The sequence below is a fragment of the Paragemmobacter kunshanensis genome (assembly GCF_011059185.1).
GTDB classification, from domain to species: Bacteria; Pseudomonadota; Alphaproteobacteria; order Rhodobacterales; family Rhodobacteraceae; genus Paragemmobacter; species Paragemmobacter kunshanensis.
The window spans coordinates 1-53,587 of record NZ_JAALFE010000004.1 but is presented as its reverse complement, the minus strand read 5'-3'; the positions used below and the strand labels follow the sequence as shown (position 1 = coordinate 53,587).

The following is a 53,587-nucleotide window of genomic DNA, read 5'->3' as shown; positions in this document are numbered from 1 at the left end:
TGGCTATGACCGGACGCATGGCCGCCCATGAAGCCGGGGCGTGCGTTGCATCTGACCGAGGCGCTGGTGGCCCGCGTGGAACGGCAGGAGCCGGAATGCGACGGCGGGCGGGGCGTGCCGTGGATCGCGGACGAGGCCTTTCCCCGCCATGCGGCACGGCTGCTGGAGGAGGCGGGGCAGGGGCCGATCTGGACCTTTGCCTATGGGTCGCTGATCTGGAAGCCCGCCTTCGATCCGGCGGAGGCCGTGCCTGCGGTGCTGCATGGCTGGCGGCGGTCCTTCTGCATCCATCTGGAAAGCTGGCGCGCGACGCCCGAGGAGCCGGGGTTGATGCTGGCCCTGGCGCGGGGCGGAAGTTGCCGGGGGATGGCCTATCGGCTGCCCGATGCCGGGCGGATGGAGGCGATGGAGGCGCTGCTGCGGCGGGAAATCGGCTATGAGGTCGATCTGGCCTCGGTCCGCTGGTTGAAGGTGCGGGGGGAACGGGGGCCGATGCGGGCGCTGGTCTTTTATGCCGCGCCGCTGGACCCGGCCATCCATCTCTGCCTGCCGCTGGAGGAGCAGGCGCGGCGGATTGCGCGGGCGGCGGGCCATATGGGCAGTTGCGCGGCCTATCTGCACAACACCGTGCGGCATCTGGAGGAACTGGGGATCCGCGACCGATACCTCTGGGCCCTGCAGAGGATGGTCGCGGAAGAGATCGAGGGCCTTCAGGGCTGGCCGGTATAGAGGACGATCTTGCCGGTGGTGCGGCCTGTCTCGCTCGCCTCATGGGCGCGGGCGGCGTGATCCAGCCGGAATTCGCCCCCGATCAGGGGGCGGATCTGTCCGGCATCCACCATGGTGGCGAGGTCGCGCAGGATGGCGGCGTTCGGGTCGATGAAGACGAAGCCTGCGCGTTTGCCTTCGGCTGTGGCGCGTTCGGGGTTCGGGGCTTGAGTGATGGAGACGAGGAAGCCACCCGGTTTCAGCATGTTCCACGACGCCTCTTGCGTGTCGCCGCCGATGGTGTCGAAGACGATGTCGAGGTCGCGGGCGGCGGCGAAGGCGGCGGGGTCGCGGTAATCCACCACCTCATCCGCGCCGAGGGAGCGGACGAGGGCGGCCTTGGCCGCAGAGGCGGTGGCGGTGACATGGGCGCCTTTGGCTTTGGCAAGCTGGATGGCGATGGAGCCGACGCCGCCCGCGCCGGCATGGATCAGGACGCGCTGGCCGGGCTGCATCTGCGCGGTGGTGATCAGCGCCTCCCACGCAGTGATGGAGACGAGGGGGAGGGAGGCGGCCTCCACATGGCTGATGGTGGTGGGTTTGGGGGCGAGTTCGCGGGCCGCGATGGCCACGTATTCGGCATAGGTGCCGTTCCTGCGGATGTCGGGGCGGGAATAGACGGCGTCGCCGGGTTTGAAGGTGGTGACGTTGGCGCCGATCTGTTCGACGATGCCTGACACGTCCCAGCCAAGGGTCAGGGGCATCTCGTAGGGGATCATCTGGGCAAGGTAGCCGCGGCGGATCTTCCAGTCGACGGGGTTGATCGAGGCGGCGATGCTGCGGACCAGCACGTCGTCGGGGCCGATCTTCGGCAGGGGGGCATCCTCGACGCGGATCACGTCGGGGGTGCCATAGGCGTGGATGCGGGCGGCTTTCATCATCGGGTCCTTTCCCTTTGGCGGGAGGGCGGACCTATGCGCTTTGGCGGCGGGGGGCCAGCCCCCCTCACGCGGTGGTGAAGGCGGCCTGAAGGGCGATTTCCACCATGTCGCCGAAGCTGCGTTCGCGCTGGTCGGCGGGAAGCGCCTCATGCGTGAGGATGTGGTCGGAGATGGTCAGAATCGCCAGCGCCCGCGCGCCGTGGCGGGCAGCGAGGGTGTAAAGCTCGGCTGCCTCCATTTCCACGCAGAGGCAGTTGTGGCGCTGGAGCTGGTCGGACAGGTCTTGGCGTTCGTCGTAGAATGTGTCGGAGGAATAGATGCCGCCGACATGGGTGGGGATCTTGCGCTGTGTCGCGGCCGCATGGGCGGCGGAGAGCAGGCCGAAATCGGCCACGGGGGCGAAGTTCAGTTCCTTGAAGATGGAGCGGGAGGGGGAGCCGAGCGTGGTGGTGGCCTGTGCCAGCACGATGTCGCGGACCTTGACATGGTGTTGCAGCGCGCCTGCCGAGCCGATGCGGATCAGCGTCCTGGCCCCGTAGTCGCGGATCAGTTCGTTGGCATAGATGGAGAGCGAGGGCATCCCCATGCCGGTGCCATGGATGGTGACGCGGTGGCCCTTCCATGTGCCGGTAAAGCCCAGCATCCCGCGCACCTCGTTCACGAGGACGGGGTTTTCGAGGAAGGTCTGGGCCGCCCAGCGGGCGCGGTAGGGATCGCCCGGAAGGAGGACGGTTTCGGCGATGTCGCCGGGTTTCGCGCCGATATGGACTGTCATGGGGGCCTCTTGCTGCGTTTGGCGCGAGGGTAGGCGATGGGGGAGGCGGGGGGAAGGGGTCCCCTCACCCCGGCCCTCTCCCCCGAGGGGAGAGGGAGGGGCGCGATGCGTGGGGGCGTTTTCGGGATGGAAGCGGTGCGGGTGGGTATTTGGGCCAAGATGAAGGGGCGGGTCCGCTCCTTGACCGAGGGTTCAGGCGGCTGTCCGGGCGCGTTCGGCGTAGATCGGCGCGTTGGGGCAGAAGGTCGCGTCCTGTGGGCGGGCGATATCGCCCTTGTGCAAGAGGAGCGAGCAGGCCGCGCGGTCGGGGCAGTGGCCGCAGGTGCCGAGGAGTTCGAGGTAGTCGGCGTAATTCGCCTTCAGCTCTGCCTCGGGGATGCCGAAGATGGCGGCCATGCGGGCCACGCGGTCGGGCACGTCGGCGGGCATGGTGACGAAGGCCAGAACCTGGGCGCGGGTCATGCCGAGATCGTCGAGATCGCGGTCGGTGAGGGCTTCGACGGTTTTCAGTTGCTGCCAGCGGTCGAGAAGGGCGCGGAGGCGGGTAAGCATGGGTTTCTTCCTGCAAGGGTTGGATTGCAGGAACCATGCGCGCGAGGGCGGGGGGTGGCCTTGATCTGGCGCAAACGGCCTGACGAGGTTTCGTCAGGCCGCCCGCGTCATTCGGCGGCGACGGATTGGCGGTCCACCAGACCCACGATATCCATCATGATGCGGTTGAGTTCGAAATCCTTGGGCGTGTAGACGGCGGCGACGCCCATGGCGCGGAGGCGGGTCGCGTCTTCCTCGGGGATGATGCCGCCGACGACGACGGGGATGTCGGAGAGGCCCGCGGCGCGCATGCGGTCCATCGTTTCGGAGATGAGTGGGATGTGGCTGCCGGAGAGGATGGAGAGGCCCACGACATGGGCCTGCTGTTCCTGCGCGGCGGCGACGATTTCGGCGGGGGTCAGGCGGATGCCTTCGTAGTGGATGTCCATGCCGCAGTCGCGGGCGCGGGCGGCGATCTGTTCGGCGCCGTTGGAATGGCCGTCAAGGCCGGGTTTGCCGACGAGGAATTTCAGGGGCTTGCCGAGTTTCGTGCTGACCTGCGCCACGGCGTCGCGGATGGGGTCCAGGCCTTCGGTACGGTTGGAGGGGTTGCGCGAGACGCCGGTGGGGGCGCGGTATTCGCCGAAGGCGCTGCGCACCACGGCGCCCCATTCGCCCGTCGTCGCACCCGCCTTGGCGGCGGCGATGGAGGCGGGCATGACGTTGGTGCCCGTGGCGCAGGCCTGGCGGAGGGCGTCGAGGGCGGCCTTGACCTTTGCCTCATCCCGCGTGGCGCGCCATTGGTGCAGGCGTTCGATCTGGTCGCGTTCCGCGTCAGCATCGGCCACCATGATCGCGCCGTCGCCTGCGGTGAGGGGGGAGGGCGCGGCCTCGGTCCAGCGGTTCACGCCGACGACGGTGGTTTCCTTGGTTTCGATCCTGGCCAGCCGTTCGGAGTTCGACTCGACCAGACGGCCCTTCATGTGTTCGATGGCGGCGACGGCCCCGCCCATTGCGTCGATGGTGGCCAGTTCCGCCCGCGCGCCTTCTTTCAGCTCAGTGACCTTGCGGTCCACGGCGGGGTTGCCGTCGAAGAGATCGTCATATTCCAGAAGGTCGGTTTCATAGGCGAGGATCTGCTGCATCCGGAGCGACCATTGCTGGTCCCACGGGCGGGGGAGACCCAGCGCCTCGTTCCAGGCGGGAAGCTGGACGGCGCGGGCGCGGGCCTTCTTGGACAGGGTGACGGCCAGCATCTCGATCAGGATGCGGTAGACGTTGTTTTCGGGCTGCTGTTCGGTGAGGCCCAGGGAGTTGACCTGCACGCCATAGCGGAAGCGGCGGTATTTCGGATCGGTGACGCCATAGCGGGTTTCGCAGATTTCGTCCCAGAGGTCGACGAAGGCGCGCATCTTGCACATTTCGGTGACGAAGCGGATGCCTGCGTTCACGAAGAAGGAGATGCGGCCCACCATGTTGGGAAAGTCTTCCGCGCTGACTTTCCCTTTCAGGTCGTCCAGCACGGCGCAGGCGGTGGCCAGCGCGAAGGCGAGTTCCTGTTCCGGCGTCGCGCCTGCCTCTTGCAGGTGGTAGGAACAGACGTTCATCGGGTTCCATTTCGGCAGGTGCTTCTGCGTATAGGCCGCGACGTCGGTGATCATGCGGAGGGACGGTTTCGGCGGGCAGATATAGGTGCCGCGCGAGAGGTATTCCTTGATGATGTCGTTCTGCACCGTGCCTTGCAGGGCAGAGATGTCGGCGCCCTGTTCTTCGGCTACGGCGATATAGAGGGCTAGGAGCCACGGCGCGGTGGCGTTGATCGTCATCGAGGTGTTCATCTGTTCGAGAGGGATCTGATCGAACAGGGTGCGCATGTCGCCCAGATGGGCGACGGGCACGCCGACCTTGCCCACCTCGCCGCGCGAAAGCTCGTGGTCGCTGTCATAGCCCGTCTGGGTGGGCAGGTCGAAGGCGACGGAAAGGCCCGTCTGCCCCTTGGACAGGTTGGTGCGGTAGAGCGCGTTGGAGGCGCGCGCGGTGGAATGGCCCGCATAGGTGCGGAAGAGCCAGGGGGACTCTTTCTGCTTCTGGGTCATCGGGGCCTCCTGCGGCGGTTCGGCAATAATATTTCGCGATGACCTGAATAGAGGACAGAATCATTCAATGTCAATTCGCCGCGTTGCGGCATTTTGCATTGCGGCGCGGGGGGAGGGCGGATTTTGACACAAAATCCGCGCCGGAATTTGGCGCAAATTCCGGGGGGCAACGTGGGGGCCCGATTTCTGTGCCAGAAATCGGCGCGAAGTCTGTGTCAGACTTCGCTTTCGCCGCCCCCCTTAACATTTGCCTTCGCCCTTTCTATATTCTGTGCGAAGGCCCCTGCCGGATCGCGGCATCAACAAGGGGGGCCGATGGTCGAAGGACCTGACGACGATGCGCGCCATGCTTGCGCTTGCTGCCCTTCCCCTGATGCTGGCCGTGCCGGCCATGGCGCAGGAAAAATCCGTCCAGATCGTGAACCAGTCCGGCTTCACCATCGTGAGCTTCTATGCCTCGACCCTGGGGGCCGCGGATTGGCAGGAAGACGTGCTGGGCGGGCAGGCCGTGGGTTCGGGGCAGAGCGCCACGGTGAACTTTGCCGATAGCGGGGATTGCACCTATTCCTTCCGCGCCGTCTTTGACGATGGCGACGAGGCGATCCAGGATATCGACGTCTGCTCGGTCACCTCGGTCACCTATAACTGATCCCTTTGCAGGCGGGCTTGCGGCCCGTTAACCTGCCCGGATGACGGGCATGGTCGAACTTCCCATCTGGCTTGTGGTGCTGGTGCTGGCGCTGGCGGCGATTGCCGCGCTGGACCGCATCCTGGCGCCCAGCGTGCGGTGGTTCTTTCGCCGCCGGATGGAGCGCGCGGTGGCGCGGCTGAACGAGCGGCTGGAGCGGCCCATCGCGCCGTTCAAGCTGGCCCAGCGGCATGACATGATCCTGCGGCTGGCCTATGACCGGCAGGTGATGGAAGCGGTGGCGGAACATGCCGCCGCGACCGGCGTGCCGCCCACGGTGGCGATGCAGGAGGCGCGGTCCTATGCGGCCGAGATCGTGCCGGCCTTTTCGGCGACGATGTATTTCGGTTTTGCCGTGCAGCTGGCGCGGTGGCTGACGCGGGTCTTCTATCGGGTGCGGATCGGGCGGATCGACCCCGCCCTGGGGCAGGTGGATGACCGGGCGACGGTGGTCTTCGTGATGAACCATCGCAGCAACATGGATTATGTGCTGGTCACCTGGCTGATCGCGGATCGGTCGGCGATTTCCTATGCCGTGGGGGAATGGGCCCGGGTCTGGCCCCTGTCGCGGCTGATCCGGGGGATGGGGGCCTATTTCATCCGGCGCGGGTCGCGCAACGCGCTCTATCGCCGGGTGCTGGCGCGCTATGTCCAGATGGCGGCGGCCGAGGGGGTGGCGCAGGCGATCTTTCCCGAAGGCGGGTTGTCGCTGGACGGGCGGGTGGGCGAGGCGAAGCTGGGGCTCTTGTCCTATTTCGTGGCGGGTTTCGATCCGGGCGGGCGGGATATCCTGTTCGTGCCGGTGGGGCTGGCCTATGACCGGGTGCTGGAGGATCGGCTGCTGACGGAAGCGGCGCGGACGGGGGTGCGGCGGTTCCGGCCCAGGGTGACGGGGGTGATTGCCTTCGTCCTGCGCATGGGATGGCGGGCGCTGCGGGGGAACTTCCCCGGCTTTGGTGCGACGGCCGCGGGGTTCGGTGCGCCGGTGTCCTTGCGCGCCTTTCTGGCCGAGGCGCAGGCCGATCCGACCGAGGATCTGGGGCGGGTGCTGATGGCGCGGGTGGCGCGGGCGGTGCCGATCCTGCCGGTGCCACTGGTTGCTGCGGCGCTGGAGGCGGGGGTGGCGTCGCGCGCGGGACTGGATGCAGAGGTGCGACGGCTGGTCGAGGCGCTGACGGCCCGGGACGCGGTGCTGCGGCTGCATCCGCAGGGATTGGAGCCGACGGTGGAGGAGGCGCTGGTCCATCTGCGGCGGCGCGGCATGGTGGGCGAGGATTTCGCGATCCCCGAGGCGCGGCGGCAGGTGATGGCCTTCTATGCGGCCTCTGTCCGGCAGCGGCTGGAGGTGGTGTGATGCTGGCCTGATCCGGCGCGCTGCGCCGGATTTTGCGCCTGCGACATGATGCGCCGCAACGCGGCGGACATAAAATTACAAAATTGCGCGCGTCGCTATTGCAATGTTGCGCGGGCATCCTCTATCTGTGAGCCATGGCGCCGATTCTGCGGCGCGGCATCGTGGTTCAGGGAGGCCGGAGGATGGCTTTGGATACGCAAGAGCAGATCGTCGCATATGACGCGCCCAGGAAAGACCTCTATGAAATCGGCGAGATGCCGCCGCTGGGCCATGTGCCCAAGCAGATGTACGCCTGGGCGATCCGGCGCGAGCGGCATGGCGAGCCGGACAAGGCCTTTGAGGTCGAGGTGGTCGATACCTGGGCCATCGACAGCCATGAGGTGCTTGTCCTCGTGATGGCGGCGGGGGTGAATTACAACGGCGTCTGGGCCGGACTTGGCCAGCCGATCAGCCCCTTTGACGGCCACAAGCAGCCCTATCACATCGCAGGGTCCGATGCGGCGGGCATCGTCTGGGCGGTGGGTGACAAGGTGAAGCGCTGGAAGGTGGGCGACGAGGTCGTGATCCACTGCAACCAGGATGACGGCGACGACGAGGAATGCAACGGCGGCGATCCGATGTTTTCGCCCACGCAGCGCATCTGGGGATACGAGACGCCGGACGGGTCTTTCTCGCAATTCACGCGGGTGCAGGCGCAGCAGTTGATGCCGCGCCCGAAGCACCTGACCTGGGAGGAAAGCGCCTGCTACACGCTGACGCTGGCCACGGCCTATCGCATGCTGTTCGGCCATCATCCGCATGACCTGAAGCCGGGGCAGAATGTGCTGGTCTGGGGTGCTTCGGGGGGCCTTGGATCCTATGCGATCCAGCTGATCAACACGGCGGGGGCGAATGCGATCGGGGTGATCAGCGACGAGAGCAAGCGCGACTTCGTGCTGGGGCTGGGCGCGAAGGGCGTGATCAACCGCAACGATTTCAAGTGCTGGGGGCAGTTGCCCAAGGTGAACAGCCCCGAATACAACGACTGGCTGAAAGAGGCGCGCAAGTTCGGCAAGGCGATCTGGGACATCACCGGCAAGGGTGTGAATGTCGACATGGTCTTCGAACATCCGGGCGAGGCGACCTTCCCGGTATCGAGCCTTGTCTGCAAGAAGGGCGGCATGGTGGTGATCTGTGCGGGCACGACCGGGTTCAACTGCACCTTCGACGTGCGCTACATGTGGATGCACCAGAAGCGCCTGCAGGGCAGCCATTTCGCGCATCTGAAACAGGCGAGCGCGGCGAACAAGCTGATGATCGAGCGGCGGCTGGATCCCTGCATGTCGGAGGTGTTCCCCTGGGCCGAGATTCCGCAGGCCCATGTGAAGATGCTGAGAAACCAGCACAAGCCGGGCAATATGGCGGTTCTGGTGCAGGCCCCGCATACCGGGCTGCGGACCTTCGAGGATACGCTGGAGGCCAGCCGGAAGATGTGATCGCGCAAGCCCGCGCGTCGGTGCGATGCCCCGGTCCCGCAAGGGCCGGGGCATTTGCGTGGATCCGCCCGCCCCGGGAGTGCGGCGCGCCTTGATGGGCCGGGACCCGCGCGGATAACATCAGGGCGGTGACGGAATGGTTCAAGGTAGCGCCGCATGGGGCATGAATGGGTGTTCGAGGTTCTGGCCGATCTGGCCGAGTATGCGGATCGCAACGGCCTGTGCCGTCTGGCGCGCAAGGCGGATGAGACGCTGGCCGTGGCGCGCGAGGAGATTTCCGGCCTTGGCGCCGGGGGCGATGGCGGGGCAGAGGTGGCTGGCGGGCCGGGCAGGGGCGGGCTGGGCGGAGGTGGCCCGGGACGAGGTGGTCCGGGGCGCGCCGGGCAATAGGGCGGACGGGGCAGGGAGATGCCCCCTCGCATCTTGGCGGGGGGCGGATTATGGTCGCCGCCATGCAAGTTGCCCCTGCCCCCTCGCTGATATTTTCCGAAGATCAGGCCGAAGCCTATGACCGTGTGGCGGCCGAACTGGCCGGGCAGGGCATTGATCTGGCCGAGGGGATGCTGACCCCGCGCGCCGAGGGCAAGGCTTCGGTTCTGGCGGTGGTGGGAAAGGCCGGATCGGGCAAGACCATGCTGCTGGCCAGCCTGACGAAGGCGCTGGTGGCGGCCGGTGTCGAGGTGGTGTCGGGCGATTACGAGGGGCGGCGGCGCAAGGATCGCCGCACGCTGGCCATTCTGGCCCCGACGAACAAGGCGGCCAGCGTGCTGCGCCTGCGGGGGGTGCCCGCGACGACGATCCACCGCATCCTTTACACGCCGGTCTATGACCCGGAATACGAACGCATCGCGGAATGGCTGACGGGGCAGGGCGAGCGGCCGGTGGTGGAGGGGCTGACGGATCTGGCGCTGGACCGGGCATTCGCCTTTTACCAGCAGGTTGCCTCGGTGCCCGGGGCGCTGGCGGCAGCCGGGTTGAAGGGATCGGATTTCATCAAGGGATGGAAGCGGCGGGAAGAGCCCCTGGATGTGGGGTTCATCGACGAATCCTCGATGCTGGACGAGCGGCAGCTTGAGGATCTGCGCGAGATCTTTCCGACGCTGGTGCTGTTTGGCGATCCGGCCCAGCTTGCGCCGGTGGGGCTGTCGGGGGAGATGGTCTTCGACCGGCTGGGCGGGTCGCGGAAGCTGGTGCTGAACCGGATCCATCGGCAGACGGCGGATAACCCGATCCTCGACCTGGCGCATGCGCTGGGGGATGAGAGCCTGCGGTTCGAGCAGTTCGAGCGGATGGTGGAGGATGCGGCGCGGCGCGACGGGCGGGTGGTGATGGCCGAGCGGGTGGATGCCGACATGATGGCCCGCTCGCCCGTGCTGGTCTGGCGCAATGCGACGCGGATCCGGCTGATCCAGGCCTTTCGCGGGGCCTTCGGCGCGCCGGAGGATGCATTGCTGCCGGGGGAGCCGCTGGTCTGCGACGGGATCGAACTGCCGCTGAAGCATCGCAAGAAGCGGATTGATCTGGAGGCGCGGGGGCTGATCAAGGGGGCGCAGGTGATTTACCTTGGCCCCGGATCGAAGCCGGGATTTGCCAAGCTGCATGTGGTGGGGGCGGAGGAGCCGCAGGTCTCGGCCGCCTCGATCATCAAGATCGAGAAGCCGGAGGAGGAGGAGCCCTTCATCCCCTCGGCCGCGACGATGGGGGCGGCCTTCCTGCATGGGGCGGCGGTGACGATCCACAAGGCGCAGGGCAGCCAATGGGACGAGGTGCAGGTCTTCGCCCCTGACATCTGGGCCGCGGCCCAGGCCGGGCGGTCCGAGGCGGGGGTGCCCTTGTGGAAGCGGCTGGCCTATGTGGCGATCACGCGGGCAGAGCAGCGGCTGCATTGGGTGACGCGCTATCGGCTGGCGCGGCCGCAGGGGCCGCTGTCGGTGGAGGATCTGCGCAAGGGGCCTGCGGCGCTGACGTTGAGCGGCGCGGAGTGATCAAATTCCTTCGAAGGAATCTGCAATTTTCTTCGAAGAAAATTGTTTCGGACAGGCGGGTTGGCTAGGGTGGCACCAAGATCAGGAGGCCCATGATGCGCTGCGTATTCGTCCAGTTCCGCTGCACCCCCGGCAAGACCTATGAGGTTGCCGATGCCATCTATGACCGCGAGGTGGTGAGCGAGCTTTATTCCACCAGCGGGGAATATGACCTGATCGCCAAGGTCTATATCCCCGAGGATGAGGATGTGGGGCATTACCTTTCGTCGCGGCTGTTCGATATTCCGGGGATCGTGCGGACGCTGACCACGATGACGTTCAAGGCGTTCTGACCGCCGGAAGGGGCGATTTTTCTGCGAAAAATCAGGGGGCTGCTCGCCCCCTCGGAGCTTGCGCTCCTCACCCCTCGGGGTATTTCGGCCAGGACGAAGGGGCGGTCAGAGCCAGCGGTCGCGGCCGGTGCCGGTGGCGTCGGAGACGCGGGCGAACCCGTTCCGGGCGGCCAGCGCGTCGAGGCCCTTGGCGATGCGGGGGATGAGGGAGAGGCCTTCATAGACCATCGCGGTGTATACCTGCACGGCGGTGGCGCCCGCGCAGATCTTTTCCCAGGCCTGTTCGGGGGTGCTGATGCCACCCACGCCGATGAGGGGGAGTCTGCCGCCCGTCAGTTGCGACAGGCGGGCGAGGGTGCGGGTCGATTTCTCGAAGAGCGGCGCGCCGGAAAGGCCGCCGGTTTCGGCCTTGTGCGGGCTGGAGAGGCCGTCGCGGGACAGGGTGGTGTTGGTGGCGATGATGCCTGCGATGCCGGTCGCGAGGGCGGTTTCGGCGATGTCGGCGAGGTCGTCGGGCGTCAGGTCGGGGGCGATCTTGAGGAAGACGGGGATCGGGCGGGCGAGTTGGGCGCGGGTGTCCATCACGCCGTTCAGCAGCGCGGTGAGGGCGGCGCGGCCCTGCAGATCGCGCAGCCTTTCCGTGTTGGGGGAGGAGACGTTGACGGTGGCGAAGTCGACATGCGGGCCGCAGGTGGCCAGCACGCGGGCGAAATCGGCGGCGCGGTCGGGGCTGTCCTTGTTCGCGCCGAGGTTCAGGCCGACGGGGACCGCGCCGCGCCTGCGGGTGGCGAGGCGGGCGGCGATGGCGTCCATCCCGTCATTGTTGAAGCCGAAGCGGTTGATGGCGGCGCGGTCTTCGGTCAGGCGGAAGAGGCGGGGTTTGGGGTTGCCCGGTTGCGGGCGCGGGGTGGCGGCGCCGACCTCGATGAAGCCGAAGCCTGCGCGGGAGAGGGGGGCCAGGGCGGTGGCGTTCTTGTCATAGCCTGCGGCGAGGCCCACGGGGTTGGGCAGGGTCAGGCCGGCGAGGGTGGTTTCCAGCCGGGGCGAGGTGACGGGGCCGGGCAGGGGGGCGAGGCCCGATTGCAGCGCGCGAAGCGAGAGGCCATGGGCCACCTCGGGATCGAGGCGGTGGAGGAGGGCGAGGGCTGGGCGTTCGAGCAGGATCACCAGACGCCTTCGGGGAAGATGTGGCCGGTCGCGCCAAGGGGGAGGGACTTGTCCCAGACGACCTCGGCCAGCGCGAGCTTGCGGTAGAGATGCGGAAATAGCGCGCCGCCGCGCGAGGCTTCCCATTTCAGCGAGGGGCCCAGCGTTTCGGCGTTGAAGGCGACGAGGACCAGATCGCTTTCGGTGGAGAACCATTTGGCGGCGGTTTCGGCCACCTGGGCGGCGGTGGAGAAGTGGATGAAGCCGTCGGCCACGTCGATGGGCGCGCCGGTGGTTTCACCGGCGGCGCGGAAGGCATCCCATTCGGGGCGGCGGAAGATCTTGTAGATCAGCATGCGCGGTTCATGCACTGGGGCGGGGGCCGGGGTCAATGGGGACGGTTCGGAGATGGTCCGGCGGGGGGCGAGGTTTGACAGGAAGGGAGGATGGCGGCAGGCTGGGGCAATAACCAGCATGGGAGATTTGCGATGAAGGGTGTTTTCCTTGGATCGGTCGGGTTTCTTGCGATCTCGGCCGGGATGGCGGCGGCGGAATATCGGCTGCATGTCCTGCATATCAACGATTTTCACAGCCGGATCGAGGCGATCAATGCCTTTGATTCCACCTGTTCCGCCGAGGATGCGGCAGAGAACAAGTGTTTTGGCGGCGTGGCGCGGGTGGCCACGAAGATTCGCGAATTGCGCGACAGCCTGACGGCGGCGGGCGAGAATGTGATCGTTCTGGATGCGGGCGACCAGTTTCAGGGCAGCCTGATGTACACGACCTACAAGGGCGCCGTGGAAGCCGAGATGATGGAGAAGATCGGCTTTGATGCCATGGCGGTGGGCAACCACGAATTCGATGACGGGCCGGAGGGGTTTTCGGCCTTTCTGGACAAGATCACCTTTCCGGTGATTTCCGGCAATATCGACGTGAGCCAGTCGAATGTGCTGGCCGGGCGGGTGCAGAACCATGTCGTGCTGGAGGTGGGGGGCGAGAAGATCGGCATCATCTCGGCCCTGGCGATGGACACGCCGGAAACGTCGAGCCCCGGGGAAAGCGTGATCTTTCAGGACGATATCGACAGCCTGAAGGCGGATGTCGCGGCTTTGGAAGCGGAGGGGGTGACGAAGATCATCGCGCTGACGCATCTGGGGCTGCCGCGCGATCTGGCGGTGGCGGCGGCGGTGCCGGGGATTGATGCCGTGGTGGGCGGGCATTCGCATACCTATCTGTCGGCGACCGATCCGGACAGGCACGGGCCCTATCCGACCTGGGTGACGCGGGCCGAGGGCGATCTGGTGCCGGTGGTGCAGGCCTATGCCTATTCCAAGTATCTGGGGCATCTGGAACTGACCTTCGATGATGCGGGCAAGCTGATCTATGCCGGGGGCAACACGATCGTGCTGGATGGATCGGTGACGCCCGATCCAGAGATCGAGGCGCGGGTGAAGGAACTGGCGGGGCCGATCGAGGAGTTGAAGGCGCGGGTCGTGGCCGAGACGGCGGCCGAGATCGACGGCAGCCGCGAGACCTGCCGCGCGGTGGAATGCGCGATGGGCAATCTGGTGGCCGAGGCCATGCTGGACCGCGTGGCGGATCAGGGGGTGACCATCGCGATTGCCAATGGCGGGGGCCTGCGCGCCAGCATCGACGCGGGTCCGGTGACCATGGGCGAGGTGCTGACGGTGCTGCCCTTCCAGAACACGCTGTCGACCTTCGAGGTGACGGGCGAGGTGATCGTTGCCGCGCTGGAGAATGGCGTGAGCCAGGTCGAGGAAGGGGCGGGGCGGTTCCCGCAGGTGGCGGGGTTGAAATACACCTTCGATCCGGCGGCGCCCTCGGGATCGCGCGTGTCGGAGGTGATGGTGAAGGCAGGCGAGGACTGGGTGCCCATTGATCCGGCGACCGTCTATCTGGCGGTGACGAACAACTATGTGCGGGGTGGCGGCGATGGCTATGCGATGTTCCGCGACGCCGCGAATGCCTATGACTTTGGCCCGGATCTGGCGGATGTGACGGCGGAGTATCTGGCGAAGATGCAGCCCTATACCCCGTTCACGGATGGGCGCATCACGCGGAAGTAAGAGGGCCTTTCCAGGGCCGGGCCGTCCCTTGCGGGGGGCGGCCTTTTCTTTTGGGCGTGACGGCGTAGGATCGGTGCATGTGCGGACGGTTCACCATCACCCATCCCGACGAGGCCATCGCGCGGCTGTTCGATGCCGTGATCGGCAATGACCTGCCGACGGTGCCGCGCTTCAATGTCTGCCCCACGACGCAGGTGGCTGTGGTGACCTCGGACGGTGGGGCGCGGCGGTTGCGCGCGATGCGCTGGGGGTTCATTCCGCATTGGTACAAGGCGCCGAATGACGGGCCGCTGATCATCAATGCGCGGTCCGATACGGTGGCCACGAAGCCCGCCTTCCGCGAGGCGGTGCGCAGCCGCCGCTGCATCGTGCCCGCGACGGGATTTTATGAATGGGAGACGGTGGAGGGGCGCAAGCTGCCCTGGTATTTCACCCGGACGGACGGGCAGCCCATGGCCTTTGCCGGGGTCTGGCAGCGCTGGGGCGAGATCGACACGGTGGCCATCGTTTCCACCGAGGCGGGGCCGGGGATGCGGGGGCTACATCACCGCGAGGCTGTGGTGCTGGAGCGGGCGGACTGGCCCTTGTGGCTGGGCGAGGCGGGGCATGGGGCGGCGGTGTTGATGAAGGCCTCGGCGGAAGGGGTGTTGCGCTGCCATCGGGTGGATGTGGCGGTGAATTCGAACCGGGCCGAGGGGGCCGCATTGATCGAGCCGCTGATTGCCTGAACCGGGCGGGAGGCCGGACCTTTGCCGAAGGCGGGGGCTGTCTGGTGCGCGGAGCGCAGGCTGCGGGACGGGTTGCAACCCGACGGCGGGAGGGGTAAAGAACAGGCCACAGCGCGGGCGTTGTGTAATGGTAAGACCCCTGCCTTCCAAGCAGGAGACGCGGGTTCGATTCCCGCCGCCCGCTCCAGTTTCCATCCGGCAGATATCGGGCAATGGCGCCCACGGATCGGGGCGGCAGGCCGGGTTGGCCCGCCGTGGCCCTGGTTGGCGCTATTTCGTGAGATCCGTCCAGATGCGGGTGTAGAGATCCTGAACCTCGGGCGGGCAGGTCTGCTGAAAATGCGCGGCGGCGGCTGCGGAGTCCGGGATCGTCATTTCCGGCGCGGCGAGCAGGTCGGCCGTCATGTAGGCCGCGCTGCCCGTGATCGAGTTGCCGTAGCCCGTATAGTTCGAGATCATCGCGGCGTTTTCCGGATCCATGATGAAGTTCAGGAACAGCCGGGCGTTTTCGACATTCCGGGCATCGGCGAGGATGGCGACATTGTCCTGCCAGAGGGGGAAGCCCTCTTTCGGGTAGCCATAGGCAAAGCCGGAATTCTCGGCCCGGATGCGCATGGCGGCACCGCTCCAGAAGACCGAGGCCTGGAGGTCTTCGTTGATGAATTTCTCGAAGCTGGCATAGTCGATCGAGGCCCAGAAGGGTTTGGCGGCGACAAGCTTGTCGCGGGCGGCCTTGAGCATGTCCTTGTCGGTGGTGCAGGCTTCGCCGCCGACGGACCAGAGGGCCATGTCGATCACATCGTTCATGGAGGGGACGACGTTGATCTTTCCCTTCAGCTCTTCCGGCGGGTCGAGGAAGATGGCGGTGGTGTTGATGTCGCCCTTGTAGACATCGGTGTTGACCATCACCCCCGTCGTTCCCCAGACCCAGGGCACGGTATAGGCGCGCCCGGCATCCCAGGCGACATCCACCCAGGCCGGATCGACATTGGCGAAGTTTTCCATCTGGTTGGGGTCGGATTTCAGAAGCAGCCCCTTTTCGATGTAGATCGGCACGACCGCAGCCGAGGGCACGACGATATCGAAGCCGTGGCCGCCGGCCTCGATCTTGGCCATGGCGGTTTCGTTGCTGTCATATTCGGTGAGCGTGACATCGACGCCGTAGGTCTGTTCGAATTTCTCGATCAGGTCGGGGGGCGTGTAGAGGCCGAAATTGTAGATGTTCAGCGTTCCCTCGGCCCAGGCGGGCAGGGCGAGGGTGACAAGGGCGGTGGTCAGGGTCAGGCGTTGCACGGCAGTCTCCTTCATCGGGTCAGGTCTTCTTGCGGGTGAGCAGCCATGACCCCGCGACGATCAGCACGCTGATCAGCAGCAGGAGCGAGGAAATGGCGTAGATTTCAGAGGTGAGGTTGCGCCGCAACTCGCCCAGCAGGTAGGTGGGCAGGGTGTCCTGCCCGGGGGATTTGAGGAAATCGGAGATCACCACGTCATCGAGCGAGATGACGAAGGCCAGCATGAACCCCGCGAGGATGCCCGGGGCGAGAAGCGGCAGGGTGACCTTGCGAAAGGTGTAGAGGCGGCCGGCATAGAGATCGGCGGCGGCGGTTTCGAGGGTGAGGTCCATGCCTTCGAGACGGGCGCGGATCGGCATGTAGGCGAAGGGGATGCAGAAGGCGCTGTGGGCGATGACGAGATAGCCGAGGCCGGTATAGCCGGTGGCCTGCTTGATCTGCGCGATGATGATCAGAAGTGCGATGGCGAGGACGATCTCGGGCACCATGATCGGCTGGTTCAGCACGATATGGATGGTGCCTTCGCCCCGGAAACCGCGGCTGCGGGTGGTGGCGAGGGCCGCCATGGTGGCGGTGATCGTGGCGATCAGGGCGGCGAGGCTGGCAAGGATCAGCGAGGTCCGCGCGGCAGCGAGGAAGGCGTCGTTCTGCAGGGCGCGGGCATACCAGTGCAGCGAGACGCCCTCCCACTGGCCGATGACCTTGCCGGTGTTGAAGGAATTGGCCACGAGGATGACCATGGGGATGTAGAGGATGACGAAGCAGGCCAGCGCCAGGACGGTGGCCCCCGGCAGACGGCGGGTGTCGAAGGCGCGATCAGCCATTGCGCCGCCCCCCGGACGTGAGGCGCGTGTACCAGATCAGGGCTGCAAGGACCAAGGCCGTGAGCGTGAGCGAGAGCGCCGCGCCGAGCGGCCAGTTCCGGCCCTGGCCGAACTGCATCTCGATCAGGTTGCCCAGCATCATGGATTTACCGCCGCCCATGATGCGGGGCGTGACATAGGCGCCGAGCGAGGGCACGAAGACGAGGATCGAGCCTGCGATGATCCCCGGCCGGACCATCGGCAGGATGACCCTGCGCAGGCAATAGGCGCGCGAGGCATAGAGATCGTAGCCCGCCTCGGCCAGGCGGAAATCGAATTTCTCGATGGCGGAATAGACGGGCAGGACCATCAGCGGCAGGAAGACATAGGCCATGCCGACCAGCACCGCGAAATTGGTGAACATCATCTGGATCGGCGCGTCGATCAGGCCAAGCCAGAGGAAGAGGCGGTTGAACACGCCTTCGGAGCGGATCATCTCCTGCACGGCGATGGTGCGGACGAGGAGGTTCGTCCAGAAGGGGATGGTGATCAGGAAGAGCCAGAAGGCGCGCTGATGTAGCGGGCGGGTGGCGATGAACCAGGCCGTCGGCAGGCCGAGGACCAGCGTGATCAGTGTCGTGGCCAGTGACAGGGCGACGGAGCGGCCGAGGATCGTGAGATGCGCATCGGACAGGCTGATCGTGTCATCGAAGATGTCGCGTTCGAACAGGACCGAGAACCAGCCCTCGAAGGACAACTGCCACCGCACATTGCCGAAGTCGCCGGGGGCGAGAAAGGAATAGACGAGGACCACGCCCAGCGGCAGGATCGAGAAGAGCGTTATGATCGCGACGGCGGGGGCGGCAAGGCCCCAGCGGCGGCGGGCATCGGCGCGGGCGGCAAGGGTTTCGGCATCCATCAGGCGGCCTCGTCGCAGGGCAGAAGGCGCAGGGCCTCGCCGGGCAGGGAGACGGGGATCGTCTGGCCAGCCGCGCAGGGTTGCCCGCCGCGCAGGGCGTTCTGCACCCGGGCGACCAGCGGGCTGCCATCGGAAAGGTGGAGATGGACATGCGTATCGGTGCCGAAATAGACCAGCCTGTCGACCTGCGCGGTCAGCACCAGCGCATCGGGCCGTGCCTGGCCGAGCGCCACATGTTCGGGGCGGATCATCACGGTGACCGGACCGTCGGCATGCGGGACGGGCAAGGGGGCCGCCGCCTGCGGCAGGGTCAGCCTTCCTGCCGTGCAATGGGCGGGAAGGAAGTTCGTCTCGCCGATGAAACCCGCGACGAAGCGGTTCGCGGGTTGGTCGTAAAGGTCGCGCGGGCTGGCGATCTGCTGGATGCGGCCGCCTGCCATGACGGCGATCCGGTCCGACATCGTGAGCGCCTCTTCCTGATCATGCGTGACGAAGATGAAGGTCAGCCCGGTTTCCTGCTGCAGGCGCTTCAGTTCGACCTGCATCTCCTTGCGGAGTTTCATGTCGAGCGCGGAGAGCGGTTCATCGAGAAGCAGGATGCGGGGGCGGGCCGCGAGCGCCCGGGCCAGCGCCACGCGCTGCTGCTGGCCGCCCGAAAGTGCGGCGCTCTTGCGCCCGGCGAGGTGGGAAAGCTTCACGAGCGCGAGCATCCGCTCTACGGTTGCGGCGATCTCGGCCCGGGGGCGGCCCTGTGCGCCAAGGGCGAAGCCCACATTCTCGGCCACGGTCATGTGGGGAAAGAGCGCGTAGTTCTGGAAGACCGTGTTCACGGGGCGCTGGTTGGGCGGGACATGGGCGATGTCGCGCCCGTCCAGCACAAGGGCGCCGCCGCTGGGCGGTTCGAAGCCCGCGATCAGGCGCAGAAGGGTGGTCTTGCCGCAGCCCGAGGGGCCGAGCAGCGTGAAGAATTCGCCTTCGGCGATGGAGAAGGACACTTCATGCAGCGCGGTGACGGCGCTGTCGCCCTTGCCGAAGCTTTTGGTCAGTCTGTGCAGGTCGAGCATCGGATTTCACCCCCGGTGCGTTCTAGGCGTATTGACAAAAAGATTTTAGTCAATAAAAAATTTTACTCAGATAAGAAATTTGGATCTCCAGATGAATGCCCTGCCGATGAGTGATGCCCCTGCCGAACCCGGCCTGCGCGACCGCAAGAAGGCCCGTCGGCGGGACGAGATCATCGCCGCGGCGAAGGATCTGTTCGCGCGGCAGGGGATCGACGCCACGACCATGGCCGATATCGCGGCGGCGGCCGGGATCTCTGCGCCGACGGTGTTCAACTATTTCGGATCGAAGGATGGCATCCTGATCGCGATGATCACCGAAGGCACGATGGCGGCGCGCGAGGGTGACCGGGCGCTGCATTGGCGCGAGGGGGCGGATCTTGCCGGGCTGATCACCGGGCTGTTCCTGCGGGTTTCATCGCGGACGCTGGAGATCGCGGGGAAGCGGGTCTGGCGCTATGCCGAGGCGGCGGCGATCCGGCATCCCGATGCCGACCTGTCGCGCCAGTATGCCGCCGTCTCGGCGGCGCTGGTCGAGGTGGTGCGGGATTTCCTGGCGGGGCTGGAGCTGACGACGCGCGCGGGGGGCGCCTGTCCGCCGGACTGGCTGGCCGGGATCCTGCATGATGTCTGGATGCCCTGCTTCATCCGGCTGATCATCGAGGAGGAGGAGACATTGGTCGAGCATGAGGTGGCCTTGCGGGCGCGGTTCGCGCCGCTGGTGGCGCTGCTGTTCACCGAGGAATGCGCGGCAAGCCCTCGCCGGAAGGGGATGGCATGACCGCCGATCTGGTGATCGTGAATGCGCGCGTCCTGACGATGGACGAGGCCGCGCCGCGGGCCGGGGCCGTGGCGATCCGGGGCAGGCATATCCTGGCGCTGGGGGGCAGCGCGGAGATGCGCGCGCTGGCGGGGCCGGGGGCGCGGATCGTGGACGCGCGGGGCGGCAGCCTGCTGCCGGGTTTCGTGGAATCGCATCTGCACCTGTTTTCAGGGGCCTATGGGCAGACCCTGCTGCAACTGGGCGGCATCAGCGGCGCGGCCGCGATGGAAGCGGCGGTTCGCGCCTTTGCCGCGGCGCGCCCGGACGAGGGGTTGTTGTTCGCGCAAGGCGCGGATTACGAGATTCTGGGTCCGCAGACGCGGCTGGACCGGCATGTCCTGGATCGGATGTGCCCGGATCGACCGCTTGCGGTGATGGCCTATGATTTCCATACGCTGTTCGCGAATACGGCGGCGCTGAAGGCGGCCGGGCTGTTGCGGGGTCGGGATCTGCCGGCGGGCAGCGAAGTGGTGATGGGGCCGGACGGGCTTGCCACGGGGGAGTTGCGCGAGAAATTCGCCCTGCTGCCGGTTCTGGATCTGCGCACATCGGGCGGGCGGGAAATGCTGGGCATGTCGGGGATCGAGCCACTGGCTCCGCCGACGGCGGCGGAATGGCGCGAGGATGTCGAGGTGCTGAAGGCGGGCCTGCGCTTCTGCGCGGCGCGGGGCATCACCGCGATGCACAACATGGATGGCAACCGGCATCTGCTGGAGCTTTTGCGGACGGTCGAGGAGGAGGGTGATCTGATCGCCCGCGTGTCGGTTCCGTTCCATTACACCCGGTCCATGCCGCTTGCGGAACTGGACCGCGCCAGCGCCATGGCGGCGGATTTCACCGGCGACTGGCTGACGAGCAATCGCGTCAAGATCTTTGTCGACGGGGTGATCGAAAGCGGCACTGCGGCGATGCTGGCGGAGTATGCCGATCGGCCGGGGCATCTGGGCGAGCCGATCTTCGATGCGGCAAGCTTTGCCGAAGCCGCGGTCGAGATCGACCGGCGCGGGATGCAGATCGCGGTTCATGCCATCGGCGACAGGGCGGTGCGGATCGCGCTGGATGGATACGAGGCGGCGCGGCGGGCCAACGGGCCGCGCGACAGCCGCCACCGGATCGAACATGTCGAGATGATCGACCCTGCCGATATTCCGCGATTTGCGGAACTGGGGGTGATCGCCTCGTTCCAGCCCTTGCACGCCCCGCAGGGCGAAAGTCCGACCACACGCAGCATCGGGCCGGAGCGGGCGCGCCATGCCTATGCCTGGCGGGCGCTGCAGGAGGCGGGGGCGCGGATTGCCTTTTCCTCGGACTGGCCGATCGTGCCGGTGGACCCGCTTCTGGGGATCCAGACCGCGCTGACACGGCAGCCGCATCTGCCCGGCCTGCCGGATCAGCGGCTGGGCCTCATGGAGGTGTTGAAGGCCTTTACCTGCAACGGCGCCCATGCCGGCTTTGCCGAGGCACGCACGGGCCGGATCCGGGCCGGGATGCTGGCCGATCTGGTGCTGCTGGCAGGCGATATCGAGGCGGTGCCGCAGGAAGAGATCGCCAGTCTGGGCATCGCGATGACGATTTGTGACGGGCGGATCACCCATGAAAGCTGATGACCTGACCATTCAGGCGCTGGGCGCCGGGCGCGCCTTGGGCCAGCCGATGCTGCGGCGCGCCATGGTGATCCGGGCCGATCTGGGGGCGGCGGTCGAGTTCCAAACAAGCCAGGGCCCTGTCCGGGCGATGTTCCCGATCATCGGCGGTGCGGCGCAGGGGGCGGGCTGGAGGGCGCGCATCCTGCCCGGCGGGGCGGATTTTGCCATCGGCCTGCCTGATGGATCCTATGCGATCGAGGCCCGCTATTGCCTTGAGATCGAGGACGGGACGCCCGTGATGATCACCAATGCCGGGCGCATGGTGCCGCAGCCCGACGGCAGCTATCTCGGCCGGACGCGGGCGGCACTGGAGGTGCCGGAGGGGCCGCATCGGGCGCTGGGCGACGCGGTCTATTTCGGCACGGCCCTGGCCGAGCCGGGCGATGCCGATCATGTCTATATCGAGCTTTGGGAGGCGCCGGTCTGATCCGGCGGAAGAGGGATGACCATACTGATTGCGGGCGGTGGGATCGCGGGGCTGGTGATGGGGCTGACCCTGCACCAGCTTGGCCTGCCGTTCCGCATCCTGGAGCGCGTGAGCGAACCGAAGCCCCTGGGCGTGGGGATCAACCTGCAGCCCAACGCGGTGCGCGAGTTGATGGATCTGGGGCTGGAGCCGCTGCTGGATGGCATCGGCATCCGGACCCGGCAATACGGGTTCTATACCAAGTCGGGACGCGAGATCTGGGTCGAGCCGCGCGGCCTTGCGGCGGGCTATGCCTGGCCGCAGTTTTCGGTGCATCGGGGCAAGTTGCAGATGCTGCTGCTTGAGGAATTGCGCCGTCGCGCGGGGGAGGGTGCGGTGATGACGGGGGCGGCTGTCGCGGCCTTCGAGACGACGGAGGCGGGGGCTGCATTGATCCTGACGGATGGGCGGCGGATCGAGGGGCGTGTCGCGATTGCCGCCGATGGCATCCATTCCGCGATCCGCCGACAGATGGTTCCCGACGAGGGGGAGCCGATCTGGAACGGCGCGATCATGTGGCGTGGCACCAGCCCGGGCCGCCATTTCCTGGGCGGCAATGCGATGTTCCTTGCCGGGCATGACAGCCAGCGCTTCGTGGCCTATCCGCTGACGCCGGAGGATCCGGTGACGGGTCTGGCCACGATCAACTGGATTGCCGAAATGCGGGTGGATCCGGCCCGCGCCCTTGCCAAGGGGGACTGGAACCGTCCGGCGGAGAAGGCCGATTTCCTGCCCGCCTTCGAGGGATGGGATTTCGGCTGGGTCGATTGCCCGGGGATGATCCGGGCATCGGGCCTTGTCCATGAATATCCGATGGTGGACCGCGATCCCTTGCCCGGCTGGACCGTGGGATGTGTCACGCTGATGGGCGATGCGGCCCATGCGACCTATCCTGTCGGATCGAACGGGGCGACGCAGGCGATCATTGATGCGCGCAAGCTGGGCCGTGCGTTCCGCGATCATGGGGTCACCCGGGCGGCCCTGCTGGCCTATGAGGCCGAGATGCGCCCCCGGGCCGAAGGGATCCTGCGGGCCAATCGCGGCAAGGGGCCGGATGCCGTGATGCAGATGGTCGAGGATCGCTGTGGCGGCGTCTTCGACGATATCGAGACGGTCATTCCCCGCGCCGAGCTGGCGGCGCATGCCGAGCATTACAAGCGCCTGTCGGGCTTTTCCATCGAGGTGCTGAATGCCCAGCCGCCGATCATCGGCGCGTTGGAAGGCGTGCGGGCATGACCGTCTTTGCCGAGTTCCGTGTCGATGTGGGTGCGCCGGTCAGCCTGGGTGACGACGGTTTCGGGCTGGCGCGGATCGTGCCGATCCTGGGCGGCACCGTCACGGGCCGGACCATGGCGGGGATCATCCTGCCCGGGGGGGCGGATGAACAGCGCGTCCGCGCCGACGGGCTGACGCGGATCCATGCGCGTTATGTGATCCGGCTGGAGGATGGCGCGCTGGTGCGGGTGGACAGCCAGGGTCTGCGCCATGGACCGCCCGAGGTTCTGGCCGCGCTGCAGCGGGGCGACGCCGTCGATCAGGGGCGGATCTATTTCCGCACCGTGATCCGGCTGGAGACATCGGCCCCCGAACATGACGCGCTGAACCGCAGCCTGTATCTGACATCCGGGCAGCGGATCGCCAATTCGGTCTTGCTGACGCTGACAGAGTGCTAGCCGCGGGACCATGCGGCCCTGTCGCCCGGTCGGGACGGATCGGCGCCGGATCGGAACTGCGACGGCAAGATTCCCGGCGCGTGTCGCTTTTCGCCCGTCAGGGTCGCCGTGACGTCACGTCATATTGATGAATGGGCCATGCTTTTTCTCCCGACCGGATGCCTTCGGGGTTGTCCGGCAAAAACAAGGGAGGGAGCCATGTCGATCAAACCACCACTTACGGACTTGCCGATTTCAACGGCGAGCAGCGGTTTCTATGAAGGGTTCAACACGATTGTCACGATCGGATCCAAGCTGCTTGTGGGCCTGCTCATCATCTGGGCGGCTGCCTTTCCGGAGAATGCAGGTGCCGCGCTTTCGGCGCTGAACGGGTTTCTGCTTGGCGCGTTCGGGACGTGGTACATCTATGTCATGGCCTTCTACCTGATCACCTGCCTTGCCCTGGCCCTGTGGCCCGCCACGGGCCGCATCCGGCTTGGCCTGGATGGCGAGGCGCCTGAGTTTTCGACATTTTCCTGGTTTTCCATGATGTTCGGTGCGGGGATCGGCATCGGCATGCTGACCTATTCGACCGGAGAGCCGATCTATCACTTCTCGACCAATCCTGACGTGATCACTGGACTGGTTGCTGCCGAAAGCGCCGAGGTGGTGCGGTCGGCCTTCAAATGGTCTTTCCTGCATTGGGGCCTGACGGCCTGGGGCTGCTATGCGCTGACGGGGCTGGCGCTGGCCTTCTTCAGCTATCGCCGGGGGCTGCCTCTGACCATCCGCTCGGGGTTGACGCCGCTTTTCGGCAGCAGCCTGACCGGCCCGCTGGGCCATGCGATCGACATCGTGGCCGTCATCGCCACGGTTCTGGGGGTTGCCGTCACCATCGGGTTCGGCGTGTCGCAATTTGCCAGCGGTTTCTACAACATCACCGGGGCGGACTGGCTGATGCAGGAGGATGGCACCACACCGAGCAATACGGCGATGATCCTGTCGCTTGTGGTGGTGATGGGGCTGTCCACGCTTTCGGCGCTGTCGGGGGTGGGAAAGGGCATCAAGTGGCTGTCCAACATGAACATGGGGCTGACATTCTTCTTTCTGGCCTTCCTGCTTGTCTTTGGATCGACGCTGTTTTCGCTGACGGCGCTGTTTGTGGGGATCGGGGATTATCTTGGTGCATTGCCCGGCATGATGTTCACCGTCTGGCATGCCGACGGCACCGAGACAGGCGATGCGCTGGCGGCCTGGCAGGGGGGGTGGACCATCTTCTACTGGGCCTGGTGGATTGCCTTCGTGCCCTTTGTCGGGCTGTTCCTGGCACGCATCTCGCGCGGGCGGACGCTGCGGGAATATGTCATGGGGGCGATGATCGTGCCGTCGGTCATGTGCTTCATCTGGTTTGCAATGGCGGGTGGAACCGCGATGGATCTGGAACTGAATGGCGGTGCAAACCGCGCCATTCTGGATGCCGGGCTTTCCAGCCAGCTGTTCGCCACGGTGAACCAGCTGCTTTCGCCCGCGCTGGCGGTGGTCATGTCGGCGCTGCTTGTCGTGCTGCTGCTGACCTATCTGGTGACCTCGGCTGATTCCGCGATCCTGATCATCAACACGATCAACGCCGCAGGTGACGAGACGCCGAAGGGCAAGGTCCATATCCTGGTCTGGGGGGCGGCGCTGACGCTGGTGATTTCGGTTCTGCTGGTGGCGGGCGGTCTGTCGGCCATCCAGACGGCGATGATCATCGGCGCGCTGCCGTTCAGCTTTGTGCTGGCGCTGATGGGCGTTGCCCTGATCAAGGCCCTGATCCGCGACGCCATGCGGGCCAAGGCGGGCCTCCCGGCCGAGTGAGGCAGGGTTTCATCCTGAGGGGGCCGCGCCGAAAGGCGCGGCCCCCTTGCATGAGCCATGGCGAAGATCCGGGGGTGAGGGTTCCCGAAAGGGGGACGGGCGACCCGATCAGTGCTTGGCGGCACCATTCGGCACTTCGGATCCGGCCGCGGCTGCCGCAGCGTCGCGCGCCTTGCGCGCCACGGCGGATGCCTTGCCCGTGGCCGTGCGCGACGGACGCGTGGCCTTGCCCGCCGCCTTGGCCGCGCGGTTCGCGCCGGCCTTTGCCGTGCGGGTTGCCCCCGTCACGGCGCTATCGGCCTTCTTCGCGGCAGAGCGCGCAGCGCGGGTGGCCTTGCGGGCGGTGGAGGCGGCCGTCTCGGCGATATCCTCGGCTGTGTCCTTCACGGCATCCGCCGCCTTTTCGGCCGGGCTGCGGCGCAGGCGCAGGGCGGCCTCGGCCAGCACGGCGGACAGGGCGACCGGGGCGATCACCTTCAGCAGACCCCGGCCACGCAGGGCCAGTGCGAGCGCCCCGGCCCCCACGGCCAAGCCGGCAACCGAGGTTGCAACCGGGTGTTCCTTGGCCATCTGCCTGCCCTGGTCAAAGCCGCGCTCGGCCATCCTGCCGCCGGTTTCGAGGGCCTCCCAGATGCGGCGGCGGGCTTCGGCGGTGCGATCCGCGGCCTCGGCCTCCAGATGGGAAAGGTTCTTGCGGAATGCCTGGGCGAGGGCTTCGGCCTGATCGGTTGCAACGGCAGCCTTGGCTTCGGCCGTCGCGACGCCGCGTTCGTAGAGATCGAGCAGCCGGTCGCGGGCGGCATCGCGGGCGGCGCGGGCGGCATTCAGCCATTCACGCTCGGTCGCGTCCATCCTGTCGATGACATCGGCGGGGTCGAGGACCTGGCCGCCCTCGTCTTCCCAGCGGGAGAGGGCCTCCATGCCGGGCTGCGGGCCGGAGCCGCGCGGGCGCAGGATGAGCCAGGCGAGGCCCGCACCGGCCAGAGCCACGGGCAGGGGATGGTTGCGGGCAAGACCCACGGCCTTGACCCCGGCCCGGGAGGCCATGCTGCCCGCAGTGTCGAGGCCGAGCGAACGGGCGAGATCGGTCAGCGACTGGCCGAGGGCGGCATCCTGCGCGGTGATGGCGGATTTCAGGTTGCGGGTGGAGGATTGGAAGAACATGGCAAATCTCCTTCTGGCGTCGGGCCTGGGCCCGGCGGGTAACGGAAGACGGATTGTCCGACCTGTCCGGCCTGTCGGGACCGGATGTCAGGATCGGGATGAGGTGGCGCGGAGAAGGGCGCTGCGACCCAGCAGCAGCAGGAGCAGCGCCAGCGCCGTGGCCCCGCCCGCCACGAGCCCGAGGGCAGCATGGGGGGTGAAGCCGTGGGACATCAGCAGCATCGCGAGGGCGGCAAGGCCCATGAGGATCGCCGCCGATGCAAGGACGAGCCCGAGGATGGCCAGCGCGAGGCCGCGCCGCACATGGCGGCCCCTGTCCCGCGCTTCGACGCGGATCAGGGCAAGGCGCAGGCGCAGCGACTGTTGAGCCGCGATGCCGACGCGCGCCAGCTGCCAAAGGGTGGGCCCGGGCGAGGGACTGGACATCGGGCTGTCCTACAGGCTGGTGCGGCGGCTGCGCGGACCGGCGAGCAGCCAGATCAGGAAGCCCAGGATCGGCAGCACGATGATCAGGAGCGACCAACCGACCTTTGCCCCGGTCGAGGCATTGGAGTTGATCACCGAGATGATCGCCCAGAGATCGAGGGCAAGGATCACGAGGCCGCTGAGGCCGGAGAGGGAAAACATCGAGAGTTCGTTCATGGCACGCTCCGTTGGGACGGTTCGGGGGTCAACGCGGCGGGGGCCTTTCGGTTCCGTTCCTTTGCGGATTTTCCCCCCGGCGTCTTTGCGCGGCCTCTTCGCGCGGCCTTGTCGCCGCGTGTCGCGAAGGGGGGCGTGTGGCACTGCAGAAGGGGGGGCAGTGGGCCGCAAGGCGGTGGATCCGGGCAAGGACAAGGGGGCCGGGCATGTGCCCGGCCCCCCAGTCTGGCGAGCCGTCACGACGGCCCCTGTTGTGCTGGCCCGTCGGGCCGGCGGGCCCGCGTCACAGCTTGCGCGACCAGTCATCCAGCTGGCGTTCTGCCTCTTCCTTGGCGACGCCGTAGCGGTGCTGGATCTTGCCTGCCAGCTGGTCGCGCCGGCCGGCGGCGACATCCAGATCGTCATCCGTCAGCTGGCCCCACTTTTCCTTGGCCTGACCCTTGAGTTGCAGCCATTTTCCTTCGACCTGATCCCAGTTAATGGTGGTCTCCCTTTTCCTTGGGTTGGTATGGAAAGCCAACGCCCGGCGGTGGAGAGTGGTTCCGAAATTTCTGCGAGTTTCTGTGCAAGTAACAGAATTAAAAAGAAAAATTGCATGTATTGGAAGAAATCTGACTGATTGGCGGGAACCGGGCGCCAGGGTTGGCGTTGTTTCCTCATACCGGCCAGACATGGCCTTCAGGAATGGAGATACAACATGCTTCGCACCAAGACCCTTGCCGCCGTCCTGCTTGCCACCACCATGGGCAGCACCGCCTTTGCGGCGGTTGACCAGATCAAGACGGTCGATGTGACGGTGGACCTTTCGGCCATCCAGAACGAGGAAGCGGCGAAATACTGGGGCAGCATCGAGGCCGATCTCGAGGCCGCCATCGGCGCGCGCGTGACCGAGCGGCTGGGCGATGACGGGGCCGAGATCCTTGTCGACATCCGCGAGGTCGAGCTGGCCAATGCCTTTGAGCGCGGCCTGAATCTGGGCGATGCCGTGCTGGTGGGCCAGGTCAACATCAATGACGAGACCGACAACGGCAACTATGACGCCTATGAGCTGGGCATTTCGGTCGAGAATGCGCAGATCGTGCTGGCGGAAGGTGAAATGCTGATGCTGAGCACGACGGATACGGATGAAGCCTATCGCAAGCTGATCGACACCTTCGCCGATGGCGTGGTGACGCGTCTGAAGTGATGAAGGCGGCGGACCGTCCGTAAGGATACGGGCGATGACGGTGGGGCCGCACCCGGAAGGGTGCGGCCCCTTTCCGTTCTGTGGCGGCTTTGCGCAGGCTGGCGGCGGGCCGTCTGCAAGTGCATTGACCTGCCCATCGCCTTGGCTGAAACATCATCCTGTGCTGTCCCATTGCCTGCGGTGTTGTCGCAGCCACAAGAACCGCCCGATGGAGGCAGGAATTACGCCAGTGAGGTCAGACAGGCCAGGCAGCGAATGCCGGGGGACGGGGCAAGATCGCGGCGTGGTGGCGGCATGAGGGCGCTTCTTGTCCGCATCATGCCGCAGGTGGCGCTGATGGCGGGCCTTGGTCTGGGCGCAGTGATGACATTCGCCGTCTACAGTGCCGAGGAGCGGCGGCTGGAGGCCGAGTTCGAGCGGTCTGCCGATCTGGCGGTGGACCTGATCACGTCACGGCTGGAACAGCATGTGGTCGTCCTGAGGGCGGCCAAGGGGCTTTTTGCTGCGTCACGGGGCAAGGTGGCCCGCGACGAATTCCTGCGGTTCATCGAGGCGGTCGATATCGTCGGGGATCTGTCCGGGGTGCAGGGTGTGGGGTTCGCGCGGGCCTTTCCCCCGGATCAGGGTGCCGGGGCGCGGGCCGAGATTGCCGCGCAATATGGCGTCGATGTCGAGATCAGGCCGGAGACGGATCAGCCCTGGCGCGTGCCGATCGTGCTGCTGGAGCCGGACAACCCGCGCAACATGAACGCGCTTGGCTATGACATGTATGTCGAGCCGGTCCGCCGGGCGGCGATGGATCGCGCGCTGGCGACGGGTGAGCCGCAGATGAGCGGCCCGGTCATGCTGGTGCAGGAAACGGAGGTCGACCGGCAGACGGGGTTCCTTGTCTATCTGGCCTATGGCGGGCGGTCGGCCGGGGCGGGCGGGGGCCTGTCGGCGCAGGTGGGCTTTGTCTATGCGCCGTTCCGGGGGGGGGATCTGATCCGGGCCGCCCTGTCGGGCGCGCATGGCACGCAGCCGGGGATGAGGATCATGGATGAGGCGATGCCCGATCTGCCCATCCATGCGGATCCCGTGGTGGGGGAGGGGGGACCGGATCTGTCGCGAAGGGTGGATGTGCTGGGCCGGACCTGGCGGTTCGACCTCTGGCAGACGGGGACGGTGCCCTGGCACAGGCATCTGGGCAGTCTGCTGGTGGGGTTGGTGTCGATCCTGTTTGCCGCCACGGCGGCGCTGGCGATTTCCGCGCGGCAGGAAGAGGCGGGGCAGGCGCGCGAACTTGCCGCGGCGGCGAAGCGCGAGTCCGAATATCGGGGGCTCTTGCTGCAGGAGATGAAGCACCGGATCAAGAACCACATCGCGCGCATCCAGTCGATTGCCCGGCAAAGCGCGCGGGGGGCTTCCGATGTGAAGGCCTTCACGACGGCCTTTGATTCCCGTTTGCAGGCCATGGCGGCGGTGCAGGAAATTCTGGCGGGCACCCTGTCGGCGCAGGCCGATCTGGGCGAAATCCTGCGGAAGGAGTTGCAGCAATGTCTGGACACGGCCGCCGTCGATCACCTGATGGCGGGACCGCCCGTGGTTCTGGACGAGCGTCAGGCCCATGCCTTTGCCATGGTGGCGCATGAACTGGTGACGAATGCGATGAAATATGGCGGGCTTTCAGGAGAGGGCGGGCGGCTGCGGGTGAACTGGCAGCTTGATCCGCCCGAGACGGCGGGCGCTGCGCCTGTCGTCGCGCTGGACTGGGTCGAGCGGTTTCCCGGCCCGTCGGAGGCCCCGGCCCCGGCCCCGGCGGCGACGGCCATTGCGGGTGGTGGGTTCGGATCGCGACTGATCGAGGCCAGCCTGAAGGGGGAACTGTCGGGAACGATCAGCCGGGACTTCAGCGCCGATGGCCTGCATATCCGGATCCGGTTCGCGATGAATCCGGACCTGGTTCCGAAGGTGGCGGCACGGCCCGAAGAAAGGCGCAGGCGGCGCCGGTAGGGCCGCCTGCAGGTTTCCGGATCAGGCCGGAATCTTTTTCTTCGAGGAGAAGAACATCGCCTGACTCACGGCGGAACGCACCTGCTCTTCGGTATAGGGTTTGTTGATCAGGAAGGCCGGTTCCGGGCGTTCGCCCGTCAGCAGCCGCTCGGGGAAGGCGGTGATGAAGATCACGGGAACTTCGCCGAACTGGGAGAGGATCTCCTTCACCGCGTCGATGCCGGAGGAATTGTCGGCCAGTTGGATATCGGCCAGGATCAGATCAGGGCGATCCTCGGCGGCCAGTCGGACGGCTTCGGCATGGGTGCGGGCATTGCCGGTGACGCGGTGGCCCATGCCTTCGACGATATCCGCGATGTCCATCGCGATGATCGCTTCATCCTCGATCACCAGAACCGCGCCATGGACGGAGGATTCCATCTCGCGCAGGGCCATGTCGATCAGGTGATCCACCTCGGCGCGGTCGGTGCCCATGATCGTGGCGACCTGGTCCGGCGTAAATCCTTCGATGGAGTTCAGAAGCAGCGCTTCGCGCGAATTGTGCGTGAGGGCCGCGAGATGCGCCTGGGCACGCGAGGAGCTGCCACCCTCGGCCTCGGCCACGGGGGCGCCGGAACTGGCCCAGATGGAATGGAACACGGCGAAGAGGGCGATCCTGGTATCGGGATGGTCGGCAACCAGCCCGGGATCGGTGATCACGGCCTCGAGAACCGCGATGGCATAGTTGTCGCCGCTGGTCTGGTTCCCGGTCAGGGCACGGGCGTAACGGCGCAGGTAGGGCAGGTGCCGGGCGACCCGGGCCGAAAGATCGTTCGCGTCCTGTGCGATCATGAAGAAAGCTCCAAAAATTTTCGGTCTTGCGGGAACCAAACGCGGCGGAGGACGTTTGGTTCCGTGAATGAAACCGGGAATGCAGAAAAAATGTCGAGCGATCGGGATGAAGAGACGCCGCGGCGCCAGGCGATGCGCGCGCAGATCGACGAGAATCTGAAGCGGGTCTATTCAGCCGCCCTGAACGAGGAATTGCCCGACCGGTTCCGCGAGTTGCTGGCGCAACTGAAGGCTGCGGAGGGCGGCACGGGCAAGGGTGGGACATCATGACCGCCGCATCGGTTCTGGCCGAGGCGGGCAGTGCCGACCCGCGCGACCGGCTGGCCGGGGCGATCCCCCGCCTGCGGGCCTTTGCGATCAGCCTGACGCGCGATGTGTCCAAGGCCGACGATCTGGTGCAGGAGACGATCCTGAAGGCCTGGTCCAATATCGACAAGTTCGATCCGGCGACAAACCTCGACGCCTGGCTGTTCACCATCCTGCGCAATGCCTTTTATTCCGCGCTGCGCAAGACCCGGCGCGAGGTGCAGGACAGTGACGGGGCCTTTGCGGCGACGCTGTCGGAGCGGCCCGCGCATGACGGGCGGCTGGCCTTTGGCGATTTCCAGCGCGCCTTCGATCAGCTGAGCCCCGAGCATCGCGAGGTGCTGATCCTGGTCGGTGCTTCCGGATTTTCCTGCGAGGAGGCCGCCGAGATGATGGGCGTGGCCGTCGGCACGGTGAAGAGCCGGGCCAGCCGGGCGCGCAGGCGACTGGCGGAGTTGCTGCATCTGGCCGAGGGCGAGGACATGTTCTCGGGCACGGATGGTGCGACGCAGGCGGTTGTGCTGCGCGGCGCGACGGCGGCCTGTTGACGACCGGACATCCTGTGAGGACAGGGCGGGCATGAAGTTTCTGGCGACCAGCACCCTGGGCTTTCGGCTTGGGTCGACGCTTGTGCTGGCGTTGTTGCCGCTTGGCGTGCTTTCGGTTGTTCAGACGCAGGTGACGCGCGAACAGTTCCACCAATCGACGCTGGAAGGCATCGGTGGCGCGTCGCTGGCGGCCGTGCAGCCCCAGATCGACCTGATCCGCGCCAGCCAGACCACGGCGAAGGTTCTGGCACAGAGCCTGTCGCCGGGCATTCCGGAGGATGCGGAATGCATGGCGCGGATGCGGGCGGTAGCCGAGGGCATCCCCGAAGCATCGCTTGTCGCCTATATCCCGATGTCGGGCCGGATGACCTGTGCCTCGACCGGGGAGCCGTTCGACTTTTCCGGGAATGCCGCCTTTGAGCGGATGATGGCACGCCCGGAACCGATGCTCGTTTTCAATCCGCGCGGCCCGGTTTCGGGGGGGGCGGTGATCGGGGCGGTGCATCCGGTGGTGGACGGAAGCGGCCGACAGACGGGGGTGGTTTCGGTGTCGATCCCCAATCAGGCGGTGACGCCCAGCCCCTATACGGCCGACTATGTCGAGTGGGAGCCGGGTGTGATCGTCGCCTTTACGGCGGATGGCACGGAACTGGCCCGGTCGGATGAGGCGCGCGACGCCCTGGCATTGCTGCCCCCCGGCATGGGCCTGGACGGGGCGGCCCGGCTTGCCGGGCGTCCGGCCTTTGTCGAAGGGGCGGACGGTTCGGAGCGGATCGTGTCGGTGGTGAATGTCGCCGAAGACCTGTTTCTGCTGGCCATCTGGGAACAGGGCGAGGCAAGTTCCTGGGCGGCCAGTGCCATGGCGCCCTATCTGCTGCCGGCGCTGACCTGGGCGGCGGCGCTGATCGCGGCGGCGCTGGCCTCGGGGCGGCTGGTGGTGCGGCATGTGCGGGCGCTGTCACGCGCGATGATGGCCTATAGCGAGGCGCGCGCGCGGGTGGCGATTCCGGATATCGCCGAGGCCCCGACAGAGATCCAGAAGCTGCATGCCGTCTATGAAAAGCTGATCCGCGATCTGGAGCAGGACGAAGCAGAGTTGCAGAACCTGCTGGTGGACAGGGAACGGCTGCTGCGCGAGGTTCACCATCGCAGCGGCAACAGCCTGCAGATCATCGCTTCGGTCATGCGGATGTATCGGCGCGAGGCAGGCGATCCGGCCCTGCGGGGGGTGCTGGACGGGCTGATCTATCGCGTCATCGCGCTGTCCTCGACCCATACCAGCCTTTACGGATTGGACGGCCGCCGCGATGTGCCGATGGATGAGGTGCTGGGCGGGGTGGTGCGGCGATTGAAGGAGATCCACGGCATCGCGATCGGATCGGCGCGCTACAGGCTGGATCCGATCCGGCTGACCCCCGAGGCGGCGGTGCCCCTGGCCCTGGCGGTGGCCGAGGCCGTGGGGTGCCTTTTCGCGGCAAGGGCGGGCATGGATCGCGGGATCGAGGTGGCGCTGACCGAAGAGGGGCAGGACATCCGGCTGTCGATAGAAGGCCCGGCCGTGCCGGAGTTCCTGGCTGACACCACGACAGGCATGGCGGCCCTGCCAAAGCGGATGCTGGCGCGCTTTGCTGCCCAGTTGCGGGGGCGCGTCTCGACGCGGACCGACGGCGCGCGGTCGGTGGTGGAACTGGTCTTTCCGCGCGGCGGGATCTGACGGGCGGGCGGTTTTTCCGGGATCCGGGGGAACCGTTCCGCATGGTCGCGCGTTGGTCTGGCAGATCTCAACAGGGCGCAAGGTGGCGCCCGGGACATGAAAAAAAGGAGCATTGCCATGCTTGGTTGGGCTGTCACTTTCCTCATCATCGCGCTGATCGCGGGCGTTCTCGGCTTTGGCGGTATTGCCGGCACCTCGGCCGGTATCGCGCAGATCCTGTTCTTCATCTTCCTGGTGCTTTTCGTGCTGTCCCTGATCGGCCGCCTCATGCGGCGCGGCTGATCTGTCTGCCCTGCCCGCAGGGCCATCCCCGGCCCTGCGGGATTTCGTCGTTCCCTCTGAACTCAGGCTGCGATTTCGGTCGCAGCCTTTTTTCTGGCCGGTCCTTGCGCCGGGCAGCAAGCGAAAGGCCCGGATGCGGTGATGCAATCCGGGCCGGGGCGGGGCTTTCCGTGGGGCGCGCTCGGGCGCCAGTCAGGGCGCGCCCGCGGCGATGGTCTGGCGGATGTTCAGGCAAAGGCTGATGTTCTGCCGGTTGAGACGCGGGGCGAGACGGGAGAGAAACTCCTTCAGGCCGGCGACGGCGGGACCATCGTCGAGATCGAGCGAGATCCTCGCCTTGCCTGGCCGACGCAGGGCGGGCAACAGGCAGAGGATGGCGCACATCACCGAGAAGACCGTTTCCGCCTGTGATCCGTCGGCGGCAAGGATCAGGTGATCGAGGCCGCCATTCGCGTCGATTTCCTGATGCAGATGGCCGAGCGCGCGGCTCTGCCGGAAGTCCGTCCAGATCATCTGCGCGCCGGGAAGGGCAAGTTCGGCCAGGGTCATGCCCACGACCCGGCTGCCGGCCACGATGACCGTGCAACTGTCCGCATCCAGTGCGCGGACCTGAGGCGAGAGGAGGGCGGCATCGTTCACGAGGATCACGGGACGACGGGAAGGGGCTGACATGGCGTTCTCCATCTTCGGGCCGGACAGGCATTGCGAGGGCAACGCGCGAGGCGGCGTCAGGTTCCGGCCCGGCGGCAGGTGCGGGAAAAATCGTCCCGGGTATCGGGAACGTGATCGGGTGACGGCCGTTGTTTTCCGAGTGGCGCAGGTCCGGGACACGGCGGCGAGGGGGCGGGGATGATGGTGACAGGGCAAGAGCAGGCACCGATGGTGCCGGTATCGGGCGACAGGTCTGGTGCCGGATCGGGCGGGGAACGGCGCGCTGTCCGGGATGGCAGCGGTGCAGAGGAGGGCGCGCGTCCTGCCAAGGCGCGGCAGTCGGTCGTTTCCCTGACCACTCTGGCGGTGATCACGGTGGTCTGTGCGATCCTTTATCTGGCGCGGGATCTGTTCCTGCCGCTGGCGCTGGGGATGCTCTGTGCCTTTGTCCTGACACCGCTGGTCAATGCCCTGCGCCGACGCGGCCTGACGGAGCGCTGGGCCGTCGTCCTGACCGTGCTGGCCACGGCGGCGCTTGTCGGGGGCTTTGTGCTGGCCTTCGCCTATCAGCTGAGCCTGATCGGGGCGAACCTGCCGCTTTATCAGGGGAATGTCCTGTCGAAGCTGGATGCCTTTCTCGAGATGGGAAAGGAGAGCCGGATGGTTGCGCAACTGCAGGCCATGGTGGCCGACATCAGCGACCGGCTTGCCGCGGCGGAGGGGGGACAGGGCGCGCAGGATGCCGGGCCGGTGCGTGTGGAACTGATCGAGACGACCAGCCTGTCGGATTGGCTGACCGGGGTCATCCTTCCTGCGCTGGAGCCGGTGGCGATTTCGGGGTTGATTGCGGTGGTTGTCGTCTTTGCGCTGCTGGAGCGGGCGGCCCTGCGCGACCGTCTGGTCATCCTGATCGGCGGCAGCAACATCCTTGCCACCTCGCGCCTGCTGGGCGAGGCCGGATCGCGGGTGTCCAGCTATCTGGTCGCGCAGCTGGTGGTGAATGTCGTCTATGCGGTGCCGATCTGGCTGGGACTTTGGCTGATCGGTGTGCCGAACGCGCTGTTTTTCGGGATCGTGACGCTGATCCTGCGCTTCGTTCCCTATATCGGCACTGCGATTTCGGTGGTGCTGCCATTGGTGATGGCCTTTGCGGTGGCGCCGGACTGGTCGCTTGTGCTGTGGACGGTGGCGCTGTTCGCGGGGGTGGAACTGATCACGTCGAATGTCGTGGAGCCGCGTTTCTATGGCCGCCGGACCGGGCTGAGCCCGCTGGCGGTGATCGTTTCGGCCATGTTCTGGACCTGGCTTTGGGGGCCGATGGGGTTGATCATCGCCACGCCGCTGACCGTCTGCCTGGTGGTGATCGGCCATCATGTGCCCAGTCTGCGGGTCTTTTCGATCCTGCTGGGCGACAACCCGGTTCTGGAGGAAACGGCGCGGCTTTATGATCGGCTGTTGACCGGGCATTCCTTCGCGCTGGACGAGGCTTCGGTCCTGGCGGCGGGGGAGGCCCGCATGTCGCGCGAGATTGCCGAGTTCTATGATCGCAAGGCGATTCCGGCGCTGGCCATGGCGCAGGCCGATCAGGAGACGGGGCTCTTGTCCGATGCGCAGGCCAACCGGATGGCGGATGCCGTGCTGGACCAGGTCGAGCGGCTGGACGCCGTGATCGAAGAGGCCGCCGGGCTGGACGGCGACAGCCCCTTGCCGGGTGCGGGCCGGAGGGTGGTGGTGACCGGCGCGCGCACGGTGCTGGACGAGGCGGTGGCGGGGATGCTGGCGCAGGTGATGCGGGCAGAGGGGGCCGAGACGCGGGTGCTGTCCTGGCGGGCGGTTCAGGCCGAAGCGGTGCAAGCCTTCGGGGCCGAGGTGATCGTCCTGACATCGCTTGACCGGGAGGCGGGCGCGGCTGTCGCGGTGAGATTGCGCCAGTTGCGGCGGCGGTTTCCGGCCCTGCGCGTTGTGCTGGCCGTCTGGTCAGCGCCGGAAGAGGGCGGGGGTGTGTCCGCGCCATCCCGGGACGGTGAGGAACACGCGTCAGGGATGGCGGAGACGCTGGAAAGGGCGTTTGGCCTGGACAGGACTGTTGGGCGCGGCTGAATTGGGTTGGTCGGGGCCTTCCTTCCGGCCGGTTCAGGGATAGGTGGGCGGGAACATCGCGGCCAGATCGGGATGACCCCAGCTGCGTTCCGGGTAGCGCTGCAGCAGCCTGTCGAACTGGGCCTGGGCCTGGCTGCGGGCGGCGGCCATGTCCATCCCGGCGACCTGGCCATCGCGCATGGACAGGCGACCATCCACGAAGACGGCTTTGGTCACCCGGCCGGTTGCGCCGAAGATCAGGCTTTGCACGGGGTCGATCCGGGGTGCGAAATAGCTGTCGGCCATGTCGAAGATCGCGATATCCGCCTTCGATCCCGGCTGCAGGCGGCCGAGATCGGGCCGATGCAGCGCATTGGCCCCGCCCATCGTTGCGGCATCGAAGACCTCGGCCGTGGTCAGGCCCCGATCATCGCCTTCGGCGGCGCGGCCCATCATCAGGGCGACGGCCATGTTCAGCACCATGTCGGCGGGGGCGGTATCGGTGCCCATGCCGATATTGATGCCGAGGTCACGGCAGCGCCGGAACGATTTCAGCATTTCACCATCGCGCGCATAGACCAGCGGGCAATGCGCGATGGTGACACCGTGACGGGCATAGAGGGCCAGATCCTGTGGTTCCGCCTCGACGGCATGGGGGGCGATCAGCCTGTCGTGCAGCAGACCATGCCGGGCGAGCCATTGCGGGGCGGTGGTTCCGTGCAGGGCCTGCACGGTGCGCCGTTCCATCCGGCCCTGTGCCATGTGCAGGCGCACCGGAAGGGCCATGTCGCGGGACGCGGCCATGGTGCGTTCCAGCAAGGCCAGGGTGCAGGTTTCCACCCGGTCGGGCGACAGCATGGCCTGAACCAGCCCGCCGTAACTGCCGCCGTGACGGCTGGCGAAGACAATGGCATCGTCGAGTCCCTTCAGGCCGCGTGCCTCGTCGAAGCGGGGTTCGAGAACGCCCGGAGCCGTGCAGACCATGCCGCCCGACCGATAGGCCGGGCCAAGCCAGACCCGCAGGCCAAGATCGGCGGCTGCCTGGGCGGCGGTTTCGAATTCGGCGGTGGTTTCGCCCCATTCCCGGTAGAAGAGCGAGGCGATGGGCAGGGCGGAGGTGATGCCCTGGCGCAGGAGTTGGGCAAAGGCGTAGTGTTTCTGGAAGGCCAGTTCTTCCGGCGTATACATCTCGTACGGGCCGCGATCGACATAGGATTGCGGCCAGACACGCCCCGTGGCCCAGCCTGGGCCGTTATCCACGGTGAGCAGGGTCGTATCCAGATCCGAGAGCGCATCGAGATCGATGAAACCGGGGGAAACCAGCACGTCGCCCAGATCAATCCTGCGTGCGACAGGGCCGGGAAAGGCGGGGCCGACATGGATCACGCGATCGGCTTCGATGACGATCTCGGCCTGTTCGAACAGTTTGTGGCGGCCGTTCAGATGGCCGATGATCCAGCGGGCCGCCAGTGCCGTCCGGCCGGAGGGCCGCTGGCCGAGGGTCAGCGCATCGAGGCCCGTCATGCCGCGCCTGCGATCATGTCGGCGGATTTATCTCGCGGATAGGCATAGGCCCCGGCCTTTGACGTGCGGTAGCCGGCGCCTGCCAGCGCCTCGGCAAGGCGGGTGGCGGCGGTGACGCCATCAATGACGGGAATGCCCGCCGTCTGCGACAGCCAATCGCAGAGATCGGTCATGCCCGCGCAGCCCAGAACGATCGCCTCGGCCCTGTCCTCGTCCATGGCGAGGCGGGTTTCGTCGAAGAGCCGCGCCCGGGCCGATGCCGGATCGGCCTCAAGCGCCAGAACAGGCATGTCCACCGCGCGCACCCTGCGGCAGCGATGGGCCGCGCCATAGGCTGCGACCAGATCCTCGATCACGGGAACGGAGCGGGGCAGCGTGGTGATCACCGAGAATCTGGTGGAAATCGTCATGGCAACCTGCAGGGCCGCCTGACAGATGCCGATGACGGGGCCTGTGGCCACCTCGCGCGCGGCGGCAAGACCGGGATCATCGAAACAGGCGATGACATGGGCATCGGCGCCGCGTGCCTCGGCCCGCAGGATGGCGGCGAGCAGGGCGGGAACGGCCATCGCCTCATCCCGGTAGCCTTCGATTGAGGGGGGGGTGCCCATGCCGGTTTCGGCGTCGATATCGGTGCCGGGGCTGGCGGCTGCCCGCGCCGCATCGGCGATGGTGCGGGTCATGGCGGCGGTGGAATTGGGGTTGATCACATGGATGCGCATCAGAGGGCACTTTCCGTGGCGCGGGGCGTGATCTGCGCCAGTTCGTAGGGCAGCAGGGCATCGGGTTTCTTCAGTTCGAACTGGCGGTCCGAGGTGATGTAGTTGTCGGCATGCAGGCGGGCGATGGGCTGGTAGGTTTCCGGGTTCACGTAGCGCCGACCGGCATCCATGCAGCGGTCCTCGACATGCATGTCCAGCACCTCGCCCACGATGAGGACGCGGGCGGGATATTCGAGGATCCGTTCCACGCGGCATTCGAAGGCGCAGGGGCTTTCGCCGATGCGGGCGGCGTCGATCTGGCGGCAGGGCACCGGCGTGAGGCCCGCGAAGGCGAGTTCGTCGACTTCGGCGGGGAAGTTGACGCTGCAGACGATCATCGCATCGGCGAGGGCCATGTCGACCATGTTCACCACGAATTCCCCGGTGCGCCGGATATTCGCCACGGTGTCCTTTTCTTCGCCATTGCCACGGTTCTGGATGCCCAGAACCACCAGCGGGGGTTCGTGGGAGAAGACGTTGAAGAAGCTCATGGGGGCGGCGTTGTTATGGCCCATCTGCGACCGGGTGCCGACAAGGGCAATCGGACGGGGACCGATGAAATTGGTCAGCAGGCGGTAGCGATCTGCCGGGGGAAGGGTGGTGAAGTCGAAATCCATCTGCCTGATCCTGTCACACAACCCGTTTTCCGCGCCGGACAACCTGCCTGTCCGAAGGCCGCCGACACAGGGCATCGCCCGGGCCGCTGGCCCCGATCATCACGAAATCGGCCCGGTTTCCGGGGGCGAGGCCATAGTCGCTGATCCCGATGGCACGGGCGGCGGCATGGGTGGCGCAGTTCAGGGCGAGGGTGAAATCTTCGTCCCGGTTCCAGTCGAAGCGATAGGCGGTGAGGAAGGCGCGTTCCAGCATGTCGCCATTGCCGAAGGGGGACCAGCTGTCGCGAATGCCATCAGACCCGCAGCAGACGGTCACGCCCATGGCGACCAGGTCCTCGACCGGGGGAACGGCGACATCGGCGGGGGCGGAGGTCATCAGGGAAATTCCGGCATCGGCAAGCCTGCGGCCGATGCGTTCCAGCCGTTGGTCGGGGATCATGCCAAGGCAATAGGCGTGGGAGATCATCACCTTGCCGGCAAGGCCCGAGGCGAGGGTGTAGTCGGCGATGCGTTCCACCTGCCAGGCGCCGAGTTCGCCCTTGTCATGCAGGTGGATATCGACGCCCGCGCCCTTTTCGACCGCCAGATCGAAGATGAAGCGCAACTGGCCGTCGGGATCGCCGTCGATGCCTGCGGGATCGAGACCGCCCACGGTTTCAACGCCCATGTCCATCGCGGCGCGGATCAGGTCGGCGGTGCCGGGACGGCAGAGCAGGCCCTGCTGCGGGAAGGCCACGAATTGCAGATCCATCCGGTCTGACCAGGCATCGCGCAGGCGCATCATCGCCTCGACATGGGTGAGCCCCATGTCGGGGGCGATGTCGATATGCGAGCGGACCGCCGTGGTGCCGCAGGCCAGCATCTGCGCCAGCAGGCGCGCGGCGCGATCTTCGGGCGGGGTGGTGTTGGCCGACAGGACGCGCCGTTCGTTTTCGATGTAGTCGCGCAGCCTGGCCGCGCGTTTGCCGGGTTGCCACGGCTCTCCCCACAGGGTCTTGTCCAGATGGACATGCGGTTCGACGAAGGCGGGCAGAACAAGGCGGCCTTCGCCATCGACGGCATCGGGGGCGGTGACATCGGGGCCGACTGCCGCGATGCGGCCGCCCTGGCAGCGGATGCCGATGGTCCCGCCGGTCATGTCGCGCAGATTGGTGAAAGTGGTCATCCTGATGCTCCGCAAGGGTGGGTTGCGGCCCCCGGGAACAGGGGCCGCAGGGGGATCAGCCTTTCAGGCGGGTCCAGATCCTGTCGCGCAATTCGCGCGCGGCGGGGCCGCAATCCATCGTGGGGACCAGGCGGGGGGCGTATTCCTCGGGCATGTTGATCGCGTCCATCGCGCGCCATTTCGGATCGAGGAATTCATCGGACTTGATCGCATTGGCATAGGCAATCGCATTCGACACGGCCGCTGCATTTTCGGGTGCCATCATCCAGTTGATGAAGATCTTTGCGTTCTCGGGGTGGGGCGCATTGGCCGGGACCGCGAAGTTGTCGCGGAACATCGGCGTGCCTTCCTTGGGATAGATGAAGCGGATCGTATCGCGCTGGGCGGTGGCGCGCGCGGTGGCACCGTTCCAGACGTGATACATCGCGACCTCGCCCGAGGCCATGCGATCCACCGTGCTGTCGGAGGAATACATCTTGAGCTTGGGGGCCTGTGCCTCAAGTAGTTCAAGGATGCGCTTGGCGTCATCGTTGCTTTCGGTGCATTGCGGAATGCCCAGATAGAGCGATGCGGCAAGGATCACGTCACTGGCCGTATCCAGTTCGGCGATCTTGCCTTCGAATTCGGGGCGCGGTTCGAACAGTTCCTTCCAGCTATGTTCGATCTCGGCCCCGCCGACGGCGGCGCTGTCATAGGCGAGGCCCGTGACGCCCCAGAGATAGGGGGCGGTGTATTCATGCGTCGGGTCGAAATCGGGGTTCTTGAAGGCGTCCTTCATGTGGACGTAGTTTTCCATCGACGGGGTGTCGATCTTCATCAGAAGCCCGTCCTTGATCATGCCGGGGATCACGTAATCCGAAGGCACGATCACATCATAGGCGGCCCCGCCCGATTGCAGCTTTGCCAGCAGGGTATCGTTGCTGTCAAAGCCATCCAGGATGACCTTGATGCCGGTTTCGGCTTCGAATTTCGCGAGGAGTTCGACGGGATAGTAATCCGTCCAGTTGTAGAAGAAGAGTGTCTTTTCCTCGTCTTGCGCGAAGGCGGGCAGGGCTGTCATCGCGGCGAGGGTCAGGGCTGTCAGGGTTCTTTTCATGGGGTCACTCCTCTGTTGGATTGTTGTTCGCGGCCTCAGCGCCGAAGGCGGCCGAGGAAGAAGGAAAGCGAGACGAGCAGGACGGAAATCACCAGCATCACAGTGGAAATCGCGTTGATCTCGGGCGTGATGCCGGCCTTGATCGACGAGAAGATGTAGACGGGCAGGGTGGTGGTGCCGGGGCCCGACAGGAAGAACGAGGTGAGGAAGTCATCGAGGCTGGTCACGAAGGCCAGCGTGAAGCCCGCCATGATGCCGGGCCACAGAAGCGGCAGCGTCACCCGGCGGAAGCAGCGGAAGCGGTTGGCATAGAGATCCTGCGCCGCTTCGCCGAAGCTCTGGTTCATGCCTTCCAGCCTTGCCCGGATCGGCAGATAGGCGAAGGGAATGCAGAAGGCGGTATGGGCAAGGATCATGGCCCCCAGCCCAAGCTGCACGCCGAGCGCCACGAAAAGCATCAGCGTGGCGACGGCGACGACGATTTCGGGCAGGATCAGCGGGGTGTTGAGAACCGCCTCGACCCCGCCGCGACCGGGAAAGGCGCGGGATGTGGCCAGCGCGGCCAGAAGCGCGATCACTGTGGCGGCGGTGGCGGCACAGAGCGCCAGGACGAGGGAATTCTTCGCGGCGGACTGAATTGTCGGGTTGGCCAGAATGCGCCCATACCAATCCAGCGAGGCATGCGACCAGACGGTCGCCGTCCGGTTGGCGTTGAAGCTGTATCCCACCAGAACCACAACGGGCACATAGAGATAGACCAGGACCAGCAGCGAGATCTCGCGCGTCAGGGGAAAGCGGCGGATGTTCATCTGACCCTCCGGTTGCGCCAGATCGCCATGGCGACCATCACGATCAGCATCAGCGCCAGCAGCACCACCGCGAGCGCCGCCCCGAAGGGCCAGTTGCGCGACGCGCCGAACTGCATCTGGATGATGTTGCCCAGCATCAGGGTCTTGCCACCGCCCAGCAGGGCGGGCGTGACAAAGGCCCCGAGGCAGGGAATGAAGACAAGCAGGGACCCGGCGGCGATGCCCGGCATCGCGATGGGGATCAGCACCCGCCGCAGGGCGCGCGACCGGGAAGCGCCCAGATCATGCGCGGCTTCCAGAAGCCGCCAGTCGAATTTCTCGAACACGGTATAGAGCGGCAGGATCATGAAGGGCAGGAAGGAATAGGTCAGGCCGATGGCGACCGCGAGGTCGTTGTAGAGCAGGGGGATCGGACCGATGGGCGATACGGAACCGACAGCCTGCGCGAGCCAGCCATCCTCGCGCAGGATGATCAGCCAGGCGTAGTTGCGCACCAGAAGGTTGGTCCAGAACGGGATGGTGATCAGCAGAAGCATCAGGTCGCGCTGCCCGCGCGAGAGGCCCGCCATCCAGAGCGCCACGGGAAGGCCGAAAAGCAGGCTTAGCCCCGTGGTCAACGCTGCCTGAAGGACAGAGCGCAGGAGGATCACCAGATAGCTGGTATTGAGGATCATCGTGCCGTCGAAATCCTCTTCCCAGGCAAGGCGGATGTAGTTGCCGAGCGAGGGGGCCGCGTTCCAATCCACCCCGCTGCTGCCACCCTTCTGCAGAAGCGAGATCCAGATGAGCAGGATCAGGGGAAGGCCGATCAGCAGGGCGATGGTCGCGAGGGCCGGGGTCAGAAGACCAAGGCGGCGGAGGGCGGGATTGCCGGTCATTGTGCCAGCACGCGCAGGGCTTCGGCAGGAAGGCCAAGCCCGACCTGGCTGCCGATTGCGGGCTGCGGGCCATCCAGATCGGACTGCCGCAGAAGGAAGGTGCCACCGTCGGCAAGCGCCAGCTTGTGGACAAGGGCCGTTCCCAGATAGGCGGTATGGATCACCTGCGCCTGCAGCTGGCCGGCCTCGGGGGCCAGGATTCGCGCGCGTTCGGGGCGGATGGCCAGGGTGATCCTGCCGCGGGCCTTATGGGGAAGGGACATCTGCGTCCCACCGGGCAGACGGACGGCATTGTCGGGAAGGGCCTCGGCCTCGATCAGGTTGATGTCGCCGATGAAGTCGGCGACGAAGCGGTGCGTTGGCGCTTCGTAGATGTCGCGCGGCGGGCCCATCTGCAGGATGCGGCCGCCCTGCATCACCGCCACGCGATCCGACAGGGTGAGCGCTTCTTCCTGGTCATGGGTCACGAAGAGGAAGGTGATGCCCGCCTCGGCCTGCAGCAGCTTGAGTTCGATCTGCATTTCCTTGCGCAGTTTGAGATCCAGCGCCGAGAGCGGTTCGTCGAGCAGAAGAACCCTGGGCCGCGGGGCCAGCGCCCGCGCAAGGGCGACGCGCTGCTGCTGGCCGCCCGAAAGCTCGGCCGGGCGGCGGCGGGCAAAGGATTGCATGCGAACCATCTCGAGCGCCTCGCCCACGCGGGCGCGGATCCTGTCGGCGGGCATCTGTTGTTCGACCAGGGCGAAACCCACGTTCTGTTCCACCGTCATGTGCGGGAAAAGCGCGTAGTTCTGGAACACCGTATTGACCGGCCGGCGAAAGGGCGGGGCCTGCGTCACGTCCTGCCCGTCGATCGAGATGCTGCCCTGATCGGCCGTCTCGAAGCCCGCAATCAGGCGCAGAAGCGTTGTCTTTCCGCAGCCTGACGGACCAAGGAGGGTGAAGAATTCACGCTGTCCGATCTCGACCGAGACGTTTTCCAGAACCCGGACGGCGGCGGTGCCGCGGCCAAAGCCCTTGCTGACGGATCTGATGGAGACTGCGGAAGAATCGGTCATGTCATCCTCGTTTTTCCATGGTGTCAGCGTTGACCGCATCAGATTTCATGTCAAGATTGCATGCAATTTTATTTTATTAATGCATGCAAAAATTGGTGACGCTTTGGTTTTCGACTGAAATCAGATCTTCTGCACAGGGAAAGGGCAGTCCTTGGTGCCGCTTCGGTCTGAAGGTGGCGGGCAGCGGGCGGCGATGCGCGCAAAGGGCATTGACCCGGGCATTGCATGCGATGATCTATGCGATTGCAGATGTCAGGAGGAGCGAGGGATGCCCAAGGCCAAGGAGACGCGCCCCGTTGCGACGGCACCCGGAGGCCGGAAGGCGGCCGAACCGGCCAAGGCCGCGACGCGCACCGAAAAGGTGCATGAGGCGCTGCGCCAGGCCATCATCGAACAACAGCTTGAACCCGGCGCGCGGCTTCCGGAGGACATGATCGGCGAGTCCTTCGGGACAAGCCGGACCATTGCCCGCGAGGCGCTGTTGCGGCTTTCGGTGGAAGGTCTGGTGGACCTGATGCCGAACCGCGGGGCCTTTGTCGCCAACCCGACGCTGGACGAGGGCAGGGATATCTTCGTCGTTCGTCGCGGGTTGGAACGGATGGTGGTGCTGCAACTGGCGGGCCAGCTTAGCTCCGCGCAGATCGAAGAATTGCGTCAGATGCTGGTGAATGAGGAACTTGCCGGCGCGCGCGATGAACGCGAGGCGATCCGGCTTGCCGGGGAGTTTCACCTGCGTCTTGCAGGGATGACGGGCAACAAGCTGCTGGTCCGATACCTGACGGAGACGGTGTCGCGCTGTTCGCTTGTATTGACGATCTATGGCCGCCCGCATTCGGTGGATTGCGGGCTTGATGAGCATCGCCAGATCATCGAGGCCCTGATTGCGGGCGAGGGGGAAAGGGCTGCCGAGCTGATGGAACATCATATCGAGCAGGTCGCGGGGCGGGCGCTACTTGAAACACGCAAGCCAAGGAGCGTGCAGGATGTGCTGTCTTCCTATGCGGAGCGGATATCGCGCGGATGAACCTGTCTTCGGGATTGGGCCGTCGCGCCCGCTTCAGGCCCGGGCAACCCAGCCCTTGAAGGTAAGGGCGGCGTAGAAAAGCTGGACATCGTGGAAGCCTGCCTCGATCAGCAGGCGCTCATCCTCTGCCGGGGAAAGGACGGGCAGGCGTTCCTTCATGGTTTCGATCCCGGCGAGGGCCTGCGCTTCGTCCATGCCGCCCGCGACCAGCCAGGCCGCGTTGCGCCGCAGCCAGAGATCCGGTTCCCCGTCACCCCCGGCAGGAAAGCTGTGATGGGCGGCGATGAAGGGCGCGCCGGGGCTGAGGCGGCGATGGACAGCGCGCAGCGTGCGGAGGCGTTCGTCGTGGCGCAGGAAGTGCAGGGTCAGAAGGCAGGCAGCGCCATCGAAGGGGCCTTCGGGGGCATCGTCGATATAGCCCTGATGGAAGGTGATGTTGGCGGTGTCGCTGCCCAGCAGTCGCCGCGCCTGAGCGATCATCGTGGGGGAAGGGTCGACGCCGTCGAAGTGCCAGCCGGGATGGGCGCGGGAGAAGGCCTGCAGTTCCAGCCCGCCACCGGCACCGAGGATCAGGACCCTGCCCTGGTCCGGCACATGTTCGGCGAGAAGGATGCCCGCCATGACATGCAGATCCCGCAGCCCGGGAACATGCCGGGCGACGCGCGCGGCATAGCTGGCAGGATCGCCGGGATCGGTGGCGGGGGAGGGGGTCACATCAGACCTCCGGCCAGACGAGCGAGCGATGCAGTTGCGCCCCGGCCCAGGCCCCGTCGGCCACTGCGAGCGAGACGGAATGCGGCGCGCGCGCGACGTCACCGCAGGCGAAGATGCCGGGGCGGCTGGTTTCCTTGGCCTCGTCCGTCCGGATCTGGCGGCCCATCGGGGTTTCGATCATCTCGCAGCCGATCAGCCCGGCCAGTGGCCCAGCCGGTTCCGTTCTGCTGGCGGTGAAGAGGCCGGAGAAGCGCAGCACGCGGCCATCGACCAGTTCGACATCGGCGCCACCTGACAGGCGGGCGAGGGGTGTGTCTTCGACCACGACGCCGCGCGCGTGCAGGTTGGCCCGCTGATCGTGGGAGAGTGTGAGGGCATCGTTCACGAAGAAGGTGACCTCTCCCCAGTCCGGCAACAACTCTGCCTGATGAACCGAGAGGGCGCCCGTGGCGATGACCCCGATCCGTCCCTGATCCAGTTCGAAGCCGTGGCAGTAGGGGCAGTGGAACACCGTCCTGCCCCAGCGTTCGGCCAGGCCCGGGATTTCGGGGAGCTGATCGCTGACGCCGGTGGCCAGAAGGATGCGCCGACCTTCGTGGGTTTCGCCAGGATCGGTGGCAACCCGGAATTCGTCCTTTCGCCCGGAGAGGGAGGCGACAGTTCCCTTCACCCAGCGCAGATCGGGATAGGCCAGCAACTGATCCCTGGCCTGGGCCCAGATCTGCGCCGGGTCCATGCCATCTTGCCCGAGAAAGCCATGCGACCGGCTGGCAAAGCGGTTGCGGCGCTGCCCCGCGTCGATCACCAGCACCTTGCGGCGCGCGCGCGCCAGTTGCAGGGCGGCTGCCATTCCGGCGAAGCTGCCCCCGATCACGATCACATCCTGCATGTCCTACTCCTGTCTGGCCCGCCTTTGCGCATGACGGCGGGCGAAATCGCGGGCCAGATCGGCCAGCGTCACATCGGCGAAACGGTCGAGCAGCAGCGCCTCGGCCGCGGCAAAGGCATCTTCGAGCGCGGCATTCACCGATTGTTCGACCAGGCATTCCGGCGTTTCGTTGCGGTTGCCGATGGCGAAGATCGCGGGCTCTCCCAGGGCTTCGTGCAGGCGGCGCAGGCTGACCGTCTCCAGATCGGCCGCGATGCGCCAGCCGCCCGCTGGCCCGCGGTCGGCCGTCACGAGGCCCGCCTCGCGCAGGTGGCCCATGGTCCGCCGGACGACGACCGGATTGGTGCCGAGGCATTGGCCGAGGGCCTCTGATGTCATCGGGCTGTCCCGTTCTGCCATGTGCAGAAGGGCGTGCAGGGTGGAGGAAAGGCGGCTGTCCCGTTTCATGTAACTATTGATGTTACGAATCAGACTGGATGTCAAGGAGGAGGCGGCCGCAGATGGTTTGCCTGTGCCGTCAGGGGCTATGCCGGGGCCATGCCAGAGCGGATCGTGCCGGCGGTGCGCAGGTAATGATCGCGCAGCAGTCGTTCGGCAAGGGGCGCATCCCGCGCCAGAACGGCATCGGCGATGGCGCCATGTTCCGCGTCGATATCGCGCTTCTGTGGGCCGGCCGCCAAGAGCGCGGGGATTCGGTACCGCTCTGTCGCGGCGTAGAGGCGTTCGAAGAAATCCAGGAGCCAATCCGATCCGCAGGCGGCGAGGAGCGCGCGATGAAAGGCATGGTGGCGCGCCTTCAGTTCATCGACATCGCCATCCGACCGGCCGGTCTGCCGCCGCAGGGCATAGAGCGCGGCGACGATGGAGGCCTCCCAGGTATCGTCGCCCTTGAGGATCGAGAGGCGGAGGGCTTCGGTTTCGATCAGAAGGCGGGCCTGAAGCGCGTCTTCGAATTCCGAGGGGGACCGGGCCGAGACGCGGAAGCCGCGCAGGGATTCGGCGGTGACGAGGCGTTCCGCCTGGAGCCGGTTCAGCGCCTCGCGCAGGGGGGAAAAGCCCATGCCATAGCGTTCCGAGAGATCGGCGAGGCGCAGGGGGCTTTCGGGGGCGAAGCGACCCTCGACGATGTCCTTGCGCAAGGAAACATAGGCTTTTTCGGCCAGAGTCATGATCGGATCCTTGTCTGCCGGTAGCTTAGTGAATGGCGGAGAGTCGTGCAATTCCAGAATTTTCGAAAATCCTTGTTGATATCGAAAATATGGAGAGGCATAGTCGGGCCGTTGCCGCAGGGAGGGGAGAGAGCCATGGCCAGCGAGCGCGAGAACCATCGTGAGGACGTGATCGGGCGGGCCAATGTCGAGGATACGCCAGAGTTGCTGGCCTATTACGACGAGTTGGAGGGCTTTCACGCCGGTGCCCTGTGGACCGTTGCGAACAAGATCGAGCCCTGGGCGCCGAAGAGCCAGTCCGTGCCGGTGGTCTGGCGTTATCGGGACCTGCGCGATCATGTGATCCGGTCGGTCGATCTGGTGACGCCGGAAAAGGCCGGGCGTCGGGTGATCTATCTGAACAATCCGGGCCGTCAGGATGTGGCGGCGGCCGTCGGCTGGATCTATGCGGGGCTTCAGGTGATGAATCCCGGCGAAGTGGCCAGCGCCCATCGCCATTCGGCCAGTGCGATCCGGTTCATCATGGAGGGGCGCGGGGCCTATACGGTGGTGGATGGCCACAAGATGACCCTGGGCGCGAATGACTTTGTCCTGACGCCGAACGGAACCTGGCATGAGCATGGCGTCAGCGCGGACGGATCGCTGTGCCTGTGGCAGGACGGGCTGGACATTCCCTTTGTCAACGCGATGGAGGCGAATTTCTACGAGGTGCATCCGGATCTGAACCAGGTCGTGGGACATGCCGTGGACGACATGACGAAGACCTGGGGCAATCCTGGCCTGACCCCCTATGGCGAAAGCTGGCGCAAGGGCTATAGCCCGATGTTCAAATACGAATGGGCGCCGACATATGACGCGCTGTCGAAATATGCAGGCTGCACGGCGGGCAGTCCGTTCGACGGCGTGCTGATGGAATATGTGAACCCCGTGACGAATGGCCCGGTGATGCAGACGCTGGGTGCAAGCATGCAGATGCTGCGCCCGGGCGAACATACCAGGGCGCATCGCCATACCGGCAGCTATCTTTACCACGTCGCGAAGGGGCGGGGTCATTCGATCATCAATGGCAAGCGCTTTGACTGGGCCGAGCGTGACATCTTCTGCGTGCCGTCCTGGGCCTGGCATGAGCATGTCAACGGATCGGATCGCGAAGATGCCTGCCTGTTCTGCCTGAATGACCTGCCGGTGATGCGGGCGCTTGGGCTGTATCGGGAAGAAGCCTTCGGGGAAAACGGCGGTCGGCAGCCGCTCTTGCAGGGATAAGACATGAAACTGGTAACCTATCGTGCCTCTGTCGAGGGGGCGGCGCGGCTTGGGGTGATCGAGGGCGATCTGGTCGTCGATGTGGAGCGGCTGGCGGCGGCGCAGGGGGAATGCCTGCCTGCCTCGATGCTGGGGTTGATTGATCTGGGCAGGCCCGGGCTTGAGGCGCTGCAGGGCTGTCTGGAGGCAGCGGCGGGGCGGCACAGGCCCGGCACGGCGACGGCGCTGGCGAATGTGCGCCTGCTGGCACCGATCCCCCGACCCAGAAAGAACATCTTCGGCATCGGGTTGAACTATGTCGAGCATGTCGCGGAGAGCGCGGCCAGCCTCGATACCTCCAAGGATCTGCCGAAGCAGCCGGTGGTGTTTTCAAAGCCGCCAACGGCGGTGATTGGTCCGGGCGACGGGATCGGGCACAATTCAAGGATGACCCGACAGCTTGACTGGGAGGTGGAACTGGCGGTGATCATCGGCACCACCGCCAGCCGTATCCGCCGAGAGGATGCCCTGAACCATGTCTTCGGATATTCGGTGATGATCGACGTTTCGGCGCGCGACAACCGGCGCGCGGGGCAGTGGATCTTTTCGAAGGGCATGGACAGCTATGCCCCGTTCGGGCCGGTCATCGTGACGGCGGACGAGATACCGGACCCCCAGACCCTTGACCTTTGGCTGACGGTGAACGGCGTCGAGAAGCAGCGGTCGAACACCCGGCACATGCTGTTCAAGGTTGACGAGCTGATCGCCGACATCTCGACCGGGATCACGCTGGAGCCGGGCGACATCATCGCAAGCGGCACGCCCGAAGGCGTGGGCGCGGGGCGGACGCCACAGGAATGGCTGCATCCCGGCGATGTCGTGGTGGGGCATGTCGAGGGCATCGGCAGCCTGCGCAATCCTGTCGTGAATACCACGCCGGAGGATTGACCCATCACCATGGGCCAACCGAGGATCGAGATCCGGATGAGCCCCGGGGGATGCAAGCCCGCGGCCACCATTTGAAGCGGAGACCCGTCATGAGCCCCCCCTTTGTTGCTGCCGTGGTGCAGATGGCCGCCCTTCCGTCGGACCCGATGGCCACTGCCGAGAAGGCCGCCGCCCGCCTGCGGGAAGCCGCGGCCAGGGGCGCGCGGCTGGTCGTCTTTCCCGAGGCGTTGATCGGGGGCTATCCAAAGGGTGCCAGCTTCGGCGCGCCCATCGGCATGCGCAAACCCGAAGGGCGTGCGGCCTTTGCACGCTATCACGCCGCAGCCGTGGATCTGGACGGCCCCGAGATCGCGTGTGTCGCCCAGGCCTGCGCCGATACGGGCGCATTCGCCGTCATCGGCGTGATCGAGCGCGACGGTGCGACGCTTTACTGCACGGTTCTCTATCTTGATGGGGCGAAGGGGCTGGTCGGCAAGCATCGAAAGCTGATGCCGACGGCGGGAGAGCGGCTGATCTGGGGTTTCGGAGACGGGTCCACCTTGCCCGCATTCCAGACCGAGCTTGGCACGATCGGGGCGGTGATCTGCTGGGAAAACTACATGCCCGCCTTGCGGATGCACATGTATCATCAGGGCGTCAGCCTGTATTGCGCGCCGACCGCCGATGACCGCGATACCTGGCTGCCCACCATGCAGCACATCGCCCTTGAAGGGCGAACCTTCGTTCTGACAGCTTGCCAGTACATCACGCGGGCAGCTTATGAAGCCGGGCATGAAAGTGCCCTCGGGGATGAACCCGACCGCGTGATGATGCGGGGGGGATCTGCCATCATCTCTCCCCTTGGCCAGGTTCTCGCCGGGCCGGATTTCAACGGTGAAACGATCCTTTTCGCAGAGATCGACCCGACCGAGGTGATCCGTGCGAAGTTCGATTTCGATGTGACCGGCCACTATGCCCGTCCGGACGTCTTTGAACTGATTGTCGATACCCGCGCGAAACCGGCGGTGCGAGAGCGCTGATGCGGTTCGATCTGGACAAGGTGCCCGAACCGATCGCCTACAAGCTTCTGGCGGCGACGGTGATCCCGCGACCGATTGCCTGGGTGGTGACAAAGGGCGACAAGGGCGTGAATGCCGCCCCCTATTCCTTTTTCAACGTCATGGGATCCGCCCCTCCGACGATCGCCCTTGGCCTGATGGCCGCGCCCGACAGGGGGTTCAAGGATACGGCCCTGAACATCATGGAGACCGGCGAATTCGTGGTGAACCTTGTGCCGGAGCGGTTGGTCGGGGCGATGAACCTGACATCTGCCGATGCCCCCCGCGGCGTGGACGAATTGCGGCTGGCCGGGCTTGAGGTTCTGGCAAGCGACCATGTCGCCCCGCCGAGGATCGCCGAAAGCCCGGTTGCCTTCGAGTGCAGGTCGCAGGCTTGCGTGGTTACAGGGCCATGCCAGACAGTGGTGATCGGCCGGGTTCTGGCCGTGCATGTCGAGGACCGTTTCCTGCACGACCCCGAGCGCGCCCATATAGATACCGATGCGCTGGACCTCGTCGCGCGCAGCTTCGGATCCGAATACATCCGCAGCCACGACCGCTTTGATCTGCCGCGCCCGACCTGGGCCAAGCTGATGGCTGAGGGAAAGGTCTGACAGGGCGTCGGCAAAGGGTTGCCTGCCATCCGTGCCGCCTGTCGCCATTCCGGGAAAGGCCGCCGGGATGCAGCGGCACCAATGCCTTGCCTGTGCAACTGATGGCGGAGCGAGAGGGCCTGACGTCGAACCTTCTCTGGCCTAAGGGCTCCTTTCTAAACGTACTAGGCCGTGTTGGCTCCGTTGCACAAATCGTCTGTTGACCGGACCTCCCCTTTCCCCGGACAGACTTATCCCGCGACCTCTGTGAGGGGTGTGCCGAGTGCGGTGAAGCCATTGAGCACGGCGACACGGACCTGGAACTCTGCGACCTGACGGTCGAAGTCCCGCGCGCTCAGGCGCTGCCCCAGCAGTTTCACACAGTGCATCTTGGTCTCGGCACGGCTTCGGCGGTGATACCCGCTCCATCGTCGCCAGATGGTCCGCCCGACGCGCTTCGATGTCCTCAGGATGTCGTTGCGGGCGATCGCCCCGGCGGTGTCAGGCTTCCAAGGCTTGGCGTTCTTGCGGGGCGGGATGATCGCTGCGGCGCCACGGGCCGCGATGGCGTCATGGCACTTGCGGGTGTCGAAGGCGCCGTCGGCTGTGACGCTGGCGATCTCCTGGTCGGGCGGGATCTGGTCGAGCAGTTCGGGCAACATGGGCGCGTCGCCCACGTCGCTGCTGGTGAACTCGGCAGCCCGGATTTCCAGTGATTTCTCGTCAATCCCAATGTGGATCTTGCGCCAGACCCGGTGTTTGCTGCCACCATGCTTGCGCGCGTTCCACTCGCCTTCACCCTCGACCTTGATCCCGGTGCTGTCGATCAGCAGGTGCAGGGGGCCGTCCGAGCCGCGGTAGGGGATGTTCACCTTCAGGGTCTTCTGGCGACGCGACAGGGTGCTGAAGTCGGGCACGGCCCAGTCCAAGCCGATCAGTCGCAGAAGGCTCTCGACGAATCCGGTCGTCTGCCGCAGCGCCATGCCGAACAGCACCTTCATCGTCAGGCAGGTCTGGATCGCAGCATCACTGTAGTCGGGCCGGCGACCACGCTTGCCGGTCGGCGCGGCTTCCCAGGTCATGGCCGGGTCGAACCGGATCGTCAGCGAGCCACGGCGCTTGAGCGCCTTGTTATACTCAGGCCAGTTCCTGGTCTTGTAGGTCGGAGGTGTCGGTCTGCTCATGTGCCCCAGCTACCACGCTGAATTCACGAGATGAATCCCTCACCGGATTTGTGCAACATGTGTAACCGCCCCTTGCGCAAGGGGTAATTTCAGAGCTGCTTTCCGCGCGTCACCGGGTGCTG

Annotated in this window: 57 protein-coding genes and 1 tRNA gene (1 of these 58 cut by a window edge); 29 read left to right on the top strand and 29 right to left on the bottom strand. The window is 66.1% G+C overall.

The genetic code is table 11. The features are described from left to right. Positions 1 to 31: the final stretch of an urea carboxylase-associated family protein gene (locus G5V65_RS05495; protein ID WP_165047698.1), read on the top strand. The gene continues 833 nt to the left of window position 1, outside the view; 31 of the gene's 864 nt are visible here — the last part of the coding sequence; the start codon falls outside the window, past its left edge; its stop codon occupies positions 29 to 31. After that, positions 28 to 729 (top strand): gamma-glutamylcyclotransferase, encoded by a 702-nt coding sequence (locus tag G5V65_RS05490; protein WP_165047697.1) that lies wholly within the window; start codon positions 28 to 30, stop codon positions 727 to 729. Before G5V65_RS05495 ends, G5V65_RS05490 begins: the two co-directional genes overlap by 4 nt. On the opposite strand, the gene G5V65_RS05485 is transcribed toward G5V65_RS05490, so the two are convergent. The 4 genes from G5V65_RS05485 to G5V65_RS05470 form a co-directional block, all read right to left on the bottom strand. Continuing rightward, positions 711 to 1,649, bottom strand: a complete 939-nt coding sequence (locus G5V65_RS05485) for an NADP-dependent oxidoreductase (RefSeq protein WP_206526686.1) — start codon at positions 1,647 to 1,649, stop codon at positions 711 to 713. The two genes, G5V65_RS05490 and G5V65_RS05485, sit on opposite strands and share 19 nt — an antisense overlap. Positions 1,650 to 1,713: 64 nt before the next feature. After that, positions 1,714 to 2,424, bottom strand: coding sequence for a purine-nucleoside phosphorylase (gene deoD, locus G5V65_RS05480; RefSeq protein ID WP_165047695.1), 711 nt, complete (start codon positions 2,422 to 2,424; stop codon positions 1,714 to 1,716). 192 nt (positions 2,425 to 2,616) lie between these two features. After that, the gene (locus G5V65_RS05475; protein WP_165047692.1) at positions 2,617 to 2,976 is read right to left on the bottom strand and encodes a DUF1127 domain-containing protein; all 360 of its coding nucleotides are present in this window, start codon (positions 2,974 to 2,976) and stop codon (positions 2,617 to 2,619) included. 107 nt (positions 2,977 to 3,083) lie between these two features. Then, positions 3,084 to 5,051 carry a protein meaA gene (locus G5V65_RS05470; RefSeq protein WP_165047690.1) on the bottom strand — a complete coding sequence of 656 codons (1,968 nt, stop codon included), beginning with the start codon at positions 5,049 to 5,051 and terminating at the stop codon, positions 3,084 to 3,086. Positions 5,052 to 5,388: 337 nt separating this feature from the next. On the opposite strand from G5V65_RS05470, the gene G5V65_RS05465 reads away from it, so the two are divergent. The 6 genes from G5V65_RS05465 (at position 5,389) to G5V65_RS05440 (ending at position 10,885) form a co-directional block, all read left to right on the top strand. Continuing rightward, on the top strand, positions 5,389 to 5,700 hold the full coding sequence (locus G5V65_RS05465; protein WP_165047688.1) for a hypothetical protein: 312 nt from the start codon (positions 5,389 to 5,391) through the stop codon (positions 5,698 to 5,700). A gap of 49 nt (positions 5,701 to 5,749) precedes the next feature. Beyond that, the gene (locus G5V65_RS05460) at positions 5,750 to 7,093 is read left to right on the top strand and encodes a 1-acyl-sn-glycerol-3-phosphate acyltransferase (protein WP_343162822.1); all 1,344 of its coding nucleotides are present in this window, start codon (positions 5,750 to 5,752) and stop codon (positions 7,091 to 7,093) included. A gap of 182 nt (positions 7,094 to 7,275) precedes the next feature. After that, a complete protein-coding gene (gene ccrA, locus G5V65_RS05455; RefSeq protein ID WP_165047684.1) occupies positions 7,276 to 8,568 on the top strand; it encodes a crotonyl-CoA carboxylase/reductase in 1,293 nt (430 codons plus the stop codon). A 156-nt stretch (positions 8,569 to 8,724) separates the two neighbouring features. Further along, on the top strand, positions 8,725 to 8,958 hold the full coding sequence (locus G5V65_RS22080) for a hypothetical protein (protein ID WP_206526685.1): 234 nt from the start codon (positions 8,725 to 8,727) through the stop codon (positions 8,956 to 8,958). Positions 8,959 to 9,020: 62 nt separating this feature from the next. Then, positions 9,021 to 10,553 carry an ATP-dependent DNA helicase gene (locus G5V65_RS05445; protein WP_165047681.1) on the top strand — a complete coding sequence of 511 codons (1,533 nt, stop codon included), beginning with the start codon at positions 9,021 to 9,023 and terminating at the stop codon, positions 10,551 to 10,553. 95 nt (positions 10,554 to 10,648) lie between these two features. After that, positions 10,649 to 10,885 carry an Lrp/AsnC ligand binding domain-containing protein gene (locus G5V65_RS05440; RefSeq protein WP_165048079.1) on the top strand — a complete coding sequence of 79 codons (237 nt, stop codon included), beginning with the start codon at positions 10,649 to 10,651 and terminating at the stop codon, positions 10,883 to 10,885. 105 nt (positions 10,886 to 10,990) lie between these two features. On the opposite strand, the gene G5V65_RS05435 is transcribed toward G5V65_RS05440, so the two are convergent. Both G5V65_RS05435 and G5V65_RS05430 read right to left on the bottom strand, forming a co-directional pair. Beyond that, positions 10,991 to 12,052 (bottom strand): quinone-dependent dihydroorotate dehydrogenase, encoded by a 1,062-nt coding sequence (locus tag G5V65_RS05435; protein ID WP_165047679.1) that lies wholly within the window; start codon positions 12,050 to 12,052, stop codon positions 10,991 to 10,993. Next, positions 12,049 to 12,387, bottom strand: coding sequence for a DUF952 domain-containing protein (locus G5V65_RS05430; protein ID WP_165047677.1), 339 nt, complete (start codon positions 12,385 to 12,387; stop codon positions 12,049 to 12,051). Before G5V65_RS05430 ends, G5V65_RS05435 begins: the two co-directional genes overlap by 4 nt. 132 nt (positions 12,388 to 12,519) lie before the next feature. On the opposite strand from G5V65_RS05430, the gene G5V65_RS05425 reads away from it, so the two are divergent. The 3 genes from G5V65_RS05425 (at position 12,520) to G5V65_RS05415 (ending at position 15,033) form a co-directional block, all read left to right on the top strand. Continuing rightward, positions 12,520 to 14,118 (top strand): bifunctional metallophosphatase/5'-nucleotidase, encoded by a 1,599-nt coding sequence (locus G5V65_RS05425; RefSeq protein WP_165047675.1) that lies wholly within the window; start codon positions 12,520 to 12,522, stop codon positions 14,116 to 14,118. A gap of 77 nt (positions 14,119 to 14,195) precedes the next feature. After that, positions 14,196 to 14,846, top strand: a complete 651-nt coding sequence (locus G5V65_RS05420; protein ID WP_165047673.1) for an SOS response-associated peptidase — start codon at positions 14,196 to 14,198, stop codon at positions 14,844 to 14,846. Positions 14,847 to 14,959: 113 nt separating this feature from the next. Next, a tRNA-Gly gene (locus G5V65_RS05415) sits at positions 14,960 to 15,033 on the top strand. 83 nt (positions 15,034 to 15,116) lie between these two features. Here the strand turns inward: G5V65_RS05415 and G5V65_RS05410 are convergent. The 4 genes from G5V65_RS05410 to G5V65_RS05395 are packed head-to-tail and all read right to left on the bottom strand — an operon-like array spanning position 15,117 to position 18,924. Next, complete coding sequence (locus G5V65_RS05410) at positions 15,117 to 16,139, bottom strand: extracellular solute-binding protein (RefSeq protein WP_343162821.1); 1,023 nt, start codon at positions 16,137 to 16,139, stop codon at positions 15,117 to 15,119. Between the two features lie 19 nt (positions 16,140 to 16,158). Continuing rightward, complete coding sequence (locus G5V65_RS05405; RefSeq protein WP_165047668.1) at positions 16,159 to 16,962, bottom strand: ABC transporter permease; 804 nt, start codon at positions 16,960 to 16,962, stop codon at positions 16,159 to 16,161. After that, positions 16,955 to 17,860, bottom strand: coding sequence for an ABC transporter permease (locus G5V65_RS05400; RefSeq protein WP_165047666.1), 906 nt, complete (start codon positions 17,858 to 17,860; stop codon positions 16,955 to 16,957). The genes G5V65_RS05405 and G5V65_RS05400 overlap by 8 nt, the downstream gene beginning before the upstream one ends. Further along, the gene (locus tag G5V65_RS05395) at positions 17,860 to 18,924 is read right to left on the bottom strand and encodes an ABC transporter ATP-binding protein (RefSeq protein ID WP_165047663.1); all 1,065 of its coding nucleotides are present in this window, start codon (positions 18,922 to 18,924) and stop codon (positions 17,860 to 17,862) included. Before G5V65_RS05395 ends, G5V65_RS05400 begins: the two co-directional genes overlap by 1 nt. A 106-nt stretch (positions 18,925 to 19,030) precedes the next feature. On the opposite strand from G5V65_RS05395, the gene G5V65_RS05390 reads away from it, so the two are divergent. The 6 genes from G5V65_RS05390 to G5V65_RS05365 all read left to right on the top strand — a co-directional run bounded on the left by G5V65_RS05390 (position 19,031) and on the right by G5V65_RS05365 (position 25,365). After that, positions 19,031 to 19,702, top strand: coding sequence for a TetR/AcrR family transcriptional regulator (locus tag G5V65_RS05390; RefSeq protein ID WP_165047660.1), 672 nt, complete (start codon positions 19,031 to 19,033; stop codon positions 19,700 to 19,702). Then, positions 19,699 to 21,348: an amidohydrolase gene (locus G5V65_RS05385; protein ID WP_165047658.1), complete on the top strand. Its 1,650-nt coding sequence runs from the start codon at positions 19,699 to 19,701 to the stop codon at positions 21,346 to 21,348. The genes G5V65_RS05390 and G5V65_RS05385 overlap by 4 nt, the downstream gene beginning before the upstream one ends. Next, complete coding sequence (locus tag G5V65_RS05380; protein ID WP_165047655.1) at positions 21,338 to 21,817, top strand: DUF3237 family protein; 480 nt, start codon at positions 21,338 to 21,340, stop codon at positions 21,815 to 21,817. The genes G5V65_RS05385 and G5V65_RS05380 overlap by 11 nt, the downstream gene beginning before the upstream one ends. Before the next feature lie 15 nt (positions 21,818 to 21,832). Next, positions 21,833 to 23,092 (top strand): flavin-dependent oxidoreductase, encoded by a 1,260-nt coding sequence (locus tag G5V65_RS05375; RefSeq protein ID WP_165047653.1) that lies wholly within the window; start codon positions 21,833 to 21,835, stop codon positions 23,090 to 23,092. After that, positions 23,089 to 23,529: a DUF3237 domain-containing protein gene (locus G5V65_RS05370; protein WP_165047651.1), complete on the top strand. Its 441-nt coding sequence runs from the start codon at positions 23,089 to 23,091 to the stop codon at positions 23,527 to 23,529. The genes G5V65_RS05375 and G5V65_RS05370 overlap by 4 nt, the downstream gene beginning before the upstream one ends. Before the next feature lie 198 nt (positions 23,530 to 23,727). Then, on the top strand, positions 23,728 to 25,365 hold the full coding sequence (locus G5V65_RS05365; protein WP_165047648.1) for a BCCT family transporter: 1,638 nt from the start codon (positions 23,728 to 23,730) through the stop codon (positions 25,363 to 25,365). Positions 25,366 to 25,473: 108 nt separating this feature from the next. On the opposite strand, the gene G5V65_RS05360 is transcribed toward G5V65_RS05365, so the two are convergent. The 4 genes from G5V65_RS05360 to G5V65_RS22300 form a co-directional block, all read right to left on the bottom strand. After that, positions 25,474 to 26,529, bottom strand: coding sequence for a hypothetical protein (locus tag G5V65_RS05360; protein ID WP_165047646.1), 1,056 nt, complete (start codon positions 26,527 to 26,529; stop codon positions 25,474 to 25,476). Between the two features lie 87 nt (positions 26,530 to 26,616). Continuing rightward, the gene (locus tag G5V65_RS05355) at positions 26,617 to 26,955 is read right to left on the bottom strand and encodes a phage holin family protein (RefSeq protein ID WP_165047644.1); all 339 of its coding nucleotides are present in this window, start codon (positions 26,953 to 26,955) and stop codon (positions 26,617 to 26,619) included. Between the two features lie 9 nt (positions 26,956 to 26,964). Further along, the gene (locus tag G5V65_RS05350; RefSeq protein ID WP_241250457.1) at positions 26,965 to 27,171 is read right to left on the bottom strand and encodes a PLD nuclease N-terminal domain-containing protein; all 207 of its coding nucleotides are present in this window, start codon (positions 27,169 to 27,171) and stop codon (positions 26,965 to 26,967) included. Positions 27,172 to 27,454: 283 nt separating this feature from the next. After that, entirely contained in the window at positions 27,455 to 27,652 is a 198-nt protein-coding gene (locus tag G5V65_RS22300; RefSeq protein WP_165048075.1) for a CsbD family protein, read from the bottom strand. A gap of 216 nt (positions 27,653 to 27,868) precedes the next feature. Here G5V65_RS22300 and G5V65_RS05340 point away from each other — a divergent pair, with 216 nt between their 5' ends. Both G5V65_RS05340 and G5V65_RS05335 read left to right on the top strand, forming a co-directional pair. Then, positions 27,869 to 28,357, top strand: a complete 489-nt coding sequence (locus G5V65_RS05340) for a hypothetical protein (RefSeq protein WP_165047642.1) — start codon at positions 27,869 to 27,871, stop codon at positions 28,355 to 28,357. Positions 28,358 to 28,651: 294 nt separating this feature from the next. Next, on the top strand, positions 28,652 to 30,349 hold the full coding sequence (locus G5V65_RS05335; protein ID WP_165047640.1) for a CHASE domain-containing protein: 1,698 nt from the start codon (positions 28,652 to 28,654) through the stop codon (positions 30,347 to 30,349). 21 nt (positions 30,350 to 30,370) lie between these two features. On the opposite strand, the gene G5V65_RS05330 is transcribed toward G5V65_RS05335, so the two are convergent. Next, a complete protein-coding gene (locus G5V65_RS05330) occupies positions 30,371 to 31,180 on the bottom strand; it encodes a response regulator (protein WP_165047638.1) in 810 nt (269 codons plus the stop codon). Positions 31,181 to 31,270: 90 nt separating this feature from the next. Here G5V65_RS05330 and G5V65_RS05325 point away from each other — a divergent pair, with 90 nt between their 5' ends. From G5V65_RS05325 to G5V65_RS05310, 4 genes are all read left to right on the top strand, one after another. After that, the gene (locus G5V65_RS05325) at positions 31,271 to 31,450 is read left to right on the top strand and encodes a NepR family anti-sigma factor (protein WP_241250455.1); all 180 of its coding nucleotides are present in this window, start codon (positions 31,271 to 31,273) and stop codon (positions 31,448 to 31,450) included. Beyond that, the gene (locus G5V65_RS05320; RefSeq protein WP_165047636.1) at positions 31,447 to 32,034 is read left to right on the top strand and encodes an RNA polymerase sigma factor; all 588 of its coding nucleotides are present in this window, start codon (positions 31,447 to 31,449) and stop codon (positions 32,032 to 32,034) included. Before G5V65_RS05325 ends, G5V65_RS05320 begins: the two co-directional genes overlap by 4 nt. Before the next feature lie 31 nt (positions 32,035 to 32,065). Then, a complete protein-coding gene (locus G5V65_RS05315; protein ID WP_165047634.1) occupies positions 32,066 to 33,748 on the top strand; it encodes a sensor histidine kinase in 1,683 nt (560 codons plus the stop codon). A 117-nt stretch (positions 33,749 to 33,865) separates the two neighbouring features. Next, the gene (locus tag G5V65_RS05310; RefSeq protein WP_165047632.1) at positions 33,866 to 34,030 is read left to right on the top strand and encodes a DUF1328 domain-containing protein; all 165 of its coding nucleotides are present in this window, start codon (positions 33,866 to 33,868) and stop codon (positions 34,028 to 34,030) included. Positions 34,031 to 34,222: 192 nt separating this feature from the next. Here the strand turns inward: G5V65_RS05310 and G5V65_RS05305 are convergent, their stop codons facing one another. Continuing rightward, positions 34,223 to 34,702: a hypothetical protein gene (locus G5V65_RS05305; protein ID WP_165047630.1), complete on the bottom strand. Its 480-nt coding sequence runs from the start codon at positions 34,700 to 34,702 to the stop codon at positions 34,223 to 34,225. Positions 34,703 to 34,879: 177 nt separating this feature from the next. Between G5V65_RS05305 and G5V65_RS05300 the strand changes: the two genes are divergently transcribed. Continuing rightward, positions 34,880 to 36,781, top strand: a complete 1,902-nt coding sequence (locus tag G5V65_RS05300; protein WP_165047628.1) for an AI-2E family transporter — start codon at positions 34,880 to 34,882, stop codon at positions 36,779 to 36,781. 33 nt (positions 36,782 to 36,814) lie between these two features. Here G5V65_RS05300 and G5V65_RS05295 read toward each other — a convergent pair whose 3' ends face one another. The 8 genes from G5V65_RS05295 to G5V65_RS05260 are packed head-to-tail and all read right to left on the bottom strand — an operon-like array spanning position 36,815 to position 44,665. Continuing rightward, on the bottom strand, positions 36,815 to 38,284 hold the full coding sequence (locus G5V65_RS05295) for an amidohydrolase family protein (protein WP_165047625.1): 1,470 nt from the start codon (positions 38,282 to 38,284) through the stop codon (positions 36,815 to 36,817). Beyond that, on the bottom strand, positions 38,281 to 39,006 hold the full coding sequence (locus tag G5V65_RS05290) for an aspartate/glutamate racemase family protein (RefSeq protein ID WP_165047623.1): 726 nt from the start codon (positions 39,004 to 39,006) through the stop codon (positions 38,281 to 38,283). The genes G5V65_RS05295 and G5V65_RS05290 overlap by 4 nt, the downstream gene beginning before the upstream one ends. Further along, positions 39,006 to 39,662 carry a flavin reductase family protein gene (locus tag G5V65_RS05285; RefSeq protein WP_165047620.1) on the bottom strand — a complete coding sequence of 219 codons (657 nt, stop codon included), beginning with the start codon at positions 39,660 to 39,662 and terminating at the stop codon, positions 39,006 to 39,008. The genes G5V65_RS05290 and G5V65_RS05285 overlap by 1 nt, the downstream gene beginning before the upstream one ends. Before the next feature lie 13 nt (positions 39,663 to 39,675). Continuing rightward, entirely contained in the window at positions 39,676 to 40,827 is a 1,152-nt protein-coding gene (locus G5V65_RS05280; protein WP_165047618.1) for an amidohydrolase family protein, read from the bottom strand. 55 nt (positions 40,828 to 40,882) lie between these two features. Then, a complete protein-coding gene (locus G5V65_RS05275) occupies positions 40,883 to 41,923 on the bottom strand; it encodes an extracellular solute-binding protein (RefSeq protein ID WP_165047616.1) in 1,041 nt (346 codons plus the stop codon). Between the two features lie 35 nt (positions 41,924 to 41,958). Next, positions 41,959 to 42,732, bottom strand: a complete 774-nt coding sequence (locus tag G5V65_RS05270) for an ABC transporter permease (protein WP_165047614.1) — start codon at positions 42,730 to 42,732, stop codon at positions 41,959 to 41,961. Next, positions 42,729 to 43,610 carry an ABC transporter permease gene (locus G5V65_RS05265; protein WP_165047611.1) on the bottom strand — a complete coding sequence of 294 codons (882 nt, stop codon included), beginning with the start codon at positions 43,608 to 43,610 and terminating at the stop codon, positions 42,729 to 42,731. Before G5V65_RS05265 ends, G5V65_RS05270 begins: the two co-directional genes overlap by 4 nt. Then, on the bottom strand, positions 43,607 to 44,665 hold the full coding sequence (locus G5V65_RS05260) for an ABC transporter ATP-binding protein (protein ID WP_165047609.1): 1,059 nt from the start codon (positions 44,663 to 44,665) through the stop codon (positions 43,607 to 43,609). The genes G5V65_RS05265 and G5V65_RS05260 overlap by 4 nt, the downstream gene beginning before the upstream one ends. Before the next feature lie 268 nt (positions 44,666 to 44,933). Here G5V65_RS05260 and G5V65_RS05255 point away from each other — a divergent pair, with 268 nt between their 5' ends. Continuing rightward, on the top strand, positions 44,934 to 45,689 hold the full coding sequence (locus G5V65_RS05255; protein ID WP_165047607.1) for a GntR family transcriptional regulator: 756 nt from the start codon (positions 44,934 to 44,936) through the stop codon (positions 45,687 to 45,689). A 33-nt stretch (positions 45,690 to 45,722) separates the two neighbouring features. Here G5V65_RS05255 and G5V65_RS05250 read toward each other — a convergent pair whose 3' ends face one another. The 4 genes from G5V65_RS05250 to G5V65_RS05235 all read right to left on the bottom strand — a co-directional run bounded on the left by G5V65_RS05250 (position 45,723) and on the right by G5V65_RS05235 (position 48,461). Further along, the gene (locus G5V65_RS05250; protein ID WP_343162820.1) at positions 45,723 to 46,403 is read right to left on the bottom strand and encodes a class I SAM-dependent methyltransferase; all 681 of its coding nucleotides are present in this window, start codon (positions 46,401 to 46,403) and stop codon (positions 45,723 to 45,725) included. Between the two features lies 1 nt (position 46,404). After that, positions 46,405 to 47,292: an NAD(P)/FAD-dependent oxidoreductase gene (locus G5V65_RS05245; protein WP_165047605.1), complete on the bottom strand. Its 888-nt coding sequence runs from the start codon at positions 47,290 to 47,292 to the stop codon at positions 46,405 to 46,407. A gap of 3 nt (positions 47,293 to 47,295) precedes the next feature. Beyond that, positions 47,296 to 47,739: an Rrf2 family transcriptional regulator gene (locus G5V65_RS05240; RefSeq protein ID WP_165047603.1), complete on the bottom strand. Its 444-nt coding sequence runs from the start codon at positions 47,737 to 47,739 to the stop codon at positions 47,296 to 47,298. A 77-nt stretch (positions 47,740 to 47,816) separates the two neighbouring features. Continuing rightward, on the bottom strand, positions 47,817 to 48,461 hold the full coding sequence (locus G5V65_RS05235) for an FCD domain-containing protein (protein ID WP_165047600.1): 645 nt from the start codon (positions 48,459 to 48,461) through the stop codon (positions 47,817 to 47,819). A 135-nt stretch (positions 48,462 to 48,596) separates the two neighbouring features. Here G5V65_RS05235 and G5V65_RS05230 point away from each other — a divergent pair, with 135 nt between their 5' ends. The 4 genes from G5V65_RS05230 to G5V65_RS05215 all read left to right on the top strand — a co-directional run bounded on the left by G5V65_RS05230 (position 48,597) and on the right by G5V65_RS05215 (position 52,302). Further along, entirely contained in the window at positions 48,597 to 49,724 is a 1,128-nt protein-coding gene (locus tag G5V65_RS05230; protein WP_165047598.1) for a cupin domain-containing protein, read from the top strand. A gap of 3 nt (positions 49,725 to 49,727) precedes the next feature. Further along, positions 49,728 to 50,651 carry a fumarylacetoacetate hydrolase family protein gene (locus G5V65_RS05225; RefSeq protein WP_165047596.1) on the top strand — a complete coding sequence of 308 codons (924 nt, stop codon included), beginning with the start codon at positions 49,728 to 49,730 and terminating at the stop codon, positions 50,649 to 50,651. 89 nt (positions 50,652 to 50,740) lie between these two features. Continuing rightward, the gene (locus G5V65_RS05220; protein ID WP_165047594.1) at positions 50,741 to 51,670 is read left to right on the top strand and encodes a carbon-nitrogen hydrolase family protein; all 930 of its coding nucleotides are present in this window, start codon (positions 50,741 to 50,743) and stop codon (positions 51,668 to 51,670) included. Then, complete coding sequence (locus G5V65_RS05215; RefSeq protein WP_165047591.1) at positions 51,670 to 52,302, top strand: flavin reductase family protein; 633 nt, start codon at positions 51,670 to 51,672, stop codon at positions 52,300 to 52,302. Before G5V65_RS05220 ends, G5V65_RS05215 begins: the two co-directional genes overlap by 1 nt. A gap of 230 nt (positions 52,303 to 52,532) precedes the next feature. Here G5V65_RS05215 and G5V65_RS05210 read toward each other — a convergent pair whose 3' ends face one another. Then, the gene (locus G5V65_RS05210) at positions 52,533 to 53,465 is read right to left on the bottom strand and encodes an IS5 family transposase (protein WP_165047589.1); all 933 of its coding nucleotides are present in this window, start codon (positions 53,463 to 53,465) and stop codon (positions 52,533 to 52,535) included. Between the last annotated feature and the right edge of the window lie 122 nt (positions 53,466 to 53,587).

Excerpts from the sequence above, each read along its gene's own strand:
- G5V65_RS05490 (WP_165047697.1), top strand. The coding sequence starts at position 28 with ATGAAGCCGGGGCGTGCGTTGCATCTGACCGAGGCGCTGGTGGCCCGC.
- G5V65_RS05485 (WP_206526686.1), bottom strand. The coding sequence starts at position 1,649 with ATGATGAAAGCCGCCCGCATCCACGCCTATGGCACCCCCGACGTGATC.
- deoD (WP_165047695.1), bottom strand. The coding sequence starts at position 2,424 with ATGACAGTCCATATCGGCGCGAAACCCGGCGACATCGCCGAAACCGTC.
- G5V65_RS05475 (WP_165047692.1), bottom strand. The coding sequence starts at position 2,976 with ATGCTTACCCGCCTCCGCGCCCTTCTCGACCGCTGGCAGCAACTGAAA.
- G5V65_RS05470 (WP_165047690.1), bottom strand. The coding sequence starts at position 5,051 with ATGACCCAGAAGCAGAAAGAGTCCCCCTGGCTCTTCCGCACCTATGCG.
- G5V65_RS05465 (WP_165047688.1), top strand. The coding sequence starts at position 5,389 with ATGCGCGCCATGCTTGCGCTTGCTGCCCTTCCCCTGATGCTGGCCGTG.
- G5V65_RS05460 (WP_343162822.1), top strand. The coding sequence starts at position 5,750 with ATGGTCGAACTTCCCATCTGGCTTGTGGTGCTGGTGCTGGCGCTGGCG.
- ccrA (WP_165047684.1), top strand. The coding sequence starts at position 7,276 with ATGGCTTTGGATACGCAAGAGCAGATCGTCGCATATGACGCGCCCAGG.
- G5V65_RS22080 (WP_206526685.1), top strand. The coding sequence starts at position 8,725 with ATGGGGCATGAATGGGTGTTCGAGGTTCTGGCCGATCTGGCCGAGTAT.
- G5V65_RS05445 (WP_165047681.1), top strand. The coding sequence starts at position 9,021 with ATGCAAGTTGCCCCTGCCCCCTCGCTGATATTTTCCGAAGATCAGGCC.
- G5V65_RS05440 (WP_165048079.1), top strand. The coding sequence starts at position 10,649 with ATGCGCTGCGTATTCGTCCAGTTCCGCTGCACCCCCGGCAAGACCTAT.
- G5V65_RS05430 (WP_165047677.1), bottom strand. The coding sequence starts at position 12,387 with ATGCTGATCTACAAGATCTTCCGCCGCCCCGAATGGGATGCCTTCCGC.
- G5V65_RS05425 (WP_165047675.1), top strand. The coding sequence starts at position 12,520 with ATGAAGGGTGTTTTCCTTGGATCGGTCGGGTTTCTTGCGATCTCGGCC.
- G5V65_RS05420 (WP_165047673.1), top strand. The coding sequence starts at position 14,196 with ATGTGCGGACGGTTCACCATCACCCATCCCGACGAGGCCATCGCGCGG.
- G5V65_RS05405 (WP_165047668.1), bottom strand. The coding sequence starts at position 16,962 with ATGGCTGATCGCGCCTTCGACACCCGCCGTCTGCCGGGGGCCACCGTC.
- G5V65_RS05400 (WP_165047666.1), bottom strand. The coding sequence starts at position 17,860 with ATGGATGCCGAAACCCTTGCCGCCCGCGCCGATGCCCGCCGCCGCTGG.
- G5V65_RS05395 (WP_165047663.1), bottom strand. The coding sequence starts at position 18,924 with ATGCTCGACCTGCACAGACTGACCAAAAGCTTCGGCAAGGGCGACAGC.
- G5V65_RS05390 (WP_165047660.1), top strand. The coding sequence starts at position 19,031 with ATGAGTGATGCCCCTGCCGAACCCGGCCTGCGCGACCGCAAGAAGGCC.
- G5V65_RS05385 (WP_165047658.1), top strand. The coding sequence starts at position 19,699 with ATGACCGCCGATCTGGTGATCGTGAATGCGCGCGTCCTGACGATGGAC.
- G5V65_RS05380 (WP_165047655.1), top strand. The coding sequence starts at position 21,338 with ATGAAAGCTGATGACCTGACCATTCAGGCGCTGGGCGCCGGGCGCGCC.
- G5V65_RS05375 (WP_165047653.1), top strand. The coding sequence starts at position 21,833 with ATGACCATACTGATTGCGGGCGGTGGGATCGCGGGGCTGGTGATGGGG.
- G5V65_RS05370 (WP_165047651.1), top strand. The coding sequence starts at position 23,089 with ATGACCGTCTTTGCCGAGTTCCGTGTCGATGTGGGTGCGCCGGTCAGC.
- G5V65_RS05365 (WP_165047648.1), top strand. The coding sequence starts at position 23,728 with ATGTCGATCAAACCACCACTTACGGACTTGCCGATTTCAACGGCGAGC.
- G5V65_RS05360 (WP_165047646.1), bottom strand. The coding sequence starts at position 26,529 with ATGTTCTTCCAATCCTCCACCCGCAACCTGAAATCCGCCATCACCGCG.
- G5V65_RS05355 (WP_165047644.1), bottom strand. The coding sequence starts at position 26,955 with ATGTCCAGTCCCTCGCCCGGGCCCACCCTTTGGCAGCTGGCGCGCGTC.
- G5V65_RS05350 (WP_241250457.1), bottom strand. The coding sequence starts at position 27,171 with ATGAACGAACTCTCGATGTTTTCCCTCTCCGGCCTCAGCGGCCTCGTG.
- G5V65_RS05340 (WP_165047642.1), top strand. The coding sequence starts at position 27,869 with ATGCTTCGCACCAAGACCCTTGCCGCCGTCCTGCTTGCCACCACCATG.
- G5V65_RS05335 (WP_165047640.1), top strand. The coding sequence starts at position 28,652 with ATGAGGGCGCTTCTTGTCCGCATCATGCCGCAGGTGGCGCTGATGGCG.
- G5V65_RS05330 (WP_165047638.1), bottom strand. The coding sequence starts at position 31,180 with ATGATCGCACAGGACGCGAACGATCTTTCGGCCCGGGTCGCCCGGCAC.
- G5V65_RS05325 (WP_241250455.1), top strand. The coding sequence starts at position 31,271 with ATGTCGAGCGATCGGGATGAAGAGACGCCGCGGCGCCAGGCGATGCGC.
- G5V65_RS05320 (WP_165047636.1), top strand. The coding sequence starts at position 31,447 with ATGACCGCCGCATCGGTTCTGGCCGAGGCGGGCAGTGCCGACCCGCGC.
- G5V65_RS05315 (WP_165047634.1), top strand. The coding sequence starts at position 32,066 with ATGAAGTTTCTGGCGACCAGCACCCTGGGCTTTCGGCTTGGGTCGACG.
- G5V65_RS05310 (WP_165047632.1), top strand. The coding sequence starts at position 33,866 with ATGCTTGGTTGGGCTGTCACTTTCCTCATCATCGCGCTGATCGCGGGC.
- G5V65_RS05305 (WP_165047630.1), bottom strand. The coding sequence starts at position 34,702 with ATGTCAGCCCCTTCCCGTCGTCCCGTGATCCTCGTGAACGATGCCGCC.
- G5V65_RS05300 (WP_165047628.1), top strand. The coding sequence starts at position 34,880 with ATGATGGTGACAGGGCAAGAGCAGGCACCGATGGTGCCGGTATCGGGC.
- G5V65_RS05295 (WP_165047625.1), bottom strand. The coding sequence starts at position 38,284 with ATGACGGGCCTCGATGCGCTGACCCTCGGCCAGCGGCCCTCCGGCCGG.
- G5V65_RS05290 (WP_165047623.1), bottom strand. The coding sequence starts at position 39,006 with ATGCGCATCCATGTGATCAACCCCAATTCCACCGCCGCCATGACCCGC.
- G5V65_RS05285 (WP_165047620.1), bottom strand. The coding sequence starts at position 39,662 with ATGGATTTCGACTTCACCACCCTTCCCCCGGCAGATCGCTACCGCCTG.
- G5V65_RS05280 (WP_165047618.1), bottom strand. The coding sequence starts at position 40,827 with ATGACCACTTTCACCAATCTGCGCGACATGACCGGCGGGACCATCGGC.
- G5V65_RS05275 (WP_165047616.1), bottom strand. The coding sequence starts at position 41,923 with ATGAAAAGAACCCTGACAGCCCTGACCCTCGCCGCGATGACAGCCCTG.
- G5V65_RS05270 (WP_165047614.1), bottom strand. The coding sequence starts at position 42,732 with ATGAACATCCGCCGCTTTCCCCTGACGCGCGAGATCTCGCTGCTGGTC.
- G5V65_RS05265 (WP_165047611.1), bottom strand. The coding sequence starts at position 43,610 with ATGACCGGCAATCCCGCCCTCCGCCGCCTTGGTCTTCTGACCCCGGCC.
- G5V65_RS05260 (WP_165047609.1), bottom strand. The coding sequence starts at position 44,665 with ATGACCGATTCTTCCGCAGTCTCCATCAGATCCGTCAGCAAGGGCTTT.
- G5V65_RS05255 (WP_165047607.1), top strand. The coding sequence starts at position 44,934 with ATGCCCAAGGCCAAGGAGACGCGCCCCGTTGCGACGGCACCCGGAGGC.
- G5V65_RS05245 (WP_165047605.1), bottom strand. The coding sequence starts at position 47,292 with ATGCAGGATGTGATCGTGATCGGGGGCAGCTTCGCCGGAATGGCAGCC.
- G5V65_RS05240 (WP_165047603.1), bottom strand. The coding sequence starts at position 47,739 with ATGAAACGGGACAGCCGCCTTTCCTCCACCCTGCACGCCCTTCTGCAC.
- G5V65_RS05235 (WP_165047600.1), bottom strand. The coding sequence starts at position 48,461 with ATGACTCTGGCCGAAAAAGCCTATGTTTCCTTGCGCAAGGACATCGTC.
- G5V65_RS05230 (WP_165047598.1), top strand. The coding sequence starts at position 48,597 with ATGGCCAGCGAGCGCGAGAACCATCGTGAGGACGTGATCGGGCGGGCC.
- G5V65_RS05225 (WP_165047596.1), top strand. The coding sequence starts at position 49,728 with ATGAAACTGGTAACCTATCGTGCCTCTGTCGAGGGGGCGGCGCGGCTT.
- G5V65_RS05220 (WP_165047594.1), top strand. The coding sequence starts at position 50,741 with ATGAGCCCCCCCTTTGTTGCTGCCGTGGTGCAGATGGCCGCCCTTCCG.
- G5V65_RS05215 (WP_165047591.1), top strand. The coding sequence starts at position 51,670 with ATGCGGTTCGATCTGGACAAGGTGCCCGAACCGATCGCCTACAAGCTT.
- G5V65_RS05210 (WP_165047589.1), bottom strand. The coding sequence starts at position 53,465 with ATGAGCAGACCGACACCTCCGACCTACAAGACCAGGAACTGGCCTGAG.